We start from the raw sequence: 55736 nt of genomic DNA, 5'->3' as shown, positions 1-55736 counted from the left end.
CCACCAGATGCGCGCGCAGGCTGGACGAACCCGCGTTGACCGTCAGCACGAGCATCACGACCACCGCCAGCCGGTGATCTCGGGTGCGTCCTCGCCGTGCGCGAAGGCGTGGGCGAGCAGTTCGTCGCGGCGGCGGAGCAACTCCTCGCCGGTCGCCGGATCGCCCCCGGCGTGCGACACCGCCGCCCGCGCCAGGTCGTGGCGGGTCATCCGGTTGCTCGCCAGCAGGTCGAACGGTGTCGTGGTGGTGCCTTCCTCGAGGTAGCCGTGCACGTGGAACCGGTCCGGTGCGGGGCGCCCGTGCAGCACCTCGTGCACCGCGGACGGGTAGCCGTGGAAGGCGAAGACCACCGGGACGTCCGTGCCGAAGCAGGCCTCGAACTCGGGATCGGCCAGCCCGTGCGGATGGCGTTCGGCGGGCGCGAGGGAGAGCAGGTCGACCACGTTCACCACGCGTACCCGCAGCCCGGGCGCGGACTCGGCGAGAAGTTCGGCCGCGGCCAGGGTTTCCGTGGTGGGCACGGTACCCGCGCAGGCGAGCACCACATCCGGGTCCCGGCCATCATCGGTGCTCGCCCAGTGCCACACCCCGGCCCCGGCGCGGAAGTGTTCGCGGGCTTCGGGAAGATCCAGCCACACACCGGTCGCTTGCTTCCCGGCCACCACGACGTTGATCCGATCGGTCGAGGCGAGGCAGTGTTCCAGGGTGACCAGCAGCGTGTTCGCGTCCGCGGGCAGATAAACCCTTGCCACACTGGCCTTCTTGGTCAGCATGTTGTTGAGGAAACCCGGCCCCTGGTGGCTGTACCCGTTGTGCTCCTGCCGCCAGCCTTCGCTGGTGAGCAGGTAGTTGAGGCTCGCCACCGGGGCCCGCCAGGCCACCTCGCCGGACATCTTCAGGAACTTGGCGTACTGGTTCACCATTCCGTCCACAATGGACACGAATGCCTCGTAGCACGGGAACAGGCCGTGGCGCCCGGTGAGCAGGTAGCCCTGCAGCCAGCCCTGGCAGAGGTGCTCGGACAGCACCTCCATCACTCGCCCGTCCGCCCCGAGCTGCTCGGCGTAACCCGGCACCTCCCGGGTGAACGCGCGCGCGGTGGCCGTCAGCAACGGACCGAGCTTGTTGGACTCCAGTTCGTCCGGGCACACCACGCGGAAGTCGCGGCGGTCCTCGGTCGCGCGCATCAGCTCGGCGAGCCAGGTCGCGGCCGTTTCGGTCGGGCTCGCCGCGGCGCCGCCGGGCCGGTCGAGGCCGACGCGGAACTTCTCCAGCGCGGGCAGCGGCAGGTCCCGGCGCAGCAGCCCGCCGTTGGCCTGCGGTACCTTGCCCAGCCGCAGCTCGCCCTCCGGCGGCACGGAAAGCAGGTCGCCGGCCGGAACGCCGTCATCGCCGAACAGCTCTTCCGGGTGGTAGGACCGCAGCCAGTTCTCCAGCAGCGCCAAGTGATCCGGATCGTCCCGGGCGGCGGACAGCGGCACCTGGTGGGCGTGGAAGGTCCCGGCCAGCGGGGTGCCCTCCGGATCGCTTTCCGGGGCGCCCGCGCCCTTCGCGCTGCGCAGCACGAGCATCGGCGGGCGGTCGCCGGCCAGGTCGCCGTGCGCCGCGTCCAGCGCGTCGGCGAGGCACGCGTCGGCGTCGGCGGCCTTGGTCACGTCCACGATCCGGGGTGACCAGCCGCAGCCGGTGAAATAGGCGACGAGTTCGTCGTCGGACATCGTGCCGTACACCGTGGGCGAGGCGATCTTGTACCCGTTCAGGTGCAGGATCGGCAGCACGTTCCCGCCGCCCACCCGGTCGAGGAACTTCTCGCAGTGCCAGGAGGCCGCGGTCGGGCCGGTTTCCGCTTCGCCGTCGCCGACCACGCAGGCGACCAGCAGTCCCGGATCGTCCAGCGCGGCGCCGAACGCGGTGGCCAGCGCGTAACCCAGTTCGCCGCCCTCGTGGATCACGCCGGGCACCTCGGGGGAGAGGTGGCTGGGGAAGCCGCCCGGCCAGGAGAACCGGCCGACCAGTTCGGCCAGCCCGGATCCGTCGAGGCTCAGCGCGGGGTCGTACTCGGCGTGGGTGCCCTCCAGCCACAGGTTCGCGTGGATGGCGGGCGCGCCGTGCCCGGGCCCGGTGACCAGCAGGGTCCGCTGCCCGGTGCGGCGCACCAGCCGATTGAGTCCACTGTAGACAAGGGTGAGCCCCGGACAGGTTCCCCAGTGCCCGAGCGGTCGCGGCTTCAGGTGCTCGGGCCGCAGCGGTTCGCGGAGCAAAGTGTTGTCCCGCAGATAGATCATCGCGACCGCGAGATAGTCGCAGGCGCGGCGATACCGGCGCAGGGTCGCGGTTTCGGTGCCCTCGATCGTTTTCACCGACGTGCCTACCGCTCTTCGAACGGCGGCACCGCGGGATCGTCGTCCGCGGGCGGTTCGGGGTCGCGCCACTCCTCGGCCCGGCTCGGGCGGTTGCCGCGGAGGGTGCCTTCCAGCTCGGCCTTGAGCTCGTCGTCCGTGCGCGGGCCGTGCTGATCGCTTTCTCGGTGCATGCGAACCTCCCTTCGGCGCTCCGACCATTCCGGGCTACCCGGGGCATCCAGGCGGCAAACGCGTTTCGCTCCGAGGTCGGGCGGGTACTCCGAGTGCGTTCAGCGGTATGGCTGGAAGGAGGCACCGTGGACACCCAGGCATATGTGGTCTTCCTGATCATCGGGGTCATCCTGGTGGTGCTCGACGGGCAGATCATCTACCGAAGCGGTCGGCGTTTCCTGGAGAACTCTTACGGCGATCCGGCGGCGAGCGGAGCGATGACCCGGTTGATCACCGTGATGTTCCATTTCGCGGTGCTGGGCATTCTCGGCTTGATCTCGACGATCGACATGGGCGGCCGAACCCCCACCGAGGCGGTGGTCACCAGGCTGGGCGTTGTCCTGATCCTGCTCGCCATCGCGCACGGCATCACCCTCGCCATCCTCGCCAGGCTCCGCGACGAGCAGATGGCCGAGGAGATCACCGCGCGCCGGGCCGACGAGCGGCAACGGGGACCGGCGACCGGAGCGGATCGGGCCGCGCAGGAACCGGTGGTCACCCCGGTGCCCGGGCAGGGCGGGCGGGATCCCCGGGTCGCGCCCGGGATAGAGCAGAACATCCCGCCGCAGCCTTATTCTTCGTGAGCCGGGAGACTTGATGAAAGCCGTTACCTGGCATGGAAAACGCGATGTCCGGGTGGAGACGGTCGACGATCCGCGGCTGGTCGAGCCGAACGACGCGATCATCCGCGTCACCACGTCCGCGATCTGCGGTTCCGATCTGCATCTGTACGAGGTGCTCGGCGCGTTCCTCGAGCCCGGCGACATCCTCGGCCACGAACCGATGGGGATCGTGGAGGAGGTCGGTTCCGAAGCGGGCGACCTGAAACCGGGTGACCGGGTGGTGGTGCCGTTCAACATCTCCTGCGGGCACTGCTACATGTGCGCGCGCGGCCTGCAGACCCAGTGCGAGACCACGCAGGTGCGGGACCGGGGCAAGGGCGCGGCGCTGTTCGGCTACACCAAGCTCTACGGCCAGGTGCCCGGCGGCCAGGCGGAATACCTGCGCGTGCCGCAGGCCCAGTACGGTCCGGTCAAGGTGCCCGAGGGGCCACCGGACGAACGGTTCGTGTACCTGTCCGACGTACTGCCGACGGCCTGGCAGGCGGTCGAATACGCGGAGATCCCCGGCGACGGCAGCGTCGCGGTCTTCGGGCTCGGGCCGATCGGCCAGATGTGCTGCCGGATCGCCGCGCATCGCGGCGCCGGGACGGTGCTCGGCGTGGATCTGGTGTCCGAACGGCTGGCCCTGGCCCGCCGTTACGGCGTCACCACGTTCGATCTGCGGGAGGACCGGGATGTCGTGGCGGCGTTGCGCGAGTCGACCGGCGGCCGGGGCCCCGACGCGGTGATCGACGCGGTCGGCATGGAGGCGCACGGCGCGCCGCTCGGCAAACTGGCGCAGGACCTGGTCAACCTGCTGCCCGGTCCGGTCGCCGCGAAACTCACCGAGAAGGCGGGCGTGGACCGGTTGTCCGCGCTGTACCTGGCGATCGACGCGGTCCGCCGCGGCGGCACGATCTCGCTCAGCGGGGTGTACGGGGGCATGCTCGACCCGATGCCGATGATGGAGCTGTTCGACAAGCAGATCCGGATCCGGATGGGGCAGGCCAACGTCCGCCGGTGGGTCGACGACATCCTGCCGCTGCTCACCGGCTCCGAGGACCCGCTCGGCGTGACGGACCTGGCGACCCACCGGCTGCCCCTCGACGAGGCTCCACGCGGCTACGAGATCTTCCAGCACAAGAGCGACGGCGCGATCAAGGTCCTGCTGCGGCCCTCGGGTTGATCACGGACGCGGCGCGCCCATCGGGTTGGGCACCGGGATCTCGCCGGTGTCGACCAGGTGGCGGCTGAGCGGTGTGGCCAACGCGATCGCTCGCTCCACCCCGGATTCGCCGAGCGCGGCGACCGGCCCGGCCGCGAGCCGGTCGGTGACCTCCTCGAGCCGCTCGCGCAGCGCGCTCCCGCTCCGGGTGAGCCGCGCGGTGTCGTCCAGCAGGCCCCGGGCGACCAGTTCGCGGCGGCTTTCCGCCCAGTCGGCGTCGGTCCAGCCCCGGTTCACCTGCATCAGCTCCCGGGTGGTCGCGCCGGTGGCCACCTGGGTGAGCGTGGCGTCCAGGCCGCGCAGCCCGGCCTGGACCGCGGCGATGACATGGCCGTCGCCGCGGTGCTCGCGCAGGATCGTCGCGGCGAGCCAGATGCGGGCCGTCGCGCCGGACGGACGGGGGACGGCCGACCACGCGGCCGCCAAGGGGCGGCCGTCGAAAGAGCAGCCCGCCACGGCCCGTTCGAGCAGGTCGGCGAGCTGTTCGCGGTTTCCGTTCGCGGGCAGCGCACGGTCCAGCGCGGCCTCGACCGCGTCGATCCGGGCGGCGAGCACCCGCTCGGGCGTGGCGTAGGCCCAGGCGTCGGGCAGCGCCCGGGCGACCTTGGCCGGGCTGAAGCCGAAGAACATCGCGGTGACCGCGGGCGCGCCGATCGGCCCCAGCGGGGCGGCCCGCCCGGCGAAGTAACCCATCCACCATCCGCGCAGCCCGACGGCCTTGGCCGCCTCGACGGGCTCCGGCGCGAAGTACACGACGGCGTGGATCGGTTCGATCGCCGCCCAGAGACGACGCGCCAGCGCGGAATTCGAGTCCATGCGCCCAAGAAAACCTCAGTGTGGAACTCGCCGCCACTCCCGAGTTCTACGTTCGGGTAATCGAATTACACGTTCAGGCACGCGAGTTGAACGTTCGGGCACGCGAGTTGCACGTTCAGGCGCGGCCGGTGAGGGTTTTCCAGGGGACGTGGACGGTGACGCGTTCGCGGAGTTGCTCGTTGAGCAGCCAGAGTTCGCCGGTGGCCGGCCAGTACGACAGGTTCTGGCTGTTCACCGGGGCCCGGCCGAGCCGGGACGTGGACACCCCGCCGACGCCGCCGTGCAGGCACGACGGATGGTCCCCGGGCTGCCCCGCGAATTCCGGGCAGACGCCGGTCAGCACGAAGTAGCCGTCCTTGGCGATCGCGCCCTGCATGCCCCACACCGGGGACACGAACCCCTCGCCGGCGTGCACCTGCTTGTCGGCCTGCTCCTTCGGCCGCCCGGTGGCCGGGTCCAGCGGCCAGCGCACGATCCGGCCCTTCGCCGCGCCGGGCACGTGTTCCGCGGTGAGCAGCGAGCCGTCGCCGGTGTGGTCGAACGCCAGCGTCGCCAGGCAGGGCCGTGCGCCGGTGACGCTGGTGCACGCGCCCCCGCCCGGGTACCAGTACGCGCCGACCTGCGGGAGCGCGTAGTCGTAGTAGGCGGCGTGGTACTTGCCGTCCTTGCCGAGCCCGATCTCGCCGGACGAATCGTCGACCTTCCAGAAGTGGCGGGTGTCGAACACCCGGATCAGGCCGCCGGTGGTCGCCACGAACAGCAGGTCGCCGATCCAGGTCATCCCGTGCCCGTGGCCGGGGACGACCGCGAAGTCGTCGTTCGAGGTGGGTTCGACGAGCAGCGCGTGCCGGTAGCGCATCTTCGCGGGATCGGTGACGTCGGCGAAGGACAGCCGGACCATGGTGTCGCCCGGGGTGTGCCAGGACGCCGACACGACCCGCTTGCCGCCGACCTTCCCGGTCGCGGGATCGGCGTCCCCGGAACCGGTGAGGCCCTGCGGGATCCAGGCGTTCGTCTTGTCGTCATTGCCGTCCTCCCAGCAGAACCCGGCCGGTTTCAACGCGGCGTCGAGGTGCGTGCCGTGGCACAGCGGCCGGGCCGCCCGGTTCGCCGAGGCGAGCACCTCGCCCAGTCCGCGGGGAGCCAGCTGGGCGTGGGATTCCAGCCCGGCGACGCGCTCGCCGTAGTTCTTGAACGTGTCGCCCGCGGTCCACCGGAAGGAGTCCACGGTCGCCGCGTCCAGCCGCGGGAAGGTGGCCGCCGCCGTCGCCGGGGCGGGGGAGAGGAGCGCGCCGAGCACGGCCAGGACGAGGAGAACCGCCTTGTGTCGCATGGTTTCGATTCGAGCAGGAGCGTCTACAAACCGCGTACAAGGGTGATAGTTCTACAGAACCTTGACGTTGATCTTGTCTCGTGTAGACAATGTCGGCTATGACGGCCGCCACACCTCGGGAGGTGTCGTTCGACCGGCACCCGGACCGCTACCGCCACTGGACACTGAGCGTCGACGGCCCGGTGGCCCGGCTCGAACTGGACGTCGACGAGGAAGGCGGCCTGTTCCCCGGCTACCAGCTCAAGCTCAACTCCTACGACCTCGGGGTGGACATCGAGCTGCACGACGCGGTGCAGCGCCTGCGGTTCGAGCACCCGGAGGTGGGCGCGGTCGTGGTGACCAGCGCGAAGGAGAACGTGTTCTGCGCGGGCGCGAACATCCGGATGCTGGCCGCCTCGGCGCCCGAGCAGAAGGTCAACTTCTGCAAGTTCACCAACGAGACCCGCAACGCGATGGAGGACGCCACCGAGCACTCCGGCCAGGTCTACCTCGCCGCGGTCAACGGCTCCTGCGCCGGCGGCGGCTACGAACTCGCGCTCGCCTGCGCGAAGATCATCCTGATCGACGACAACTCCTCGACCGTCGCGCTGCCCGAGGTCCCGCTGCTCGGCGTGCTGCCGGGCACCGGCGGGCTGACCCGCGTGGTGGACAAGCGCCGGGTGCGCCGGGACCGCGCGGACGTGTTCGCCACCCGCAGCGACGGCGTCAAGGGCCGGACCGCGGTCGACTGGCGCCTGGTGGACGAACTCGCGCCCCGCCGGGACTTCGCGGACACCGTGCGCCGCCGCGCCCGCGAACTGGCCGGCGCGAAACCCGCGGCGACGGGGATCGAGCTGACCCCGCTGCGCCGCACCGCGACCGCGGACGGCCTCGCCTACGACCACGTCCGCGCCGAGTTCGACCGGGCGGCGGGCGCGGTCACCATCACCGTGCGCGGGCCCGCCGGGGAGGCGCCCGCCGACGTGGCCGCGGTGCACGAGCAGGGCGCGGGCGGCTGGCTGCTCGCGATGACCCGGGAACTCGACGACGTGATCCTGCGCCTGCGCACCAACGAACCGGAGCTGGGCACCTGGCTGCTCCGCACCGAAGGTTCGGCGGACAGCGTGCTGGCGCACGAGGAGGTCGTGCTCGCCTGTCCCGATGACTGGCTGTGCAACGAGATCGCGCACTTCGCCAAGCGCACCCTGAAACGGCTGGACGTCACCAGCCGAAGCCTCATCGCGCTCGTCGAACCCGGGTCGTGCTTCGCCGGGGTGCTGCTCGAACTGGCCCTGGCCGCCGATCGTCAGTACATTCTGGACGGACCGCCGGTCGGCGACGAGACCAGCGCGCAGCGCGCCGCGATCACGCTGTCCGAAGCCAACTTCGGCCGGTTCCCGATGGGCAACGGGTTGTCCAGGCTGGCTTCCCGGTTCTACGGCGAAACCGAGCACCTGGACTGGCTCGCGCGCGAGCGGAACCGGCCGATCCCGCCGAAGGAGGCCGCCGAACTCGGCCTGGTCACCGACGCGCCGGACGATCTCGACTGGGCGGACGAGATCCGGATCGTCGTGGAGGGCCGCGCGGCGCTCAGCCCGGACGCGCTCACCGGAATGGAGGCGAACCACCGGTTCGTCGGCCCGGAAACCCTGGAAACCAAGATCTTCGGACGGCTGACCGCGTGGCAGAACTGGATTTTCAGCCGTCCCAACGCGTCCGGATCCGAAGGTGCCCTGCGCCGCTACGGCACGGGGCGGAAAGCCGTCTTCGACAGGAAGCGAGTTTAGGCGTGCCCGAGAAGATCGACTACGACGCGAAGATCCCGAACAACGTCGACCTCGCCGAGGACCGGCGCCTGCAGCGCGCGCTGGAGGGCTGGCAGCCGAAGTTCATGAACTGGTGGGGCGAGATGGGGCCCGCGCTGCGGACCCACGGGGTCTACCTGCGCACCGCGGTGAGCGTCGGGCGCGCGGGCTGGGCGCACTTCGACCACGTCAACGTGCCGGACTACCGGTGGGGCATCTTCCTCGCCGAGCGGGAGTCCGACCGGCGGATCGCGTTCGGCGAGCACGCGGGGGAACCCGCCTGGCAGCAGGTGCCGGGGGAGTACCGCGCGGACCTGCAACGGCTTATCGTCATCCAGGGGGACACCGAACCCGCGTCGGTCGAACAGCAGAAACTGCTGGGCCTGACCGCCCCGAGCCTTTACGATCTGCGCAACCTCTTCCAGGTCAACGTGGAGGAGGGGCGGCACCTGTGGGCGATGGTGTACCTGCTGCACGCCTACTTCGGCCGGGAAGGCAGGGAGGAGGCCGAGGGCTTGCTGTACCGCAACTCCGGCAGCCCGGACACCCCGCGGATCCTCGGCGCGTTCAACGAGGAGACCGCGGACTGGCTGGCCTTCTACATGTTCACCTACTTCACCGACCGGGACGGCAAGTACCAGCTCGGCACGCTGAAGGAGAGCGCGTTCGACCCGCTGTCGCGGACGTGCGAGTTCATGTTGAAGGAAGAAGCGCACCACATGTTCGTCGGCACCACCGGGGTGGACCGGGTGGTGCGGCGCAGCGCCGAGCTGATGCGCGAGCACGACACCGCCGACATCGCCGCGCACGGCGGGATCCCGCTGCAGATCATCCAGAAGTACCTCAACTTCCACTACACCGTCTCGCTGGACCTGTTCGGCAGCGAGACCTCGACGAACGCGGCGAACTACTACACGGCCGGGCTGAAGGGGCGGTGGAAGGAGACTCGCCGTAAGGACGACCACCGGCTCACCGAGGACAGCGCGTTCCTGGACCGGCCCCGCGACGACGGCACCTGGACCCGGGACGAGGTCCAGGCGCTGCTGGCGCTCAACCTGGACCTGCGCGGCGAGTACATCGCCGACTGCGAGACCGGGGTCAACCGCTGGAACAAGATCCTCGCCGAGCACGAGATCGGGTTCCGGTTCGCGCTGCCGCATCCCGGCTTCAACCGGAACGTCGGCCTCAACGCGGGCCACCACGTCACGCCGGAGGGCGCCATCGTGGACGCCGAGACCTGGGAACGCGGCCGGAAGAAGTGGCTGCCCACCAGCGAGGATCTCGCCTTCGTCCGCTCGCTCATGCATCCGGTCTACGAACGCGGCAAGATCGCCAGCTGGGTCGCGCCGCCGAGCAACGGGATCAACGGCAAGCCGTTCGATTTCGAATACGTGTACCTCCCCTGACCGAGGCGGAAACCATGGCGACCGCTCCCACCACGTTCAACGCCACCGATTACCTGGTCGACCGGCGGATCCGGGCGGGGGACGGCGAACGCCCGGCGGTCGTCACGCCTGCGCGCACGCTCGCCTACGCGGACCTGGCCGCCGAGGTGCGCCGGGTCGCTGGCGGGTTGCGCGCGCTCGGCGTGCGGCCGGAGGAGCGGGTGCTGATGTGCCTGCCGGACGACGTCGAACTGTTCACCGCGATCCTCGCCACGCTGTACCTCGGCGCGGTCGCGGTCCCGGCGTCGACCATGCTCACCGGGCCCGAACTGGGCACCCTGGTCGCCGATTCGCGGGCCCGCGTGGTGCTCGGTGCCTCGGCGTACGGGGATGCGGTGCGCGCCGCCGTGTCCGCCGCGCCCGAGGTGGACGAACTCCTGTTCACCGACGACTGGCCGCGGCTGACCGGCGCGGGGGAGGTCGGCGAACCGTACCCGACCTGGCCGGACTCGCCCGCCCTCTGGATGTACACCTCCGGCACCACCGGTACGCCGAAGGCCGCCATGCACCGGCACGTCGACGTCCGGCTCGTGGCGGAGAACTACGCGCAGCAGGTGCTGCGCATCGCCCCGGGGGACCGGTGCCTGTCGGTCGCGAAGCTGTTCTTCGCCTACGGGCTGGGCAATTCGATGTTCTTCCCGCTGTCCGTCGGCGCCACCGCGCTGCTGGAACCGGCCCGCCCCACCCCGCGGCTGCTCGCCGAACGCGTGGCCCGCGACCGGGCGACGCTGTTGTTCGGCACCCCCAGCTTCTTCGGCCCGCTGCTCGCCAGTGATGTCCCCGACGATGCGTTCTCCTCGGTGCGCCAAGGGGTTTCCGCGGGCGAGGCGCTGCCGCCGAGGATGTTCCACGGGATGGCGGAAAGGTTCGGCGTCGAGGTGCTCGACGGCATCGGCTCGACCGAGATGCTGCACATTTTCATCTCCAACCGCCCGGGGCAGGTGCATCCCGGCTCCTCGGGCACCCCGGTCCCCGGCTACGACGTCGAAATCCGCGACGAACGCGGCGTGGTGATCGACGCCGAGGGGCGAGCGGGTGAGCTGTACGTGCGGGGTGAGACCGCGGCGACCGGGTACTGGTGCCGGGCGGCCACCTCGCGGCGGGTGTTCCTCGGCGACTGGGTGCGCACCGGCGACACCTACGTCCGCAACGCCGACGGCACGTTCAGCTGTCTGGGCCGGTTCGGCGACATGCTCAAGGCCGGTGGCATCTGGGTCACCCCGAGCGAGGTCGAGGATCGGCTGCTCGACCACCCCGACATCGCCGAGGCCGTGGTGGTCGGGGTGCCCGACTCCGACGACCTGGACAAGCCGGTGGCCTGCGTGGTCCCGGTGCCGGGAAAGCACGTCGATTCCGCTGAGATCATCGCCTGGTGCCGCGCCGGGCTGGCCGCGTTCAAACGGCCCCGGGCGGTCCTCGAACTGACCGAGCTGCCGAAGACCGCCACCGGCAAGATCCGGCGTAATGTCCTGCGCGAGCTGGTTCGTGACGAATTGGACCCGTCGAATTATTTAACCGGCGAAACTGCGCTGAAATAGCGAATTAACCGGACTTCCTTGTGAGCCGCTTCATAGGTATTCCAGCTTGACCTTTGCCGTTCTGGCACCCGTATCCTTCCCCTTGTTCCGGGGCATGCCAGTTCTTTTTCACGAGACAGAATTCAACGCCGATACTGTCGTGATTCGGCAAAGGAAAAGCGTTGTTAAAGGAAGAGTCATCGATTCGCCTGATCGTCGTCGACGTGGACGGCACGCTGATCGGATCCGATCTGGAAATCGCGAGCGTCGACGTCGACGCGCTGAACCGGGCAGGCGATGCCGGGGTGGTGCTCGCGGTCGCCACCGGCAGGCCGCTCGCCTCGGCCCTGCTGCTGGCCGAGGCGGTGCCCGGGCTGCGCTACGTCCTGCCGTCGAACGGCGGTGCGGTGGTGTCGGTCGGCGACCGGAAGGTACTGGACGAAGCCCGCGGGTTCGCACCGGAAACCCTTGCGTGGCTGACCGAACTGGGCGCGGAGCACGACGTGGCCGTCAACCTCTACACCGCGACCGAATGGCACGCGAACCGGTGGGACGACCGGGTCGCGCTGGAGGCCCGGCGGTGCGGGGTGGAGCCGCGCATCGGGCGGTCCTGGACGGGGATCGCCGAACCGATCGTGAAGCTGATGTACATCGGTCCGCCGGAGGCCGTGGCGCGCCTGCGCGCGCGGCTGGAGCCCCGGGCGGATCTCACGCCGTGCTCCACCTACTACGGCGAATACCTCGACGTGGGCCCGGCCGGAGTTTCCAAGGGCACCGCGTGCGACGCGCTGACGCGTCGCCTCGGCCTGCGTGCCGGGCAGGTGCTGGCGGTGGGTGACGGGGAGAACGACATCCCGTTGTTGTCCGGGGCAGGCACCGCGGTCGCCGTGCGGGACGCGCATCCCGGCCTGGTGGATGTCGCGTCCCACCTCACCGTTCGTTGTTCCGAAGGCGCCGTCGCCGCCGCCGTCGACGGCCTGGTCTTCCACGACCCCGACGCTCGCGCGCGGCTCTGGCAGCGCGCGACCTCCTAGGAAAAGGACCTCGCGATGAAATTTCAGAGCAGCGCCCTTCTGGAACGCCCGGAAGGCGGCAGTATCAACGAAATCCGGTTCGGCGAGGACACCGTCGTCAAGAGCTATTCGGGCCCGATCGCCCGTGGCTACCAGAAGCTGCGCGAGGAGTACTACTGGCTGTCGAGCCTGCCCGCCGAGTTGGTGTCCTCGTTCACCAAACCCGTTCTCTACACCGACGCCGCGGATCCGCACGTGGTGGAGCTGCACCTGGTCCGGGAACCCAAAGTGGCGGTGGCGAAAGGGATCCTGCGCGGCCAGCTGTGCGCGACGCAGACCGGGCAGATCGTCCAGCACGCCCTGCGCTTCCTCACCGAGCGGCTGTACCCGCTGCGCGGTGGCCCGGAATCCAGCGGCGCCATCTACCGGCGCTACCACGGCGGCCGGTTGGCGCTCGCGGTCGAGCACCTCCGGAAGCATCCGGTCATCGGCGGCATCATCGAGGCCAAGGAACTGACCGTGAACGGCCTCACCTGCCCGCCCGTCTCGGTTTTCCTGTCCTGGCTGGAAGATCGGCACGAACAGTACTTCGCGCCCAGCCGGATGGTGGCGATGCACGGCGACACCCACCTGGACAACATCCTCACCAGCACCGGCTGGGACACCGCACCCGAGCTGACGTTCATCGATCCGCGCGGTGACCTGGTCGGCCCGCCGCACTACGACTTCGCGAAACTGCTCAAGGCGCTGGAAGGGCACTACGACGTAATCCACTATGGACGGTGCGCGGTCGGCCAGCGGCAGAGCGGTTGCCGTACGGAACTGTACCTGGAGGTCGACCGTTCCTTCGACCGCCACTACGCCCGCGGCCTGGAGGCGGCGCTCGCCGAGGTGCCCGCGTACGCCGACGCCGAAGGCGTGTGCGTCGAGGACTTCATCCGCGCCACCCTGGTCGCCGAATGCGCCCATGTGCTGAGTTTCAGCTTCTACCACGCCTACGCGCCCGAACCGGACGTCGACCGGGTCCGGGCCTATCTGGCGATTTTCGCGCTGATGGCACGGCGGTTGACCACGGGCCAGGACCATCTCCTGGCGGGCGAACCGCTGCTGCGGGACTGAGAGGGGAATCGACCATGCCGGTGGTGAACATCCAGCAGCTGACCCAGAGCGTCGAGGCGAAGCGCAAGGTGGCCGAGGCCGTCACCGATGCCCTCGTCGTGCACTACGGCGTCGATCCGGAGAAGGTGCAGGTCTTCTTCCACGAATCCGATCGGGAGAGCTGGGCCAAGGGCGGGAAGCTGGGGGTCGACCGCGGATGAGGATCGGTCTGCTGGTCGAGACCCAGGAGGGCGTCACGTGGCCGTCCTGGCTGGCGATCGCGCACGCGTGCGAGTCGGCCGGGCTCGAGGGGCTGTTCCTGTCCGATCACTACCTTCCGTTGCGCGGCAAGACGGAGGACGACGACCACGAGGCCCTGGACGCGTGGACACTGATCGCCGCGCTGGCGGCCCGCACCGAGCGGCTGCGGTTCGGCACTCTGGTCACCCCGGTGACGTTCCGCCATCCCGCGGTGCTCACGAAGGCGGTCGCGACGGCCGATCATCTCAGCGGCGGCCGGGTGGAACTCGGCCTGGGCACCGGCTGGTACGCCGACGAGCACCTGGCGCTCGGCCTCCCGTTTCCGTCCACAAAGGACCGGATGGTGCTGCTCGAGGAGCAGTTGTCCCTGCTGCGCCGGTTCTTCGCACCCAAGGCCGACGCGTTCCACGGCCGCCACTACCGCACGGAGCCGGTGGAGCTGCGCCCCACCGCCCGCCCGCCGATACTCGTCGGGGGAGAGGGCGGCCCGAAGACGATCCGCCTGGCCGCCGCCTGGGCCGACGAGTACAACACCATCCGCGCCTCGCCCGCGGAATGTCGCGAACGCGCCCACCGGGTCCGCCGCGCCTGGGCCGACGCCGGACGCGATCCGGCGACCGCTCGCCTGTCCCTGATGACGACCTGCGTCACCGGCCGCGACGAGCGCGAGGTCGCCGACCGCCTGCGGCTCGTCCTGGATCGCTACGGTCGCGCCGATCCCGACGGTTTCCGCGCCAAACTGAGCCGGGAAGCGATCGTCGGCACCACCGAGCAGGTCGCTGAGCAGGTGCACGCCCTGGCCGCCGCGGGGGTCACCCGGGTCGTGCTCCGGCATCTGCTGCCCCGCGACCTCGACATGATCGAACTGATCGGTGCGGGCTCAGAGGTCCGGTAGCGGGTCCGGGGGCGCCAGGTCGCGCGAGGTGAGTTCGGCGTCGGCGGCGTTGATGACCGAGACGTATTCCTCGTCCACCTCGTACTCGATGCCGTTGAGGGTGAACCACGGCGTCAGCTGGGTGTCCACCGGGCCCAGGCGGAGGTTCCGCGGATTCCTGGAGAGCACGGACTTCGGCGTGGTCCTCCGCCAGAAGCCCGTGGACAGGATCGTGATCGCTTGCCGGCTCGCCACGATGATGACGCTGGGAACCGCGCTGCCCACGACCTCGGCGGGAAAGACGTAGTGGATCTCGTCGTCCGGCTCGAGAAAGCCGCGGATGCGCTTGCGGACCGCTGACGACACGGGCATGCCATCAGGCTACCGGAGCATTTGACCCGCGGGGAGCGTGGACTGGTTCGGGTTGACCGGGGTAGGTGCCGCCGGTCGGGGTGGTGATGGCACCGCCGGGGTGTGGTTCGAACCGCCAGCCGGGTTGGTCTTCGAGGTAGTGGTCGCGTTCGCACCAGCCGCCGAGTTCCACACTCAAGCAAGTGAACTCCACACTCAGGCAAGCGAAATACACACTCGGGAAACCGAAATACACACTCGGGACCGTCCCGCGACACCGCGCGGCTTCCCGGCGCCCACCGCGATCGGGAACCCGCCGGGTGCCGCGGCCCGAATGCGCCCTGCGTGGTGCCGAACGTGCAACTCGTGTGCCCGAGTGTGCAATTCGCGGGCCTGAGTGTGCAACTCGCGGCGGTCAGGCCGCGTCTTCGGCGTCGACCAAGGTGGCCCAGTGCCGCTGAGCCGCCGGGCGCCACTCCACATGCCTGCGGTGGAAGAGTTCCGCCGCCTGCACCCCGCTCCAGTTCCCGGGCAGCAGGCGCACCGGCAACCGGGGATCCAGGAACGGAAACCGCCGCCACTCGTGCACCAGCCGCGTCTGCGCGTGCAGCACGGTCGCCCCGGTCGTGGGATTGAGATCGGTGAACTCGTCGATGAAGTCTTCGTACCGGTCTTCCAGCGCGCTGAGATCCCAGGAGCGGGCCACCATCGCCTCGACGTCGCCGATCTGGCCGTAGGACGCGACGAACGACATCGCCTCGCGGTCGAGGTTCAGCTCGGCGACGATCCGGGCCGCCTCCTCCTGCCGTCCGGTGTCCGCGCTGACCCACACACCGGGCGCGGGGGAGCCGAACCCCGCCCAGGTCAGGCGGGTGCGCAAGCTGTGCCGGAGGTCGCGTTTGGCCTCCGGGACCGAAACCAGCAGCATCAGCCACCGGCCGTCCCACTGCCCGCGATCGCGGCCGAATTCGTAGATGCGTTGCGCGCCCTCGGTGAGCAGGTCGCGGCTCGGCCGGGTGAGCGACCACCGCACCCGGCGGCCGACGCGTTCGGACTCCAGCCAGCCCTCGGCGGCGGTGCGGGCCAGCGCCTGGCGCGCGGACTTCTCCTCGACGTCGAACATGCCGAGCACCTCGACCAGGGTCGAGGTCCACACCGGACGGTCGCGGGGCAGGACGAACTCACCGAGCACCGTCATCAGGAGCGACCGGGCGCTGGTGTGGCTGACCTCCCGGCGCCTGCTCATGGTCGGCCGAGCGCCGCCCCCATTGGCCTCCCCCATCCTGCTTCACCGACCTCACTTCGCCCGCGTCGACTTGGCCCCCCGGCTCACTCAGCGTACCTGCGCGGCAACAAGATCGGATCGTTCCGCACCCCCGGCGCGTCATGCGGACCGGTCCGGAGCGACCGCTCGAAGATCGAATTGTGCGGTGCGCAGGAAGAACGCCGTTCCCGGCGGCCTCCGAAACCTTCACGGAATGCGGCGGCGTCCGGCGAAACCGATGTCGGCGCGGTGGTACCACGCCAGGTCCTGGTCGCCCTCCAACCAGCACAGTAGCACCGGAATTCCGTCGAATTCGGCCGGGAAATCGACCAGCAGCGGGGCGAACCCCTTCAGCTCGGCGCCGGTTTGCTGCACGGTGCTCATCAGCTCGTCGAGCCGGGCCTGGGCGGCCTTCAACTCGGGCAGGCCGCCCAGATCGGTCGGCGTTCCGCCGGGAGTCAGCGAGGCGGCCAGTTCCGCAGCGTCCGCGCGCAGGGTGATCAGTTCGTCGAGCACCGGCCGCAACCGGGCCAGCTCGGATCGTGCTTCCGGCACGGTGAACAGTCCCATGCCCAGAGCGTCCCACCACCGCGCGCGGCGCCGGTGGTCAGCCCCGGTTGTTCGCGCGCAAGATTTTGAACGCGCGAACCGTGGCCCAGCCGTGCCATTCGAAGGATCCGGCGGGGGAGAACGAGCCCCAGTCGACGGTCCAGCCGCCCTCCGCGGTCTGCTCGGCGGCGAGCTGGTCCAGTTCGGCCTCGATCCGGTCGGCGGGGAAGAGGTCCCGGAGCGGCCGCCCCGGATCCGGGGCGAAGTCCAGCGGCCGCATCGCCTCGTCCGCGAGCCCGCCCTCGACCGGCAGCGAGCCGGTCGACGGGATGAAGCCGCCGAGCCGCCGCAGTTCGGCGTCCGCACCGGGCACCACGTCGTGGACGGCGTCGAGGAACTGCAACGCGTACCGGAATTCCAGCGCGTGGCCGGGGCCGTCGAGTTCCGCGATGCGCCGCATCGAGTGGTCGGTGGCCCGGGCGAGCCAGTCGTGGCCGGCCACGGCCTCGTCGTGCCGGGCGATCCGGTGCGCGATCGCGGCGAGCATGCTCGTCATGTGCAGCGACGACTCGCCCGGATCCGCGGAGACGAAGAACGGCGCGCAGCCGACCGGATCGGGGATGGGCAAACCGAAGGGCAGGCCGCCGTCGGGCAGCGTGATCGAGCCCAGCCAGTCGCAGAGCAACGCCGTCTCGGGGGCGGTGACCGGGGCGATCTCCTCGAACACCTCGAACGCGTGCAGCGCGCTCACCGGCTGGCTGGTCGCCGACCGGAGATCCGGTTCGAGCCCGGAGCCGTAGCCGCCGTCGGCGTTGCGGTATCCGGCCAGCACGGCGAGTGCGGCCTCGGCCGTGCCCGTGCCGGTGAGCAGTTCGAAGCGGCGCCGGTCCAGCAGCCGCCCGTGGGTCGCCAGGAATGCGGGGATCTTGTCGAAATCGGTCACGCCGTCATCATGCGTGCCCGTCGCCCCGGTTTCTTGAACGGATCGGTCATGTCCCCCGTACGGGAAACACGCCGTACCGGGATCACGGTTTGCGCGCGACTCCGGCGAGGATCCGGGACTGGGAGGGGGCGTCGAACAGGCTGTTGCCGTCCGGATGCCACGCCGGGGCGTACACCAGGCCGGGTTCCAGCAGTTCCCAGTCGCCGAAGAACCGGATGAACTCCTTGGCCGTGCGCAGCTGACCCGGGTTCGTGGTGCGCGCGTAGTAGTCGTAGAGCTTCTCCAGGGCGAGCCGCTCTTCCTCGTCGACCGGGTTCTCGTCGGTCATCGTGGAGAGCACCAGCAGCGAGCCCGGTGCGAGCTGCTCGCGGTAGAACTCCAGCACGCCGTCGGGATCCTGCTCGTCCTTGACGAAGTGCAGCACCGCGGACAGCACCAGCGCCACCGGTTCCCGCGTGTCGATGATCCCGGTGTCTTCCACCCGGGCCCACAGATCGTGCGGGGCCAGCAGGTCGCCCGCCATCGCGTGGTGGCGTTCCGGGTCCGCGGTGTCGGCCAGCAGCCGTTTCGAATGCGCCAGCGCGATCGGTTCGTTGTCGACGTAGAGGACCCGGGTGTCGTGCTCGGGGCGGACCTCGTCGGCGATCTCGTGCACGTTCCCGGCGGTGGGCAGGCCGGAGCCGATGTCGATGAACTGCCGGATGCCCAGCTCGGAGCAGTGGCGCACGGCCCGGCCGAGGAACTGGCGGCAGGTCTTCGCGTAGTCGGCGATCCGGGGGATCAGTTCGATCACCTGGTCGCCGAACGCGCGGTCGATCGCGTAGTTGGTGTCGCCGCCGATGAAGTAGTCGTAGACCCGTGCGGCGGAGGGCCTGTCGAGGCTGTTCTCGATGGCCGCCAGGACCTCCGCGTCGTCTGCCGTCACAAGGCGCTCCCAGGCTGTCAGAAATTCACGTGATCGGATGCTACCGCCAACCCGTCCGGGTCAGCTCATTCGATCACGAGCACCAACTTGCCGAACTGGTCACCCCTGGCCAGTTCGGCCAGCGCCTTCGGCCCGTCGGCCAGCCGGAACGTCTGGTGCACGATCGGGCGCAGCCGGTGCTCGGCGACCAGGGCGAGCATGTCGTGGAACTCGCTCGCGCTGCCCATCGACGTGCCCAGCAGGCTGATCTGCCGGAAGAACAGTTCGCGCAGGGAGAGCGAGACATCGGGCCCGGTGGTCGCGCCGAGGCTCACCAGCCGCCCGCCGGGACGCAGGACCGACAGGCACGCCGTGAAGGTGGCGGTACCGATGCTGTCCACGACCAGGTCGACCGGGCGGGCGAGTTCGGCCCGCCAGTCGGCGTCGCTGAGCACGGCGTGGTCGGCGCCCAGTTCCCGCGCCCGCCGCAGCTTGTCCGCGCTGCGCGAGGTCACGCTGACCGTCGCCCCGGACGCCTTCGCCATGGCCAGGGCGATCGTCGCCACGCCGCTGCCGATGCCCGGCAGCAGCACGTGCTCCCCGGCGCGCAGGCCGCCGCGGGTGAACAGCGCCCGGTAGGCGGTGACCGCGGACAGCGGCAGCGCCGCCGCCTCGGACCAGTCCAGATGCGCGGGCTTCGGCACCGCGTTGCGCGCCGGGACCACGACGTACTCGGCGAACGTGCCGTCGCTGGGCCCGCCCAGGATGTCCGGGACCTCGGGCACCTCGGCCGGGTCCGCCCAGCCGAGGGTCGGATCGATGATCACCTCGTCGCCGGTCGCCAGCGCCACACCGTCCCCGGTCGCCGCGACCACCCCGGCGCCGTCGGCGCCGAGCACCACCGGCGCGTCCCCGGCCGAACGGCCGCCGGCGACGAACAGGTCGCGGTGGTTGAGCCCCGCCGCCCGGAGCCGGATCAGCACCTCGCCGGGGCCGGGTTCGGGGACGGCGGTTTCGGCGAGCCGAACCCCGGCCAGGCCGGGGGAACCGGAGTGGGTCAGCGAGATCATCTTCGTCACCCCGCCGACACTACCTGCCCCAGGACCTTGCGGAACGTGTCTCCGTCCACAGTGGATGGCTTGGCGGCCAGCCAGTCGCCGATCTCCCGGACGAACTGCTCCGGCGTCATCGGCGGCGCGGGCACGTCGATCTCCGGTTCGGTGGTGACCCGGCCCGCGCGCATCGGGTAGATGATCACCGCGCCGCGGATCTCCACCTCCGGCAGCAGGTCCTGGTACGCCGAGATCGCGCCGGGCAGCCGGGTGGCGCCGCCGCGGAACAGGTGGTCGTCCCGCCACAGCGCACCGGTCTCGTCGACGCTGTAGTGCCCGGGCGGCCACAGCTTCGATTCGATCAGGACCAGCCGCCGCCCGGAGAGCACGGCGTGGTCGACGTCGGCGAACACCGAACCCGGCCAGGCGAGGCTGTGGAAGATCCGGGCCCCGGGCAGCCGGGTCAGGTAGCGGGACAGCAGTTCCGCGGTGAGCTGTTCCCCCCACTGGTCGCGGTCGGCGCCCGCGCGCCCGAACACCACGTCCTCGCCGAACTCGTCGAGCAGTTCCCGGTTCGCCCGTTCGGCGGTGAGGTGGCGGCGGACCAGCCAGATCCCGATGGCCACCACGATCGCCGCCATCGCCAGCCAGATGACCAGCACCGGCGTGGCGAACTCGACCGGCAGCAGGAGCAGGATCAGCAGGAGCAGCAGCCCGCCGCAGGCGACCAGCAGGGTGGCGTGTCCCGCACCGTCCCGCGGGGCGTCGCGCTTTCCGGTTCCGGCGTGCTGCCACCACTCGATGGTGTCCGGGTCGATCTCGGCGACGTTCGGGATGAAGCCCGGATCGTCGCCGAAGTCGCGCCGCCGGGGCCGCCCCGGGCGGCGCCGCCGGACCGGGGCGCGGGTGGCCGTGCGGTGCGGCGCCTGGGCGGGCACCTCCGCGGCGGTCCGGGCGCGGTCGTACTCGGCCCGCCGGGCCGGGTCGTTCAGCGTGTCGTAGGCGACCTGGAGCAGCCGGAACGTGCCGGGGGTCCCGCCGGTGTCCGGGTGCAGCGCCTTGGCCAGGGACCGGTACGCCGACTTGATCTCCGTCGCCGACGCGGTCCGGTCCACGCCGAGCAGTTCGTAGTAGTCGACCTCGTGCACGACTCCGCCCATCTTCCGCAGTTGCGCCGCTACGATATGCGGTCGCGGGCGGACGCGCCGCCCCGGGCGGACCTGGTCATTCCACTGTGGACAGTGCGGGTCCCGGGCCTGGGCAAAGGGTCAGTGGAGCGGCAATCGCCCCCGGACGACCTGGTGGGCGACCTGGTCCAGGGTCTTGTTCTCGGCGAAGGCGTGCGCGCGGAGCAGTTCGAGCGCGTCGGCGACCTCGCATCCGACCTGCGCCGACAGCATGCCGACGGCCTGATGCACCAATGGCTGGTGGTCGCCCTCGTCGAACAGTGGAAGCCGGGGGATGCCGTTCTCGTCGAACGCGTCGTTGTCCGGGGAGACGAGCACCGATCGGGTGATCGCGTCCGCGATCGTGGTCAGGCTTTCCGGCCGCGCCGCCCGAGGACCGAACACCGCGAGCGTGCCCAGGCAGATCCGGTCGACGCGCAGCGGGGCGGCGGCCACCGTGTCGATCCCCAGCTGGGCCAGGGCAGGCCCGTAGTGCGGCCAACGCGTGGTGAGTTCGGCGCCGGAGGTGGTGAGGAGTCCCCGGGCGGCGGAGCAGTCGTGTACCGGGCCTTCGCCGAGGATGCTTTCCAGGTCGTGCGCGGCCCTCGCGAGCGAATTGGAGGTGGCCACCAGCACCTCGGTGTGCTCGGGACCGAGCAGGACGACGGCCGCGCTCTCCGCGCCCGAGGTGTTCGCCACGGCCGCCATGAAGCTGGGCGGGTTCGTCTTCGCCTTCGGCGCGGCGTCGAGCCATCTCAGCAGGCGGCGGGCGTGTTGTTCGTGGATGACGCAGCTCGCGCGGTGGCACTGTTCATTCCGGCGGTGCAAGGTTGCCGCACCTTCGTGCAACCGGCGTCTCGACTCGGGGGCCGTGCGGGCCAGACGTTCGTGCCGGAGTGCGAACTCGGCGCTACGGGCTGCCCGCTGGCGCGCGATATGTGCTCGCATCAACGCGATGCGGGCACTTTCGCGATATTCCGCGAGCGCGTTCATCAGCCGAGCATACGCCGGGTGATCGGTTGTCCGTTCGGTCACGGCGGAGTCACCCCGTTGCCGTAGAAAACCGCCCTTGAGGGCACCGGTTTCGGTCCAGGGCAGCGCAAGCGCGCAATTTGCCCCTAGAGTGGACGCGGGCGCGCCAACCTGAGGAAGGTCGCTACTTGGACAACCGCGAGGCATGGTTGGCCGAGACCGTGGTGGAACTGGCAGACCTGCAGTTCGGGAACCAGGACCCAGCGGACTCGTTCGGTCAGCTAGTACGCCGGTACACGGAATTGCTCGCTCCCGCCGAGGTCAGCCTGTTGACGGGAGACGAGCAGGGGGAATTGCGACCCCGGGCGGCGACGACCGAGCAAACGCACGCGCTCGCCTTGCTGCAATTGGGGCACCGGGAAGGTCCGTGCGTGGACGTTTACCGCTCCGGTGGGAAAATCCTCAACCAGCACCTCGACGAGGCGGACGCGCGCTGGCCGGTGTTCACACCCGTGGCCGTCGCCGCGGGTTTCCAGGTCGTGCACGCCCTGCCGCTGCGGCACCGCGCCACCATGATCGGTGTGGTCGGCGTCTTCGGCCGGGACGCGCGGATGCTTCCGGAATCGGAAGCGGGCCTCGCCCAGACGCTCGCCGATCTCGTCGCCATCGGTGTTCTGCAGCAGCGGGCGATTCGGCAGCACACCACGCGATCCGATCAGCTGCAGCAGGCACTGGTCAGCCGGGTGGTGATCGAACAGGCGAAAGGGGCGGTCGCGGCCCGGCTCGGGATCGGCGTGGACCGGGCGTTCAATCTGTTGCGCGAGCACGCCCGGCGGCACGGGCGGCGATTGCACGAGGTCGCGGGGGAGGCGGTGCGCGGCGCGCTGCCGATGACCGCGCTCCTGGCCGGACGGACCGTCATCCCCGGGAACTCTCCTCCATCAGCAGAACCACGCCCTCGCTCTGGCCGTCCAGCGGAGAACAGACGACTGAACACGTGATCGTTCGGCCGATCCGGTTCACCGCATCGAGGGAAAGCGGCCCGGTCCGCCGTTTCGAGGACAGGCATTCTTGCACGACCTCGCGGAGGTCCGCGGTCGGCAGCCCGAAATCCAGGGTGAAGAAAACCTGCTGGCGCACCTCGTCGGAACGCAGCCCCCAGAGGTCCTCGGCGCCGCGGTTCCAGCTGCGCACCCGCGTCTCGGCGTCCAGCACCACCACCCCCGCGGCGACGCTGGACAGCACCCCCTCGAGGAAGGTCCGGGCTTCGTCCAGCTCCCCGGTGCGGATCCGCATCTCCTCGTTCATGGTCTCCAGTTCCTCGTTGCCGGACTGGAGTTCTTCGTTGGTGGTTTCGAGTTCTTCGTTGGTCGACTGGAGTTCTTCGTTGGTGGTCTCCAGTTCCTCGATGCTGGACTGGAGTTCTTCGTTGGTGGTTTCGAGTTCTTCGTTGGTCGACTGGAGTTCCTCGTAGGCGGTCTCCAGGTCCTCGCGGTTGCGCTTCACCTCGTACTGCAGACGGGTGGCCAGCGTGGTGTCGACGAACACCACGGAGGTGCCGACGGCCACGCCGTCCCCGCTCCACAGCGGTTTGATCAGGATGTCGACGTACTGGACCTCATCGGCGCCCATCCGCCGTTCCACCGAGTTGACCCGTACACTTCGGCGTTCGGAATGCGCCTGCTCGATGAGTGATCGCAGCTCGGCCGGGCGGTAGGAGATCTCCAGGTCGCGGAAGGGGCGGCCCACGTCGTGGGAGGTCAGGCCGAACTGGCCCCGGGCCTGCCCGTTGATCAGGACGACCACGCCGTCGAGGTCGATGCCGACCGTGGCGTTCGGCGCACTCTCCAGCACGAGATCGTTGAGCAGGCGTTTCCGGCTTGCCTGCCGCGGATCCCCGCTCGTGGTGCTGTCGAACTTGACCGGGGTCGGCTGCTGCGGCGATCCGGCGGTCCCGGAGCGGCGCCGGAAGATCCGCTGCCGCATGCTGGCCACGTCGAACCGGTCGCCGTCGGAGAGCAGCATCTCGGCCTTGCCGAGGAACAGGTACCCGCCTTCGCGCAGCGCGAAGTGGAACCGGTCCATGATCTGCGACTGCGCCTCGACATTGAAGTACATCAGCGTGTTCCGGCAGACGAGCAGATCGAGCCGGGAGATCGGGGCGTCCCGGGTGATGTCGTGGCGGCCGAAGATCACCCGGCGGCGGAGGTCGGAGTTGAAGAGGAACTGGGCGCCGTTGGGTTCGAAGTACTTGTCGCGGATCTCCGTGGGCAGCAATTCCAGGGATTTCGCGGAATACAGGCCCGCGCGGGCGTCGCGCAACGCCTCTTCGTCGACGTCCGTGCCGTAGATCTTCACCCGCTTGGCGCATTCGGCGACGCCGAGCGCCTCGGCGAAGATGATCGCGAGCGAGTACGCCTCCTCACCGCTGGAGCAGCCCGCACTCCACACCCGGATCTCGTCGTCGGGGTCCCGGCCGTCGAGCACTTCGGGCAGCACTTCGCGCTGGAGGAAGGTCCAGGTCTCGGCGTCCCGGAAGAAGCTGGTGACGTTGATCAGTATCGTGTTGAAGAGGAACCGGAACTCCTCCGCGTTGCTCTCCAGCCGATCCCGGTAGTCGACGTAGGACGAGATGTTCACGTCGTTCATCCGCTTGCGAATGCGCCGGGTGAGTGACGACCGCTTGTACCCGGTGAAGTCGAAGCCCCGCGAATCGCGAATGAAGTTCAGCAGTTCCTCAAGATCATCGTTCGCGGTCTCTTCCGATTCGAGCGCCATCACGTCCTCCCTGCGTCGACCAGACCTTGGAGGACGCTAACGATCTCATCCAGGGGCAGCACGAAGTCGACCACACCCGTTCCGACGGTCGCCTGCGGCATGCCCCTGAACTCGGCGGACTCCGGATCCTGGGCGATGACCGTGCCGCCCCGGGACTTGATCGCGGTCGTGCCCATCGACCCGTCGACGCCGGACCCGGTGAGCACGCAGGCGATGGCCCGGCTCCCGTACGAGGCCGCGACCGACTCGAACAGGAGATCTGCCGAAGGGCGGACGAAGTGCACCAGTTCGGTGCTGGTCAGGGACAACGTCCCGCCCGGGTCGACGAGCAGGTGGCGGTTGGGCGGCGCGACGTAGATCGTGCCCGGCTTGACCTTCTCTTCGGCCTCGGCGAGCTTCACCGCCAGTTGGGTGCGGCGGCCCAGCACTTCGGCGATGACCGTCTCGTGCCGCGGATCGAGATGCTGGACGAGCACCAGGGGAGCGGGAAAATCCTTCGGCAGCCCCCCGAGCAGGCGGCTGAGGGCCGCGATACCGCCCGCGGAGGAAGCGACCGCGACGATCTCGAATCGTTCGGTGGACTCACCGTGCTCGGGAACCATACGAGAAGCCTATTGAACCTGCTGGTCGCCGGGTACACCGATCCGCCGGTCAGGCGCGCCGGCGGGCGACCGCGGCGGCCGGTCCGGCGATCATCTTCTCCAGCAGCCCGGTCAGCGTTTCTCGTTCCGATGTGGACAGTGTGGACGCCCAGGCCTGCTCGCGCTCGTTGTGCGCGGTGAAGGCGCTGGTGATGGCGTCGTGCCCGGCTTCGGTGAGGCTGAGCCGGACCGACCGGCGGTCCTGCTCGGCGGGTGTGCGGTCCACCAGGCCGTCCCGCTCCAGGGTTTTGGTCAGCGCGGAGACCGCGGCGCGGCTCATCCCGGACAGTTCCGCGATCCGCCGGGGTTCGGCCGGTCCGGCCAGCCAGAGCACGAACAGCACCCGGAACCCGGGCCAGGACCAGCCGCGCGGCCGGTGCACCGCGGACTCCACGTCGTAGACCAGCATGCTGGTCAGCCGGTGCAGGGTGAGGACCAGGCGCATCGCGCCGAGGTCGACCTCCGGCAGTTCGCGCGCGGTGCGCTCGACCGCCACGTCGATGAAGGACCAGAAGTCGGGTTGCTCGGGCTGCGCTGTCACCGGGCGATCGTAAATCGAGAAAGCGGGAGCGACCCCTTCCCCCGGCGCGCCCGGTTCTCTACGCTGCGACATAGTCAAAGGTTTTACTAGTTAGCGGGGTGTGCGATGGCGACGAAGCCGTTCGCCTCCTCGGCCGATCTGGCCGAGAAGGAGCAGACGCTCGAGGTGCTCGCCGACGGCGTGTACGCGCTGACCGCCGAGGGTGATCCGAATGTCGGGGCCATCGAGGGCGAGGACTTCCTCGTCTGCTTCGAGGCGCTGGCCACCCCGGTCGCGGCGGCCGACTGGCTCGCGCGCCTGCGCGAGCACACCGACAAACCGATCCGCTACCTGGTGCTCTCGCACTACCACGCGGTCCGCGTGCTCGGCGCGTCCGCGTTCGACGCCGACGTGATCGTGGCCCACGAGAACACCCGGGCGCTGGTGGCCGAGCGCGGGCTGGAGGACTGGAAGAGCGAGTTCGAGCGGATGCCGCGGCTGGCCAAGCAGGCCGATTCGGTACCCGGGCTGACCTGGCCCACGCTGACCTTCTCCGACCGGCTGACCATCGACCTCGGCGGCGACCGGGGTGATCTGGTGCTCCAGTACTGCGGGCGCGGGCACACCGAGGGCGACCTCGTGGCCTGGCTGCCCAAGCACAAGATCCTCTACGCCGGTGACCTGGTCGAGGCCGAGGCCGCGCTGTACACCGGGGACGCCTTCCACCGCGACTGGTCGACGTCCACTTTGGACAAGGTGGCCGCGTTCGAGGCGGAGGCGCTGATCGGCGGCCGGGGCGCGGTGACGCACGGGCGGGCCGCCGTGGACGCCGCGATCGGGCAGACCCGGCACTTCCTCGAGGTGATGATCCGGGAGGTCGGCGCGGTCCGCGAACGCGGCGGCACGCTCAAGGAAGCCTTCGAGAACACGCACGCGGCCCTGGTCGACCGATACGGCCGGTGGCCGATCTTCGAGCACTGCCTGCCGTTCGACGTGTCCCGCCTCTGGGACGAGCTGTCCGGGGTCGAACGCCCGGTCATCTGGACCGCCGACCGGGACCGCGAAGTCTGGAACCAGCTCCAGGACTAGGCGGGTGGCCGTCGTGACCGTGACATTCGCTGCCCCGAGTGTGGAACTCGCGTGCCTGAGTGTGCAATTCGCTGTCCCGAATGTGGAACTCGCCGAGCGGCCACGCGCACCGGCGAGTTGCACGTTCGCGCACGCGAGTTCCACATTCAGGCACGAGCGGTGGGACGGGTGACCATGGGCGGCGAACCGGGACGGGTGGCGGTGGTGGGCAACGGGCCGGTCGGCCAGACCACCGCGTTGCTGCTGGCCCGCTGGGGAGTGCCGGTGCTGGTGCTGGAGGCGGCGCCGCACCGGGATCCGGTGGGGTCCAAGGCGATCTGCCAGCAGCGGGACGTGCTCGACGTGTGGGAGACGATCGGCGTCGGCGCCCGGCTCGCCGCCGAGGGCGTCACCTGGACCACGGCCCGGACGTTCTTCCGCGACGCGGAGCTGTTCTCCTACACGATCGCCGACCCCGGCCGGGCGTTCTTCCCGCCCTTCGTGAACATCTCGCAGGCCCGCACCGAGGAACTCCTCGACGAGCGGATCGCCGCCGAACCCCGGATCGAGGTGCGCTGGGGACATCGGGTCACCGCGCTGGAGCAGGACGCCGGGGGAGTGCGGCTGGTCTGCGCCACCGACCGCGGCGAGGCGGAGTTCGCGGCCCGGTACGCGGTGCTCTGCGCGGGCGCGCGGGCCGAATCCCTGCGTGCCCGGCTCGGCGTCACGTTCGACGGGCAGTCGTTCGACGACCGGTTCCTGATCTGCGACATCCGCGCGGATCTGCCCGGCTGGGCCAGCGAGCGCCGGTTCTACTTCGACCCGGTGTGGAACCCCGGGCGGCAGGTGCTCATCCACCCGTGCCCGGATTCGCGGTTCCGGATCGACTGGCAGGTGCCCGCCGACTACGACCTCGCCGCCGAGGAGGAGTCCGGCGCGCTCGACCGCCGGATCCGCGACATCATCGGCGACTCGGCCTACGAGATCATCTGGAAGTCGGTGTACCGCTTCCAGTCCCGGGTCGCGAGCCGGTTGCGCGTCGGCCGGGTGCTGCTCGCCGGGGACGCGGCGCACCTGATGTCCCCGTTCGGCGCGCGGGGCCTGAACTCCGGCGTGGCCGACGCGGAGAACGCGGCCTGGAAGCTGGCTTTCGCGTGCCACGGCTGGGCGGGGGAAGACCTGCTGGAGAGCTACCACCACGAACGGCACGCGGCCGCGCGGGAGAACCTGGAGATCACCACGGCCACCATGGATTTCCTGGTGCCGCAGGACGAACGGCAGTGGGAACGGCGGCGTTCGGTGCTGGAGCGCGCGGTAACCGACCCGTCGGCGCGCGGCGAGGTCGATTCGGGACGGCTCGCGGAACCGTTCTGGTACGTGGATTCGCCGTTGACCACGCCCGATCCCGGCCGCCCGTTCGCCGGGCGCCCGCCGCGCGGTGCGGCGCCCGCCGCGGGCCCCGGCGTGCTCGTGCCCGATGTTCCCTTCGCGACCGGCCGGTTCCGCGAACTCGCCCGCGATGGCCTGCTCCTGCTGGCGACCCCCGGGACGGACCCGGCCGCGGCGCGGGACGCGCTGGCCGGGTTCGCCGGGCCCGCGCGCCTGCTCGAACTCGGCGCCGACGGCGAACTGTGCACCGCCCTGGGCGCCCGGGACGGGGAACTGTGGATCATCCGGCCCGACGCGCACGTGGCCGCCGTGCTGACCCGGCCCGCCCGGGACCAGGTGGCCGCGGCGCTCGCCCGCGTCCTGGCCATCCCGACACCGAAGGAGGAAACCCGTGACCACACCGTGGGCCGGGCTGGTTGACGACGCGGCGCTGTTCCCACCGGGCAACGCGCCGCTGCCCGAAGCGGTCCCCGCGCATCACGCCCATCACGCGGCCTGGTACGCCGAGCTGGTCGGGCCGTTCGTGTTCCCCGCGACCCGGCTCGGCGAGCTGCCGGGCGTGCGCGACCTCAAGGTGAGCCTGACCGCGCCCGCGGGACCCGACGGGCTGGCCGAAGCCGTGCGCGCGGTGACCGGCGCGGACGGGCTCGAGCTGGCCGCGATCGAGGCGGCGCTGCCCGCCGGCACTTCGCTGAGCGAGCTGACCGGCGTGCTGGCCGCCTGCCTGCCCCCGGGCGCGGCCGGATACGTCGAGGTGCCGCGCGGCGCGAACCGCTCGGCCGTGCTCGACGCGCTCGCCGGAACGCCGTACCGCGCCAAGTTCCGGACCGGCGGGCTCACCGCGGACGCGTTCCCGGACGAGCCGGAACTGGCCGACGCCGTCGCGGGCTGCGTGCGCCGGGACCTGCCGTTCAAATGCACCGCCGGGCTGCACCACGCGATCCGGCACACCGCGCCGGACACCGGATTCGAACACCACGGCTTCCTCAACGTCCTGCTCGCCACCGACGCGGCCCTGGCCGGGGCCGATCCCGCGGACCTGGTCGCGATCCTGGCCGAGCGCGAGAAGGACCGGGTGCGCGATAGTGTCGCCGCGCTGGCCGCGAACCGGCTGGCGGCGGCGCGCCGCCTCTTCCTGTCCATCGGCAGTTGCAGTGTCGCCGAGCCGGTCGACGATCTCGTCGGCCTCGGCCTGCTGACCGCCCCCGAACCGCACGGAGACCGTTGAAGATGACCTGGCTCGACCTGCCCGCCGACACCCCCTTCGGCCTGGCCAACCTGCCCTACGGCGTGTTCGTCCGGGACGACGACCGGCCCCGGGTGGGGGTGCGGATCGGCGACTCGGTGCTGGATCTGGCCGCGGCCCTGGACGATCCGACCTTCGCCCGGTCGTCGCTGAACGAGTTCCTCGCCCAGGGGCGCGCTCGCTGGACCGAGGTGCGCTCGCGCGTGCGCGAACTGCTCACCGACGCCCGGCACCGGGACGCCGTCACGCCGCTGCTGGTGCCGCTCGCCGAGGTCCGGCTGCTGCTGCCGGTCGAGATCGGCGACTACGTGGACTTCTACGCCAGCGAGCAGCACGCGAGCAATGTCGGGCGGATGTTCCGGCCGGGCGCCGAACCGCTCACCCCGAACTGGAAGCACCTGCCGATCGGGTACCACGGCCGGTCGGGCACCGTGGTCGCCTCGGGCACGCCGATCGTGCGCCCGTCCGGGCAGCGCAAGGCCCCGGCCGACCCGGCGCCGACCTTCGGGCCGTCCCGGCGGCTGGACATCGAGGCCGAGGTCGGGTTCGTCGTGGGCACCGGTTCGCGGCTCGGGGAACCGGTGGCGCTCAAGGACTTCCCGGAGCACGTCTTCGGCGTGTGCCTGGTCAACGACTGGTCGGCGCGGGACCTGCAGGCGTGGGAGTACGTGCCGCTGGGCCCGTTCCTGGGCAAGTCGTTCGCGACCTCGGTGTCGCCGTGGATCGTGCCGCTGGACGCGCTCGAGGAGGCCCGGGTCGCCCCGCCCGCGCGGGATCCCGAGCCGTTGCCGTACCTGCGCGACGGCGACGAGCACTGGGGCCTGGACCTGACCCTCGAGGTCCGGCTGAACGGGCACGTCGTGGCGCGCCCGCCCGCGGCGACCCTGTACTGGACCGCGGCGCAGCAGTTGGCGCACATGACCGTGAACGGCGCCTCGCTGCGGCCGGGGGACCTGTACGCCTCGGGCACGGTCAGCGGTCCGGAGCGGGAGCAGTTCGGCTCGCTGCTGGAGCTGTCGTGGGCGGGGGAGACGCCGATCGAACTGCCGGACGGCGGCACCCGGACCTTCCTCGAGGACGGCGACGAGGTCACCATCACCGCGACCGCCCCCGGCCCGGACGGCACCCGGATCGGCTTCGGCGAGGTGACTGGGCGGGTGGACCCGGCCAGGTGAGCAGAGCCGCCGATTGTGGGGGTCGTGAGTGTTTGGACCGGTTCTAACCGGCGTAAACGCTCACGACCCAGCCAGCCAGGTGAGCAGGGTGGAGGCGGTGCGGGCGGGCTGGTCTTCGGCGGTGTAGGTGTAGGAGCCGGGGATGGTGCGGAGGTCGGCGTCCAGGGCGCGGGCGTAGTTCCGCGCGTGGGCGAGGGGGAAGACGCGGTCCTCGGCGGCCCAGGCGAGCAGGACCGGTTTGCCGAACCGGTCGGGGAGGAGTCCGGCCGCCCGCCTGCTGTGGCGTTCCGACACGCTGCCGATGGCCCGGCGACCGTCCGCGCGGATCGCCGGATCCTCCAGCACGGGCCGGACGTATGAGCGCATCACCTGGTCGTCGATCGGGAACTTGGCGAGCCAGCCGTAGGTGTTCCGCCACCGCCAGGTCCGCCGCAGCCGCAGGACCTGGTAGAGCGCGCGATGGGTCGCCGGAGTCGAAGCGGCGGCCTTGAGCAGGCCGAAACCGCCCGGGTTCGGCGGCCAGGAGCACTCCGGCGTCTCGCAGGAGTTCAGCACCAGGTGGCCGATCCGCTCGGGATGTGCGACGGCCGCGAGTTGGCTGTAGGCGCCCCCGGAGTCGTTGCCCAGCAAGGTGACGTCGGTGAGATCGAGCGCCTCGAGGAGTTCGGCGATCATCCGCGCGATACCGGGCGGGGAGAGGTCGGCCCCGGGCATGGGAATGGTGTGGGAGCCCAGCGGCCAGTCCGGGACGACGCAGCGGTAGTGCGCGGACAGCAGCGGCACGAGCTTGCGCCACAGGTTCGCGTTCACCAGGTAACCGTGCGCGAACACGATCGTCGGCCCGGTGCCGACTTCATGCACCGAGAGCGCACCCGAGGACAGTTCGACCCGACGGGCCGGGCCGAGGGCAGGATCGCGCCAGGTCATGGCCCGAACGCTAGCTCAAGAGGGGGGTTCTTGCAATCGTTCTAAGAAGTCTTGATCGCGGCGACGAAGGCCGCCCAACTCTGTGACGAAAGGTTCAGACTGCCGCCACCCCGGTCCTTGGTATCCCGCACCTGGGTCCGCCGAACCCCGAGAGCCACCTCGATACAGTCGCCGTTCTCGCCCGTGTAGCTAGAGGTCCTCCACCGGGGGTGTGCTGTCATCTCGGTTCCTCCATCTGCCCACGGCTTCAGCGGCGAACCTGATCGACTCCTCTGGGCTCAGGCCCGCTTCCACAATCCTAGTCTCCGCTTCCTTGTAGGCAGTGACATCTTCGTTGTCAAAGAGAAACACCCCACTGCGGTGGTGCTCCAGGTGCACAATCGATGGTGCAGCGGCGAAGTTGTACGTGATGAACGGTCCGATGAGTCCGGGGTGCCAGCCCTCCCCGATCGGCACTACGCGCAGGGTGATGTTCTCCCGCCTGGCAGCGAAGACCAGATACTCGAGTTGTTCCGACATGACTTCGGCCCCGCCGATCACCTGCCGCAGCGCCAACTCACTGATGAGAGCGGTGAAACGTACCGGCTGCCGACCGTTCAGGATCTTCTGCCGAGATAGGCGGAGCTGAACCTTTGCTTCGGCTTCCGGAGTGTGCTGACCGATAATCGCGCGGGCATAGTCGCCGGTTTGAAGAAGCCCCGGAATGGCTCCCAGCGACCAGTTGACTATCGAGGTGGCATCGCGTTCGCATTCGATCGCTCCCGCGAGCTGCTGAGTCACTCCTGGGGCGCCCACGGTGAGCCAGTCGGGTATGGATACTGGGCGGGCGAGATCGAAAATCTCCGCTCGTCGCTTGCGGGGTACGCCGAGCGCGAAGAGGTAATTGGCTACCTCTTCGAGGCTCGGCACACGTACAGCCGTTTCCCAGTAGCTGACCACCGACGGCGAGATCTCCATTATCGCGGCGAGTTTCCGGAGACTGATGCCGGTCGATTCGCGGGCTTGGCGAAGGGCTCCGGCGAGCGCGCGCGCCCGCGGTCCGAGAGTGTTCGCTGACATGGAACGAAAATACGGGGAAACGCGCTGTTCGTGGTTCACACGATGGGTGCCCGTGTCAACGGGGTGCGAACGATGAACACTTCGCTTCACAGCCCGGCGATGGTCAGCGTGACCACGCCGGACTTGCTGGTGACGCCCTCCGCGGACAGGCAGTCCAAGGTGTTCAACGTGGGCACGGTCTGGACTTCGATCGCGGTCGCGCCTTGGAACGGGCCGTCGACAATGGTGCCGCGCAAGGTCATCACCGCGGTGCCGCCGACATTGCTCACCATCCGGTCGTAGGAGAAGGTGCTGACCTCGCCGGTGTTCCAGCGAATCGTCTTCCGGTTGCTTTCGGCCGACGACGGGGTGAGGCAGGATGCCTCGCCCACGGAGGCGGACTCCGAAATACCGGAAGAAATGTTCCCGCCCGGCAGGCACGGGCCGTAGTGCTGGCTCCGGCTGGTCGCCACTTCCCGGGGCGTGAGCGACAGGCCGGGCTGGAAGGTGGCGGAAAGTGAACCCACGCATTCGACGAGTTCGGGTTCGGCCGCCGCGGTACCGGCGGCCGGGCCGACGAGTACCGCCGAGGCCGCCACCGCGGCGCCCCCGAACAGTCCCATCAGTTTGCGAGTGCGGCGGTTCGATCCGATCGGATACATCGCTTTCGCCTCTCTGCTCCGGGCCTTGGCGTTCGAGATGTTTCCGCTGGAGGTCAAGGTGCGGCAACGAACGGGCGGATCCTCACCCCTTTTTGGAGCAGTGGATTCATTCGTCCGTGGTCGCCACGAAATGCGCCACCGCGCCGGACAGTTCGAATACCTCAAGATCGAGTCCGGCGGCGGTGAACCAGTCGCGCAGTTCGTCGGCGGTGCCGGACGGACCGAAGATCCCCGCCGCCCGCGCGCCGACCAGCCAGGCGTCCGAGCGGAGGCGTTCGGACCGGACCACGCAGTCGCCGATCAGGCGCCCGCCCGGTTTGAGGCAGCGCGCGATCTCCCGCACGGCCGCGGGCGGATCGGGCAGGCAGTGCAACCCGTTGAAGCACACGGCCAGGTCGAACTCGGCGTCCGGGAACGGCAGCCGTTCGATGTCGGCCTCGACGAACTCGACCATGTCCAGCCCGCGTCCGGCGGCCCGGCGGCGGGAGCGGTCGAGCATGGTCACCGAGATGTCCGCGGCGACATACCGCACCCGCTGACCGGACCGCACCCCGCGCAGCGCGATCCCGCCGCCGCACGGGACGTCCAGCACCGCCGCGCCGTCCGGCAGCGCGCCGATCGCGTTGATACTGGCGTAGATCCGCCCGGCGTCGGTGCCGAACAGCGCGCGCCCCACCGTCATGGCGACCCACTCGTGCTCGATCCCGTAGTCGTAGGCAGCGCCGACGATCGCCTCGAAGGTCCGGTTGCTCCACATCGCACGCACATCGGGCATCGGTGCTCTCCTCTCCGGTTCGACCTGGATCATCGCACCGATCCTGCTCCCGGGGCCGGGCCGAAGAGTTGGTCCAGGGTGGCGGCGCGGTTGGTGCGCACGTGTTCCAGGGCGCAGGCCTTGGCGCGTTCGGTGTCGCCGGACGCGATGGCCTCGTACAACCGGCGGTGCTCGGCCAGCAGATCGCCCCAGTGCTCGTTCTGCCGGGTCAGCCAGCGCAACCGGCCCTCGAGCGGTTGCAGCACCGTGGACAGCAGGCCGTTCCCGGCCAGGGCGATGATCTCGTCGTGGAACCGGCTGTTGGCCTCGGTGATCCGGGCGGCCCGGCCGCTCGCGGTGGCCTTCTCCGCCTGGCCGAGCAGCCGTTGCAGGCGGCGCAGCCCGAGCCGGTCGGCGCGCGCGGCGGCCAGGCCGGACGCGAGCACCTCGAGCGCCTCGCGCACGTCGAACAGTTCCTCGACGTCCACTCGGGACAGTTGCCGGACCACCACCCGCCGCGGCGACTGGACGACCAGGAAACCCTCCGCCTCCAGGCTGCGGATGGCCTCGCGCACCGGCACCCGGGAGACGCCCAGATCCTCCGCGAGATCCCGCTCGACCAGGCGATCGCCGGGTCGCAACCGGCCCTCGAGGATCCGGTCGCGCAGTTCGTCGCGCACCCGCTGGCGGACGGCCGCGAGCGGCTGCCGCGGTGCGTCGGTGTCCACTCCGGTCTGCCCCCTGACACAACACCGTAACTCGTCGTTACCGGAGTTTATCGTGGTGAGCCATTGACGCGGGGCGAGTGGTGCGTCACATTTGGGATACCAAAGTTTGGGATACCAAACGCACCCGGTCCCCTCGGGAGGTACCGTGACCGCCCTGCAGCCAGCGCCACCGCGAGTCGGCGCCGAGCCGGATCCCCGCCTCTACAACGAAGATCTCGCCCCCGCCGCGGAACGCAGGTGGAAGGTCTACGACATCTTCGCGCTGTGGATGTCGGACGTGCACAACCTCGGCAACTACACCTTCGCCGCCGGGCTGTTCGTGCTCGGGCTGTCCGCGTGGCAGGTGTTCACCGCGCTGCTGTTCGGTTTCGTGGTCATCTGCGTCGGCATGAACCTGATGGGCCGGATCGGGCAGCGGACCGGCGTCCCGTTCCCGGTGGTCGCCCGGATCAGCTTCGGCACGTTCGGCGCCAACCTGCCCGCGCTGATCCGCGCGGTGATCGCGATCTTCTGGTACGGCATCCAGACCTACCTGGCGTCGGTGGCCATCACCGTGCTCGTGCTCGCCATCGATCCCGGCCTGAAATCGTGGACCGAACACGGTTTTCTCGGCCTGCACGCGCTGGGCTGGATCTGCTTCGTCGCGCTGTGGGCGGTGCAGGCGCTGATCCTGACCCGGGGCATGGAATCGGTGCGGAAGTTCCAGGACTGGTGCGGTCCGGCGATCTGGGTGGTGATGATCGCGCTCGCGGTGTGGATCCTCGCCGCCGCGGACTGGAACATCTCGCTGACCACCAGCCCGAAATCCTTGTCCACCGGTGAACAGTTCCGGCAGTGGTTCGGCGCGGCCGGGCTGATCCTGTCCATCTACGGCACGCTGATGCTCAACTTCTGCGACTTCTCCCGGTTCACCCCGGACCAGAAAACCGTGCGGCGCGGCAACTTCTGGGGCTTGCCGATCAACTCGACCGCGTTCGCGCTGCTGTCGGTGATCATCACCGCGGGCAGCCTGGAGGTGTTCGGCGAGGCGATCACCGATCCGGCGGATCTGCTCGCGCGGGTGGACAACACCGCGGTCCTGGTGATCGGCGCGATCACGTTCGCGGTCGCCACCATGGGCGTGAACATCGTCGCGAACTTCGTCTCGCCGGCCTACGACCTGGCCAACATCTGGCCGAAACGGATCAGTTTCAAGGTCGGCGGGATGATCAGCGCGGTGGCCGCGCTGTGCGTGCTGCCGTGGAAGCTGTACTCCTCGCCCGCGGTGATCAACTACTTCCTCGGCGGCCTCGGCGCCTTCCTCGGGCCGCTGTTCGGGATCATGATCGTGGACTACTACCTGATCCGGAAGGGCCGGATCGACGTGCGCGGCTTGTTCGTCGCGGGCGGGGAATCTCCTTACCACTACTGGAAAGGCGTCAATCCGGTCGCGCTCGGCGTGTTCCTGCCGACGGCCGCGCTGAGCGCGGTGCTCGCGCTGGTGCCGTTCTTCGCCCCGGCCGCGCCGTACTCGTGGTTCGTCGGCACCGCGGCCTCCGGGCTGCTGTACCTGGCGCTGGCCCGGAAAGCGAAGTGACGTGCGGCTGCTGATCACCAACTGCAACACCACCGAGAGCATGACCAAGGAGATCGAGGCCGGGGCGCGCCTGGCGGCGAGCCCCGGCACCGAGATCGTCGCCCGCACCCCGCGCTGGGGCCCGGAATCCGCGGAGGGCTGGCTGGACAGCTTCCTCAGCGCGGCGGCCGTGCTGGACCTGCTGCGCGAACTGACCGAGGCGGGGGAGCGGTTCGACGCGGTCGTCCTCGCCGGGTTCGGCGAACACGGCCGGGAGGGGGCGCGGGAACTGCTCGGGGTCCCGGTCGTGGACATCACCGAGGCCGCCGCGCATCTGGCCTGCCTGCTGGGCCGCCGGTACGCGGTGGTGACCACTTTGGACAGAACCCGCGGGCTCATCGAGGACAGCCTGCACACCGCCGGGGTCGCGGCGAACTGCGTGGCCGTCCTCGGCGCCGGGCTCGGCGTGCTGGAACTCGGCGACGAGGGCCGCACCGCGTCCGCCCTGCTCACCGCGGGTCGCCGGGCCCGGGACCGCGGGGCCGAGGTCCTGGTACTCGGCTGCGCGGGCATGACCGGCCTGGACCGCCGGATCAGCGCGGAACTCGGCGTGCCCGTGGTGGACGGCGTCGCCGCGGCGGTGCGGCTGGCCGAATCGTGCGTGGCGCTGGGCCTGTCCACCAGCCGCGCCGGGTCCTACGCGGCGCCGCTGCCCAAGGAGCGCCGCTGGCGTCCGGTTTGACGGGGTTCACGTCCGGGTACCCGAACGCCATCCTTGCCACGCCCGGCGGTCGGTGCCGGGCGTGTCCGGCAGGAGGAGGCGTCATGGCCCGTTCGACAACGACACGCGTTCGAGTGGCCGGTCTGCAACCGGTCCAGGTACTCGCCGGGCTGGTCGGTCTGGTGTTCCTGGTAGTAGGTGTGATCGGCTTCGTGCGAACCGGATTCGGTGACTTCACCGGGCACAATCATGCTTCACTCTGGATCTTCTCGGTGAACCCGCTGCACAACCTGGTGCACGTGGTGATCGGCCTGCTCGGCCTGCTGATGGCCACCGGTTCCGGCCTGGCCCGGACGTTCGGGTGGATCCTGCTCGTGGCCTACGGTGCGGTGCTCGTGTGGGGCCTGTTCATCGTCGGCGCGTTCGCGACGAATCCGTTCGAGCGGTTCGGCAACCCGCTGAACCTCGGCATCGCGGACAACTGGCTGCACCTCGGCGCGGCCGTGGTGGGTTTGGTGATCGCCGTGCTGCCCGCACGCAAGGTCGTGCTGACGGACGAAGAAAGCACCGCCCCCGCCGCCGCGGAGACCACGACGGAAACGGAAGAGCAGCCGCGGCACGGCGGTGCGCACCGCCGCGTCTGGCAGCGTCGTACTTCCTAACCGGTCCCGAGGTGGGTGCGGAACCACTCGGCGGCCCGGTCGGCCACCTCCTCGAGTGCGCCCGGCTCCTCGAACAGGTGCGTGGCGCCGGGCACGACGTGCAACTCGCGCGGGCCGCCGAGGCGGGTCAGCGCGTCCTGATTCAGTTCGAGCACCTGCGGATCCCGCGCGCCGACCAGCAAGAGAACGGGACTCGAAACCTTTTCCAGTTCCGGCCCGGCGAGGTCGGGTCGCCCGCCGCGGGAAACGACCGCCTGGACGCGCCCCGGCCGGTCCGCGGCGGCCAGGAGCGCGGCGGCGGCCCCGGTGCTGGCGCCGAACAGGCCCAGTGGCAGGGCGCGCGTCTCGTCCCGCTCGGCCAGCGCGTCCATGGCCGCGAGCAGCCGGGTCGCGAGCAGGCGCACGTCGAACCGCAGTCTCGGGTCGCGGTCCTCGCCGGGGCTGAGGAGGTCGAGCAGCAGCGTGCCCAGCCGGTTGTCCTGCAGGGTCCGGGCCACCGCGCGGTTGCGGGGGCTGTGGCGGGAACTGCCGGATCCGTGCGCGAACGCGACGACACCGGTCGCGTCGGCCGGTACCGTCAGCTCACCCTCGATCTGGGTCGTCCCGCCGGGCACGACGATGGGGACGGTCATCGCGGTCTCACCTCCAGGGCTAATCTGGCGCTGCCGTAGGGGAGTACCCGATAGGCCCCGGGGTACTCGAAATGCGTGACTGGTGCGAGGAGGACCGGAGACCGCAGTGCCCGACCTCAGTGAGTATCGCCGCAAAAGAAACCCGCGCCGCACCCCGGAACCCGTCCCCGCCGAGGAGGACCTGCCGCGCGGCGCGGACGACGTTTTCGTGATCCAGGAACACCACGCGAGCCGGTTGCACTGGGACATCCGGTTCGAACGGGAGGGGGTGCTGGTGTCCTGGGCGGTGCCGAAGGGGCTGCCGCCCGAGCCCGGGAAGCCGCGGCTGGCCGTGCACACCGAGGACCACCCGCTCGAATACGCCACGTTCGAAGGCGAAATCCCCGCCGGGGAATACGGCGGCGGCCGGATGACGATCTGGGACCACGGCCGGTACGAGGCGTTGCACTGGAACGACCACAAGGTCGAGGTGATCCTGCACGGGAACCGCGCGCGGGGGCGCTACCTCTTCGTGAACCGGCATTCGCCGGACCGCCGCCGCGACTGGCTGCTGCAGCGCGTGGACCCGCCGGACGACGAACGTGAAGAACTTCCTGCTTTTGTGGCGCCGATGTGTGCGGTCGAGGGCACGCTGCCCAATCTCGACGAGGAACCGGACTGGGCGTACGAGTTCCGCTGGAACGGGATGCGCGCGCAGGTCCGGGTCGAAGGCGGCCGGGTGACCATCCGGAACTCTTCCGGCGAAGACGTCACCGCGAACTTCCCCGAACTCCGCGGCCTCGGCGAACAGCTCGGCGCCACCGAAGCGCTCCTCGACGGCGAACTCGTCGCGTTCGAACAGGGCCGCCCCAGTCCCGAGGCGTTGGCCCGCCGCGCCCGGACTTCCGCCGCGGCGCAAGCGAAACGGCTCGCCACCCGGATCCCGGTCTGGTACCTGGCCTACGATTTGTTGCACCTGGACGGGCACTCCTGCCTGGAGTTGCCGTACCTGCGGCGGCGCGAACTGCTCACCGGACTCGAGTTGCGGGGTGACCGCTGGCGAATTCCCGAGCACTACACGGGAAACGGCGCGGACGTCCTGGAGGCCGGGCTGGCGAACGGGCTGAGGGGAATCGTCGCCAAACGGCGCGACGCGGCGTACCGGCCCGGCCGGCGCGCGAGCGACTGGGTCGAGATCACCGGCGTGCGGGCGCAGGAGGTGGTGATCGGCGGCTGGCGGCCGGGCAGCGGGGGACGGGCCGGTTCGTTCGGCTCGCTGCTGCTCGGTGTCCCCGAGGGCGACGGGTTGCGGTACGTCGGAACCGTGGGCACCGGGTTCACCGAGGAAACGCTGGCCCGGCTGACCCGGATGCTGCACCGGCTGGAACGCAAACGGTCGCCGTTCCACTCCGTACCGGCGGACCGGAGCCGGGACGCCCGCTGGGTGCGTCCCGACCTGGTCGGCGAGGTGGTGTTCAACGGGTGGACCGCCGCCGGTCGCCTCCGCTCCCCGCGCTGGCGCGGCCTCTGCCCCGAACCGTGACCTGGCTCAGGTCCGCACTTTGTCGGCCAAGTGCGCGACCACGGCTACCGCGGTGGCCACTGTGCCGCACTTGGCCGACAAAGTGCGCGATCTCCGGGGTCAGCGGGTTTGGTTCTGGGCGGCGACTTCGGCGCGGAGGCGCTCCTCGGCTTCGAGGGTTTCGGGGGTGGCGACGGCGGCGAAGTCCTCGGTTTCGAACACCTGCCGGATCTCGATCTCGCCCTCGTCACCGTCCGGGTTCGGCACCCGCTTCACCCACTCGATCGCCTCCTCCTTCGACTTCACGTCGATCAGCCAGTAGCCCGCGACGAGTTCCTTCGCCTCGGTGAACGGACCGTCCACGACCACCGGCTTCCCGCTGGAGAACTTCACCCGCGCGCCCTTCGACGACGGGTGCAGGCCGTCGCCCGCCAGCAGCACACCGGCCTTGACCAGTTCCTCGTTGTACTTGCCCATCTCGGTGAGCAACCGCTCACTCGGCAGGTAACCGGCCTCGGACTTCGGGTCGGACTTCACCAGGAGCATGAATCGCATGATCGGGTTCCTTCCTGCCTCCGGGTTCGCGGATCGAATCCGGCTTCTGCTCAACGCGTCGAACGGGCACCGGGCAGATCGACAGAAAGTTCCAAGATTTTTTCGCGAGCCGTTGATCAGCGGTTTTGCCGGTAAGTCAGGTGGCGCAGGGCGACTTCGGCGGGGCCTCGCCACCCCTTGCGCTCCAGCGCGTACGCCCCGCACACGGTGACCAGCCAAACCCCGATGGCGAACAGCGCCATGGTCGCGCTGGTCAGCTGCGCCCCGAGGCCGAGGCCCCAGGCGGCGAGCACGGGCGCGAAGATCAGCGAATGGGTGAGGTAGCAGGAGAGTGAGCGTTTACCCACCGCCGCCACCGCGAGCACCGCGTGCCCGTGCCGCGGCCGCTGGGCGAGGCGGTGGGCGACGAGGCCGAAGACGGCCACGTAACCGAGCCCGGCGGCGATCCCCGTCCCGTTCTGGAGCAGGCCGAAGACGCCGTCTTCGGAAACCGCGGCGGGCGGCACGTCCAGGACGCCCACCTGCGCGAGGGCGGCGGGGAGCCCGCCCAGCCAGCCGATGGTGAGGCCGACGGCGGCCGTCCACCGCAGCAGCCGCAGGTGCTGGTGCGGCTCTTCGAGGATCCGCCGCCGCGCCGCCCAGAAACCGAGCAGGATCACCGCGTGCGCGGTGAACGACAGCAGCGCCCCGCCGAGCGTGACGAACGACCAGGTGCCCAGCCGGGTGGCGGCCGCGGCGAGCAGATCCGGTTCCCCGGCCGCGTAGCGCACGGTGGTCGGCTCGGCGGCGGGAGTGCCCAGCCGCCCGAGATCGCCACCGAGCAGCGCGCCGATCGCCGGCGCCGTGGTCACCACGATCAACGCCACCGCGACTCCGCTCCACACCAGCAGGGTCCGGTTGGCGCGGCGGAGGAACAGCCAGCCCAGCACGAGCCCGGCGAGCCCGTAGGAACCGATGATGTCCCCGGCCATCAGCAACGCCGCGTGGACGAACCCGAACACGATGAGCCACAGGCTGCGCCGGCGCAGCAGCCCGGCCGCCGCCCGTTCGGACGTACCGGCGGCGGTCTGGCGCAGGAAGAGCTGCATCATGCCGTAGCCGAACAGGAACGCGAACAGCGGATAGACCCGCAGATCCAGCATGGTGATCACGAGGAACTGCACGATCCGGTCGACCATCGACCCTTCGATCGGGTGCCAGCCCGAAGGACCGTAGTCCGCCGCCCACAGGAAGAAGGCGGTGTTGGACATGACGATCAGCAGCAGCATGCCCCCGCGCGCGAGATCGGGGGCCAAGGCTCGTTCGCGGGGCGAGACGGAACCGCGTGCGGCCGCGGGTCTGTGCCCGAGGGTGGGGGAATTCGATCTGGATCCCATACTTCGACGCTAGAAACGCGAGCCGCGCCCGCGCATCGGTCAGCGGAATACCGAACCGCGACAGAAGGCGGGGATGGTTGCCGGAGAAATAGCCGGAAGTGTTGATGTGCAACAACTTCGGTTTGGGATCGACCGTTTCGGTGAATCACTCTCCGGCGCAGAGTACGCCACGAACGTGGTACTGCGCCAGTCCCATTCCCGTGGTAAAGAAAACGCGGTTCGGGTTCACCCCGCGGGAGCGAGCGGGGCCGTCGGCAGCCCGGCGCGTTCGCGCAATCCGGTGAGGAACTCCGCAACGGCTTCGGTCGCGGTGTGCGCCGGTTGCCAGCCGAGTTCGGTCCTCGCCCGCGTGGTGTCCATCAGCGGCAGCCGCAGCACGGCGTCGAGCAGGCCGGGGGAGGCGGGCACCACGTGCGCGTGCCAGGCGGCCGAAAGCGCCTTCCGCACCGGCCACGCCGGTACCCGGACGGTCCGCGCCTCGAGCAATTCGGCGAGGGTGTGCGCGTCGATGACCGGATCGGCCGCCACGTTGAACGCACCGCGCACCGGATTCCGCGCGGCCAGGCGGAACGCCGCGCCCACGTCCCGGGAGTGCACGGCCTGCACGCGCAGCCCGGGCAGATCCGGCACCACCGGGATGAACGACCGGCGCACCAGCGCGGTCGGCAGCAGCGGCCCGGCGAACAGGCGCCGCTGCTGCGACGCCGACTCGCGTTTGAAGACGAACGCGGGACGGAGCCGGACCACCCGGACCTCCGGATGAGCGAGTTCGAAGCCGTCCAGATAGCGTTCCAGGTAGGGCTTTTCCACGGTGTAGGCGGCGGTGGGCCAGCCGTGCGTCGGCCAGTCCTCCCCGACGGCCGAGTCCTTCGGCCCCGGCGAGTACGCGCCGACCGAAGACGAATGCACCGCCGCGGGCACCCCGCACCGCGCGACCGCTTCGTACAGCCGGATGCTGCCGACCACGTTGGTCCGCCAGGTGACAGCCGGATCGCGGGTGGGCTGGAACATCCAAGCCAGGTGGATCACGACGTCCGCGCCGGTCAGCAGGGCGTCCAGCGCTCCCTCCGGGATTTCGGCGAGGTCCGCGCTCGCGTACCGCAGCTTGAGCCGGCTGCACTCCGCCGCCCGGCGGGCGATGCCGAGCACCGAATCCACGCCGGAATCGTCGGCCAGCGCGTCCACCACGCTGGTGCCGAGATTCCCGGTGGCACCGGTGACGACCACCCGGATCCCTTTTCCGCTCATGTCTTCGTCCCCGATTCCAGGAAGGCCAGGGTCGCGCGCAGGCGGAGGTCCTCCAACTCGTCCGCCTGCCGATCGGCCCGGGCGATCAGTTCCGTCACGCGGGCGCGGTCGAGCCGATCGGCGACGACCACGTCCGCGTTCTCGATCAGGTTCCGCAGCGTCCGCCAGCCCAGCGCCTTGCCTTCCACGCCGAGGCGCAGGGCTTCGAGTTCGAGCAGCCGGCTCAGCGGCGAGCGTTGGAACAGCCGCCGGTTCGGTTTGAGCCGCGCGATCTTCTCCAACCACCAGGCGCCGATCACCTTGTACCGCCGGGCATCGACCTCCAGTGCGGCCATGATCTCCAGCAGCGCACGGCGATCTTCGGCGATCTCGTCCGCGATCCGGTTCAGGGTGGCGCCGTCCGCGCCGCGTTCCGCACCGGCGAGGCGGTTGGCCAGTTCGGAACCGGCGACCGCGCCCGCGAGGTGGTCGTTCAGGTAGACGCCGAGCAACTGCTTGTGGTCGTTCGAAGTCATGGATCTCCGTCAGCTGTTTCGATCAGCCGCCAGCAGCGCGACGACCTCGTCGTCCGGGGTCTGGCGGAAGTTCCGGTACCACTGGCCGACCGCGCGGAACCGGTCCGGCTGCGCGGCGCACACCACTTCGTCGGCCTCTTCGCGCAGTTTCCGCACCGCGCTCGGGGCGCCGACCGGGGCGGCGAACAGCGCCCGCCGCGGCTGCCGTTCGCGCACCGCGCGCAACGCGGCCGTCGCGGTGACGCCGGTGGCCAGCCCGTCGTCCACCACGATCACGTCCCGGCCGTGCAGTTCCTCCGGCTCCCGGCCGTGCTGGTAGGCGGCGACCCGCCGCCGGGCTTCGGCTCGTTCGCGTTCGCAGGCCGGCGTCAGCTCGGCCCGGCTCAGATCGAGGGCGTACAGCGCGTTCTCGTCGTAGATCGGCGGCCCGTGCGCGGTGACCGCGCCGATGCCCAGTTCCGGGCGGCCGGGCGCGCCGATCTTCCGGGCCACGACGACGTCGAGCCCGGCGTCGAGTTCGCCGGCGACCACCGCGGCGACCGGTACGCCGCCCCGCGCGATGCCCAGGACGACCGGCTCGTGCCAGTCGCGGTCCCTGAGCAGCGCGGCCAGCGCCTGCCCGCCCGCGCGGCGGTCGGCGTAGGCGCGGTGCGTGGTCGCCGGTTTCACCGGGATACGGTTTCGATGTCGTACTGACGGCCCTGGCAGCGGGTGCACACGAGCACGTTCCCCATCGGCCGGCCGTGCTGGCCGATGACTTCGGCGACGTGCACCGTGCGGTAGCCGCAGCGTTCGCAGGGCACCGGGGGTGCGACGGTGTCGGGCGGGATTTCGAGATGCGGGACGGTCATGGCACTGGTTCCTTCCTCGGTCGGTCGACGAGGCTGGTATCCAGGGTGCCCGCGCTGTGACGTGGCAAACATCCGCCCGCGAAGTGGCACGCGGCCGCTCCCGGCGACCGGGTTCGTCCTCTGTGGACGGAACGCCTCAGGTCGCGAGGTCTTCGGCGAGCAGGTCCATGAGCAGGCCGTCGTGCCAGCCGCGGCCGTCGGCGTCCCGTTCATACCGGCGCATCAGGCCGACCGGGCGGAAGCCGACCGACTCGTAGCACCGGATGGCCGCGTGGTTGTCGGCGGCCGGGTCGATCACCAGGCGGTGGTGCCCGCGCTCGTGCACCAGGTACCGGGCCATCGTCCGCACCGCGTCCCGGCCGATGCCGCGCCCGTGGACGGCGGGGTCGAGGAAGATGTCCACCGACGCGTGGCGGTACATCGGGTCCTCCGCCTCGCCGTACTGGACCATCCCGCGCACCTCGCCGTCGACCAGAACCGCGAAACACACAGTGGACGGATCGTCGAAGGGCCACTCCGGCGAGGCGTCCACCGCGCCCCAGCGCAGTCCGACCTCGGGGGTCCGGAGAATCCGCCGGAGATCCGGCACGTGTTCGGCGATGACCGGGACCAGCACGACGGCGGTCCCGTGCAGTTCGACGTTCAGGGCGGTACCTCGTTCTGCCCGGCGGGGTTGGAGTCAGTCGAGGATACCCAGCCACCTGCGGGACGCATCCCGAATTCCCTTGCCAATCCACAGTGGACGCCCTGGGCGTGTATAACGACCTATACGGCGCGGCCCTGTTGTCGAGCGACCGCGGCGCGGCGGGTCCGGCCCGCTAGTGTTTCCCCTATGACCACAGCGGCCGGTGCGCCCTTCGATCCCGAAGAACGGTTGCGGCGCGTCGCCGCGATCACCGACACCGGGCTCGCCCACCTGGACGTCCGGGAGCTGCTGTCGGAGCTGCTCGATCGGATCCAGGAACTGCTGGCCGTCGACGAGGCCACCGTTCTGCTGCTCGACAACGCCTCCCAGATGCTGGTCGCCACCGCGACCAAGGGGCTGGAGGACGAGATCCGGCAGGGGGTGCGGGTCCCCGTCGGCCGGGGTTTCGCGGGGCGGGTCGCCGCGGAGAAGCGGCCGATCATCCTGGATCGGGTCGACCGCACCACGGTGTTCAACTCCCTGCTGTGGGAACACGGCCTGCGCACGCTGCTCGGCGTTCCGCTGCTGGTCGGCGGGACGGTCATCGGGGTCCTGCACGTCGGGGCGCTCGAACCGCGCCGGTTCACCGAGGAGGAGGTCAAGCTGCTCCAGCTGGCCGGCGACCGGGTCGCGCTGGCCGCGCAGGCCAGCCTCGCCCACGCCGACCGGGTGGCCGCGCGGACGCTGCAGCGCAGCTTGCTGCCCGCACGCCTGCCCGAGGTGCCGGGCCTGGAGTTCGACGCGCGGTACGTGCCTGGTGAGGAAGGCAGCGTCGCCGGGGACTGGTACGACGTGTTCACCCTGCCGTCGGGGCGGGTGGGCGTGGTGATCGGGGACGTGGTCGGGCACGGGTTCCCCGCCGCCGTGGTGATGGGGCGGCTGCGCAGCGCGCTGCGGGCGTACGCGTTGGAGAGCGACGATCCGGCGAAGGTGCTCGGCAAACTGGACCGCAAGGTGCGGCACTTCGAGCACGAGATGATGGCGACCGTGCTCTACGGCGTGCTGGAGCCGTCGCTGGACCGGTTGCACGTGTCCTCGGCCGGGCACCTCGCGCCGGTGGTGTGCGCGCCCGGGCGGCCCGCGGGATTCGCCGAGATGCCCATCGACGCCCCGGTCGGGGTGCGGGCGAAGCGGCGGCGCCGATCGACCGCCCTGGAACTCGCGGAGGGCACCGTGGTCTGCCTCTACACCGATGGCCTGGTGGAACGCCGGACCGCGCCGCTGGACACCGGGCTCGCCAGGCTCTGCGATGTGGCGGCCGCCGACACCCCGAACGTGGTGTGCTCCACGCTGATGACCGCGCTGATCGGGCACGAGTCCCCGGAAGACGACGTCGCCCTCCTCGTCCTGCGCCGCGTCCCGATCGAGTAACCGATTGTCATGAGGGGACCCCTCCTGACAAATTTTGTCCGGAGGGGTCCCCTCATGAAAGCGCGGCTCGGCGGGGATCAGGCGAAGGAACCGGTGAGGCCGCGGGCACGCAGGACCGAACGTTCGAGGGGGCGGAACACCGCGAGGTCGATGCCCACCCCGACGAGCAGGATCAGCAGGATCGCGGCGAGCACGATGGGCATGTCGTTGAACGCCTGGCCCTGGTTGAGATAGGCGCCCAGCCCCATGCCGAGCTGCGGCGACAGCGCGATCAGCTCGGCGGCCATCAGCGACCGCCAGGAGAACGCCCACCCCTGCTTGAGCCCAGCCAGGTAACCGGGCAGGGCGGCGGGCAGCAGGATGTGCCGCGCCGCGGCGAGGCGGCTCGCGCCCATCGCCTGCCCGACCCGCGGCAGGATCGGCGGGATCTGGTCGATCCCGCCGACCAGCCCGTTGGCGATCGACGGCACCGAACCGAGCAGCACCACGAAGTAGATCGCCGCGTCGTTGATGCCGAACCACAGGATCGCCGCGGGCACCCAGGCCACCGAGGGCAGGCTCTGCAACCCGGTGAGCAGCGGGCCGATCGCCGCCCGCACCACCCGCACCTTGGCCACCACCAGGCCGAGCGGAGTGCCGAGCACCACCCCGGCGAGGAAGCCGAGCACCGCGCGGTGCACCGAGGTCCACACGATGTGCACCACCTCGCCGCTGTTGGCCTTGGCCCAGAACTCGTTCCACACCGCGAGCGGCGCGGGCAGCTGGTACTCCGGCCACAGCGCCGCCGCCCACAGCGCCTGCCACACCACGATCCCGAGCACCAGCGCGCCCAGCGGCGGCAGCGCCACCCGCAGCGCGCGCTGCCACGGGCGGGGACCGGTCACGACCGGCGGGGTGTCCAGCGCGTCGAGCCCGGCTTCGACCGCGGCGAGATCGGGCTCGGAAACCGTGTGCTCAGACCGCGGCATGGGTGCTGATCACCTCCCGCAGCCGCGCGGTGATCTCCTCGGTCAGCTCCGGACCGTCCGCGCCCGCGGTCGGCCATTCGCGGACGACCCGGCCGGGCCGGGAGGACAGCAGCACCACGCGCCCGCCGAGCCGGACCGCCTCGCGCACGTCGTGCGTCACGAACAGCACCGCGGTCCCGGTGCCGCGGTGGATGCGCCGCAACTCGCCCTGCAGGACGTCCCGGGTGATCGCGTCCAGCGCGGCGAACGGTTCGTCCATCAACAGCAGCGCGGGCTCGTCACCGCCGCCGACCCGGTGCGTCGCGGCCAGCGCGCGGGCCAGCGCGACCCGTTGCCGCATCCCGCCGGACAGCTCGTGCGGCCGCTTGGCGCCGAGCCCGCCCAGCCGCACCAGCTCGAGCAGCTCGGCCGCCTTGTGCTTGCGCTCCGACCGGCCGAACCCGGCCAGCCGCAACGGAAGTTCGACGTTGCGCGTCGCGTTGAGCCACGGCATGAGCGCGGCGTCCTGGAACATCACCGCGGGCCGGGAGGTGTGCAACGCGATCGTGCCCGCGGTCGGCCGGTCGAGCCCGGCGACCAGATTGAGCAGGGTGCTCTTGCCGCATCCGGAAGCGCCGAGCAGGCACACGAATTCCCCGGGCCGCACCACGAGATCCACCTCCGCCAGGGCGGTCACCGCCTGCGCCCCGCGGCCGAAGACCTTGCGGACTCCGGTCAGCCGCACGGCGGCGTCGGTCGAACTCGTCCGGGCGGGCTGGTCGAGCGTCACACTCATCCTGTTCGCCTTCCTCGGCAGTGGCTATTTCGCGTCGAGACCGGCGGCGTCGAGCGCCGGCTTGCCGCTCGCGGTCAGCAGTTCGTTGATGAGCCGGAAGTCCGCGAACCCCTTGAGCTCCGCCGCGGTCTTGACCACGCCCGCGGTCACCGAGTCCTTCGCCAGTTGCGGAAAGGCGGCGGCGTCGGGGTCCGGGGTGAGTTCGATGCCGCCGAACGCGCGGTCCAGCACCGGCTGGCTGAGCGCCTTCCCGGCCAGTTCCTTGAGGGCGGCGTTGACGACCGTCTTCGCCTCGGCCTGGTTGGCCGCGGCCCAGTCGATCGCCGCCAGCTCACCCTTGAGCAGCGCGCGCACGGTCTGCGGGTGCTGCTGGAGGAACTCGCTCCGCACGATGACGACCGTGGTCGGGAAGCGACCGCCCGGCCACAACGACTTCTCGTCCAGCAGCACGCTCGCCCCGGCATCCTGGACGAGCCGGGACGACCACGGCTCGGGCAGCCAGCCGCCCTGGACCTCGCCCTTCTGGAAGGCGTCGAAGGACTTGGCGTTCTCCATGGCCGAGACGGTCACCTGGCCGGTGAGTCCCTTCTCGGACAACCACTTCTTGAGCGCCACGTCCTGGGTGTTGCCCAGCTGCGGGGTGGCGATCGTCTTGCCCTTGAGCTGTTCCGGGCTGGTGATGTCCGGTTTCACCACCAGTTGCGCGCCGCCGGATACGGCCCCGGCCACCAGCTGGATCGTGCCTTCGGACTTGGTGAACGCGTTGATCGCCGGGCCGGAGCCGATGAACGCCACGTCGAGGGATTTGCCCAGCAGCGCGTTGACCTCGTCCGGGCCCGCGTTGAAGGTCTGCGTGGTGAGCTTCGTCGAGCCCAGCTCGTTCGCGAAGAATCCCTTGCGCGCGCCGAGCAGCGCCGGGGCGTGCGTGACGTTCGGGAAGAAGCCGACCCGGACTTCGGCCGCGGCGCCCTGATCCCGCGCCGCGGCCGCCGGGCCCGGCTCGTTCGCGCGTGAGCAACCGGCGAGGGCGGCAACCAGAGCTAAGGCGACCGAAGTCGTGGCCAGGAGTCGGAACCTGCCTGATCTGTTCACGGGAACTTCGCCTTTCCAGCGTCAGCGTGTTTTGGCTCGGCGGAGCATCGCATTTATTTTCACGGTGTTCCAATATCATCCGGTTCGTGAGAACACTCGCTGGACGACTTGACACTTTTGCTTTTGTTGGCTAGCGAGTCCGGTTCGGACATTCAAGATCGTCACGTCCGGTGGGTAATTGTCGAGGTCTCACACGATCGTGTGGGTCCCATTCTTTGACACCTGTTTGACATGCCATGACACATCCCGAGAGCATTCTGCGCGTAGTGATCAAAGGCCGCGCCGACCGCGCGGCCTTGATCGGAAGTGTTGGTAGCCGGTGGATCCAATCAGAACTTTCCCCCCGCTTTTTTTCGGGCTGAAATAAATTCTGCCCTGGAAGCGGGCGGGGGAGAGCCGTGCCTCATCCGGGGTGCGGATTCATTCAGCGGTTGTTACCTGAACCGGAGTACGAATGATATCGATATCGCCCACGTGGCGAAAAGTGTTGACCGGCTTCGCGGCGACAGTGCTCGCCGTGGGGGCCGTGACCTATACCGGATCCGGCGCCAGCGCGTACGCCGACGTCCAGGTCTTCACCGACTCGAAGACCGCGGCCGACGGCAAGCAGTACTGGGTGCAGAACCACCTGGTGGGCAAGCAGGCGGCTGCTGCTCGTGCCGACGCGGGTGACGGCAAGCGCAAGAAGTGGCTGCTGGTGTGGGCCGGTGACGAGAACATCGCCGACACCCTGGTCAAGGACATCAAGAACCTGCCGGGCACGATCGGCGGTGGGCTGAACAAGGTGCGCAACGCCCTGCCGGGGCCGGACTTCCTCGCGGTCGTCGACGCGACCGAGGGATCGTCCACCTACGGCAAGGTGGTCAACACCGCCACCGTCGGTCCGCTGGTGGAGAACGAGCCGCACCACATGCAGTACGTGTGGCACAAGGGCGACACGATCTACGCCGGGGCGCTGTTCGCGGCGGCGACGTACGCCTTCGACGTCTCCGCCCTGCCGGAGCTGAAGCTCAAGGGCGTCAGCCTCCCCACGCAGACGCTCGGCGGCTCGGTGCCGGACGCCTACTGGGTGCTCAAGGACGGCACCGCCTATGGCACGTACATGGGCGGTCCGGTGGTGCCCGGGCCTTACCGCTACGACAACGGTCAGGTCGCGGTGGGCAACGGCTTCGCCGGCAGCCCGGGATCGGTGATCCGGTTCGACCAGAACGGAAAGGCGCTCTCGCAGACCTCCGCGGCGACGCCGCAGGGCGACAACGAGAAGCTGTGTGCCAACCTGCCGCGGATCGGGCAGCCGACCTGCGCCAACCCGCACGGGATCCAGGCCCGCGAGGACCTGAACACCCTGGTCACCAGCGACTACGCCGAGCCGAGGAACATCATCCTCGACCCGGTGAAGCAGCCTTCGCCGTACCTGCGCCGGCCGACCGTCCGCACCTGGGACATCTCCGACCGCAACGCGCCCAAGCTCAAGTCGGTGTCGTACCTGCCGAATGGGCCGCGTGGCGACGACTACGACCCGTTGTACGCGGAAAGCCGCGCGGTCATGGAGACCACGGTGACCAACCTGCCCGGTCACAAGGGCGCCTTCGCCCAGACCATGCAGGGTGGCGCGGTGTTCTACACACCGGACATCACCGCCAAGGAACCGCACTGGTACGAGGTGTTCGACGACGGCGCCGCCAACAAGGCGATCTACCCGAACAACGACAGCGTCGGGGCGAGCTCCAACGGCGGCTGGATCCAGACGAGCCCGGACGACAAGTACCTGTACCGGGCGATCGTCGGCCGGCAGAAGGGCACCCTCGGCCCGGACGACCCGGGCACCGTGGGCGGTGTGTATGTGCTCGACATCCAGAAACTGGTGGCCGCGGGCACGAACTTCAAGGGAAGGATCGATTCGAAGCAGAAGGCCGAACAGGGAGGCGGGGACGATCTGCCGCACGTCGTGGGCGCGGCGCCGATCAACCCCGGTGTCCCGGGCGCCGGACCGCACTGGGGCGCCTACGACAACTTCGTGCTCGGCCCGGACGGGTTCTACACCGAGACGCAGAGCCCGACCCGGCTCGCGGTGTCGAACTACTTCGTCGCCCGATCCGGACTCGATGGGGACCACAAGGTCAACATCCTGTCGCTGGGCAAGGACGGGAAGGTCGCGGTGGACCAGAACTTCCGCGACGAGTTCACCCATCAGGTCGGGCTCAACTTCAACCGGAAGTCCTGGCCCCACGGGGACTTCGGGAACGCCAAACCGCACTCCGAACTGTTCGTGGTCGCGGACGCGGACGTGAAGTAGTCCCGTGAAGTTCCGCGGGTGCCCGGGCGACCGGGCACCCGCTCCCCAACTTTCCTGGAAGGTTCCATGGACCACGGCACGCATGTCAGCTCGGGGTCGGCCGGGGTCGATCTGGCCGCCCTGCTCATCCGGCTCGTCCTGCTGCTCGGCACCGCCTTCGTCGCGGGCACGGGACTGCTGCGCCCGTTCGTCACCGAGGTGCCGCGCGGATCGCGGCTGCTGATCGGCGCGGTGAGCGCGCTGTCCGCCGCGCTCGCGGTGGTGTCGATCTTCGTGCTGGAGGTCAACGTCGTGGGCGCCGTGCTGCACGCGGTGCTCACCCTGGCGGTGCCGGTCCTGCTGGGCCGCGCTTCGATCGTGCGCTGGCCCGCGCTCGCCCTGGTGCTGCTGGTGGTCATCGAGACCTCGCTCGGCCGGTCCGGGGTCGAATTCGCGGTGGACACGGTGTACGTCGCGGGCGCGGTGGTGTGGTTCGGGATCGCGGTGCTGTCGTTCGGCGCGCGCTGGACCGAGGCGTCGCACCGGCTGCGCGCGCTCGCCTGGGCGCTCGGTGTGCTGCTGGCGCTCGCCGGTCTGCTCGAGCTCGGCCTGTCCGGGGTGGCCTTCGACCGGCGGTTGTACGAGACCGCGTTCGGCTGGGCCCTGCTCGCGACCGTGCTGCTGCCGATCGCGGTGACCGTGGTCGCCGCGCTGACCGCGCGCCGGTCCCGGGCCGAACTCGCCTACCGCTACGGCGTCGCCGGGGTGGCCGTCGGATTCCTCGCGTGGAGCGCGCTGGTGGCCATTCCGCGCCCGCCGGAACTGCCGATCCCCGGCGTCCCGCTGCTGGCCGACGCGGCGATCGCCGGACACGAGTTCCCGGTCCTGGTCAGCCCGCAGCGGCCGGGCCGCAACCTGGTGCACTTCCCGGCTGGTGCGGGAGAAGGGCTTACCGTCGGGGTCGAGGGCGGCCTGTTCGCCCCGGCCATCGCGCGACCCGGCGCGCAGGGCTCCTGGGCGGAGGTGGACCTTCCCCCGGGACGCAGCGATCTGCTGATCGACCGCGGCGGCGCGCGGACCTCGGTCGAGGTCGACGCGGGGGAGGAGGCCGCGGGTCCGGTCACGGCCGCGGGGGCGGACGGGCCGGAATGCGCCTCGGCCGCGCTCGGCGGGCTGATCGCCGGGCGCAAGGATCCGCTGGCGGCCTGCCCGGCCGACGCGCTGGCGGACGAGGACGCCGACGCCCTGCGCAAACTCGTCGGATTCCTCGGTGGCCGCGGGGTCCGCACGATCGTCCTCGCCGAGGACCCGTCCCCGCGCGGAACCGCGGCGGCGGCGGTGGTCCGCGCGGCCGCCGCGCAGCGGGGGATCGGGATCGGCGACGGACCGGATTCCGCGCTCGTCGCGGTCACCGGCTGGGCCGACGGCTACACGGCCATGGCCCGCGCGGCGGAGGCCCAGCGCGAGGCGCCCGCCTACCCGTACGGCCTCTACCTGGCGCCCTGGCTGCTGAACGGCCCGATCGTCAACGCCGTGACCAGTTCGTCCCTGCCGTTGCGGTTCCACCCGCGGGAACAACTCGCGGTGAGTTACACGGTCGCCGCCGCGAACGCGTTCGGCGGCGAGAGCCCCAGCGTCGGCGGCTTCCGGAGCTGGCTCGGCGCCCAGGCGAAGTCGGTGAGCGGCGAGGTGCAGATCTACGCGTCGGCTCAGGTGAACGCCATGCCGATGAACCCGCGCGAACCGCACGCGCCGGGCATGCCGATGATCGGCGACGGCGCCGGGCAGTGGATTCCGAACGGCACCGTGGTGCCGGTGAGCCTTCCGCTCGAACAATGAAACAGAATTCCGCTCGTCCGGTCGAGTGGAAAACTTGAAAACGTAGAAGGAGACAGGAGAAAAGGGTGAAGAGAACTGCTTCGCGAATTCTTGTGACGGCCGCCGCGTCGGCCGCGGTGCTCGGCCTCGCCGGTGGGGTGGCCGCGGCGGATCCGGTCGCTTCCGACGCCCCGATCTGGGTCGTCCCGGGCCTGGATCTGGGGTCGTTGCTCGGTGCGACGGTGAGCCTGCCGACCACCGCGCTGGCCCCGGTCCACGGGTTGCTCACCACGCTCGCGGGCTGAGCGCGCTCCCGGACGAAGCTGCTCCCGTGCCGTCCGGTCGGCACGGGAGCAGCTGCGGTTTTCGGTGATATATCTCAGAAACTGGGGAGGAGCTTGCCCGGCGCGGCGTTGATCGACCGGATCAGCCCCAGCACCGGAATGCCCAGCGGGGCGAACGTGTACACGTCGTTGAGCCGGCTCGTGTCCGGCTCGTCGACGATCACCACGTCGTTCGGCTCGGCTCCCGCGGCGAGCGCGGGCGAGGCCGCGCCGACCAGTGCCAGACCGGCCAGCGTGGTCGCCGCGATTCCGCGGACCAGGGTTTTCTTCATACGCTTCCCGCCTTTCTGGTCAGACATATTCTGAACCATGCGGAAGAATGCCAGAAATGCCCGCGAAAATCGCCTGCTTCCATATTCTGGGAGATCGTCGAACTCAATCGGGCGCCGGGTGTTCCGCGATTATCGCCGGGCTCGGTACCACCTCCGGGTAATCTGGCTGGCATGGACCTGCTGCTGGGCAACGTGCCGTGGATGGCGTGGAACCTGGTGCTGGCCTTGGTGCCCGCCGCGCTGTCCGTTCCGCTGTTCGTCCTCGGCCGCCGTCCGACCCCGTTCTGGTGGCTGGGCCTGGTGACGTTCGTGGCGTTCCTGCCGAACGCGCCCTATGTGCTGAGCGACGTCATCCACTTCATCGACCAGGTGCGCCGCACGCACGACAACCTGCTGGTGGCCTTCGGGCTCATCCCGCAGTACCTGCTGTTCTTCCTGACCGGATTCGGCTGCTACGCCCTGTCCATCATCCGGCTGCAGCGGTGGCTGCGGGCGCGCGGCTGGTCGTGGACCCGCCTGCTCGCGGTGGAGGTGGTCCTGCACGCGCTGTGCGCGGTCGGGATCTTCCTCGGCCGGGTGTTCCGCTTCAACAGCTGGGACCTGATCACCACGCCCGGCGCGATCGCCGACGTGGTGCGGATTCCGCAGCCCACCAGCGTGCTGCTGCTGGTCCTGACGTTCCTCGTGCTGGCCGGGGGCACCGGCGTGCTGCACCTGGTCACCCGATCCCCGCTGGGGCGCGCGGTGCAGCGGAGTATGTTTGGCTGAGCGCGATGAACTTCGATTCGGTGGCCGACGAGGCCTACGCGGTGACGCGGGACGCCTTCGTCTCGGTGCGGGACACGCTCGCGAACGAAGCGCGGGCCAAGGGTGACCGGGCGCTGGCCGACCGGATCCGGAAACTGCGCAAGCCGACACTCGCCGCGTGGCTGGTGAACCAGGTGGCGCGCGAGCATCCGGGCGAGGTCGACCGGCTCGTGTCGCTGGGGGCGGAACTGCGTGCGGCGCACCAGGACCTCGCCGGGGACAAGATCCGTGCGCTGTCGAAGCAGCGGAACGAACTGATCCAGGGCCTGCGCGAGCGCGCGTGGTCGATCGCCCGCAAGGCCGGGCAGGGCGTCGGCGAGGCGATCGCCCGCCAGCTCGACGACACGTTCGAGGCCGCGGTCGCCGACGAGGAGGCGGCGGCCCAGGTGCGGGCGGGCCGGTTGAGTTCGGCGCTGCAGCCCCGGGTCTCCGATCAATGGCTCACCGCGGCGCTCGCCGCGACTCCCCGGCGCAAGGAACCCGCGGCGAAATCCCGCCCGCGCCTTTCGGTCGTGCCGCCGCTCGAGGAGCCGGAACGCGACGACCGCGAACACCGGGCCGCGCTGAAGAAGGCCCGTGCGAAGGCCGCCGACACGGCGAAGGCCCGCGGCGACGCCCTGCGCGCACTCGAACAGGCCGAACAGCGGGCGGAGGAAGCCGCGTCCGCGGTCGCCGACCTGCGGGAACGGCTGGACGAGGCGATCGCCGCCGAACGGCGGGCCCGCAAGGACGTGACCGCCGCCCGGAAAACCCGCGACGCCGCCGACCGGGCCGCCACCACCGCCGAACGCGAACTCGCCAACCTGGAAGCCGACCGGTAACAACCCCGCACCCCGCCGCCAGCGCACGCGCCCCCAATGCGGCGTTCGCAACCTTCAACGCCCCGAAAGCCACATTGGGCCTTTCTCGGTAGGGCTTGTCCAGGGGCGCTCGGAGTGCTCGATGCGGCGTGGGGAACCTCGCCTTCCCGTGCGCGCCGAAGGGGCGCATTTGACCCCCGCCGACTCCCGGAACGGGGGACCCGCTGGCGCGAGTCCCCCGTTC

Annotated in this window: 58 protein-coding genes (1 of these 58 running past the window's edge); 24 read left to right on the top strand and 34 right to left on the bottom strand. The window is 70.3% G+C overall.

The annotated features are described in order from the left end of the window. The 3 genes in view from FXO23_RS21695 to FXO23_RS50780 are tightly spaced (at most 8 nt apart) and all read right to left on the bottom strand, a layout consistent with a single transcriptional unit that may run on beyond the window. On the bottom strand, positions 1-55 hold the 5' end (the start) of the coding sequence (locus tag FXO23_RS21695; protein ID WP_158887216.1) for an acetate/propionate family kinase. Its footprint begins 1058 nt before the window's first position; 55 of the gene's 1113 nt are visible here — the first part of the coding sequence; the start codon lies at positions 53-55; its stop codon lies off the left edge, out of view. Then, positions 55-2361 carry a phosphoketolase family protein gene (locus FXO23_RS21690; RefSeq protein WP_246257649.1) on the bottom strand — a complete coding sequence of 769 codons (2307 nt, stop codon included), beginning with the start codon at positions 2359-2361 and terminating at the stop codon, positions 55-57. Before FXO23_RS21690 ends, FXO23_RS21695 begins: the two co-directional genes overlap by 1 nt. A gap of 8 nt (positions 2362-2369) precedes the next feature. After that, on the bottom strand, positions 2370-2534 hold the full coding sequence (locus tag FXO23_RS50780; protein ID WP_179956835.1) for a hypothetical protein: 165 nt from the start codon (positions 2532-2534) through the stop codon (positions 2370-2372). 126 nt (positions 2535-2660) lie between these two features. Here FXO23_RS50780 and FXO23_RS21685 point away from each other — a divergent pair, with 126 nt between their 5' ends. Both FXO23_RS21685 and FXO23_RS21680 read left to right on the top strand, forming a co-directional pair. Continuing rightward, positions 2661-3158, top strand: coding sequence for a hypothetical protein (locus FXO23_RS21685; protein WP_158887215.1), 498 nt, complete (start codon positions 2661-2663; stop codon positions 3156-3158). A gap of 13 nt (positions 3159-3171) precedes the next feature. Then, the gene (locus FXO23_RS21680) at positions 3172-4362 is read left to right on the top strand and encodes a zinc-dependent alcohol dehydrogenase (RefSeq protein WP_158887214.1); all 1191 of its coding nucleotides are present in this window, start codon (positions 3172-3174) and stop codon (positions 4360-4362) included. On the opposite strand, the gene FXO23_RS21675 is transcribed toward FXO23_RS21680, so the two are convergent. Together FXO23_RS21675 and FXO23_RS21670 are read right to left on the bottom strand one after the other, a co-directional pair. After that, positions 4363-5217, bottom strand: coding sequence for an SCO6745 family protein (locus FXO23_RS21675; protein ID WP_158887213.1), 855 nt, complete (start codon positions 5215-5217; stop codon positions 4363-4365). 115 nt (positions 5218-5332) lie between these two features. Further along, positions 5333-6550 carry a hypothetical protein gene (locus tag FXO23_RS21670; RefSeq protein WP_158887212.1) on the bottom strand — a complete coding sequence of 406 codons (1218 nt, stop codon included), beginning with the start codon at positions 6548-6550 and terminating at the stop codon, positions 5333-5335. Between the two features lie 98 nt (positions 6551-6648). Here FXO23_RS21670 and boxC point away from each other — a divergent pair, with 98 nt between their 5' ends. The 7 genes from boxC (at position 6649) to FXO23_RS21635 (ending at position 14563) form a co-directional block, all read left to right on the top strand. Next, the gene (boxC, locus tag FXO23_RS21665; RefSeq protein ID WP_158887211.1) at positions 6649-8316 is read left to right on the top strand and encodes a 2,3-epoxybenzoyl-CoA dihydrolase; all 1668 of its coding nucleotides are present in this window, start codon (positions 6649-6651) and stop codon (positions 8314-8316) included. Positions 8317-8318: 2 nt separating this feature from the next. Continuing rightward, complete coding sequence (gene boxB, locus FXO23_RS21660; protein WP_158887210.1) at positions 8319-9740, top strand: benzoyl-CoA 2,3-epoxidase subunit BoxB; 1422 nt, start codon at positions 8319-8321, stop codon at positions 9738-9740. A gap of 14 nt (positions 9741-9754) precedes the next feature. Continuing rightward, the gene (locus FXO23_RS21655; RefSeq protein ID WP_158887209.1) at positions 9755-11317 is read left to right on the top strand and encodes a benzoate-CoA ligase family protein; all 1563 of its coding nucleotides are present in this window, start codon (positions 9755-9757) and stop codon (positions 11315-11317) included. A gap of 161 nt (positions 11318-11478) precedes the next feature. Next, on the top strand, positions 11479-12330 hold the full coding sequence (locus FXO23_RS21650; RefSeq protein ID WP_158887208.1) for an HAD-IIB family hydrolase: 852 nt from the start codon (positions 11479-11481) through the stop codon (positions 12328-12330). 15 nt (positions 12331-12345) lie between these two features. Next, complete coding sequence (locus tag FXO23_RS21645; protein ID WP_158887207.1) at positions 12346-13428, top strand: phosphotransferase; 1083 nt, start codon at positions 12346-12348, stop codon at positions 13426-13428. A 14-nt stretch (positions 13429-13442) separates the two neighbouring features. Further along, positions 13443-13628, top strand: a complete 186-nt coding sequence (locus FXO23_RS21640; protein ID WP_158887206.1) for a tautomerase family protein — start codon at positions 13443-13445, stop codon at positions 13626-13628. Beyond that, positions 13625-14563, top strand: coding sequence for an LLM class flavin-dependent oxidoreductase (locus tag FXO23_RS21635; protein ID WP_158887205.1), 939 nt, complete (start codon positions 13625-13627; stop codon positions 14561-14563). Before FXO23_RS21640 ends, FXO23_RS21635 begins: the two co-directional genes overlap by 4 nt. On the opposite strand, the gene FXO23_RS21630 is transcribed toward FXO23_RS21635, so the two are convergent. The 8 genes from FXO23_RS21630 to FXO23_RS21595 form a co-directional block, all read right to left on the bottom strand. Then, positions 14549-14914 carry a hypothetical protein gene (locus FXO23_RS21630; protein WP_158887204.1) on the bottom strand — a complete coding sequence of 122 codons (366 nt, stop codon included), beginning with the start codon at positions 14912-14914 and terminating at the stop codon, positions 14549-14551. The two genes, FXO23_RS21635 and FXO23_RS21630, sit on opposite strands and share 15 nt — an antisense overlap. 394 nt (positions 14915-15308) lie before the next feature. Beyond that, positions 15309-16139, bottom strand: coding sequence for a PaaX family transcriptional regulator (locus tag FXO23_RS21625; protein WP_281356568.1), 831 nt, complete (start codon positions 16137-16139; stop codon positions 15309-15311). A 225-nt stretch (positions 16140-16364) separates the two neighbouring features. Next, positions 16365-16727 carry a DUF2203 domain-containing protein gene (locus tag FXO23_RS21620; RefSeq protein ID WP_158887202.1) on the bottom strand — a complete coding sequence of 121 codons (363 nt, stop codon included), beginning with the start codon at positions 16725-16727 and terminating at the stop codon, positions 16365-16367. A gap of 37 nt (positions 16728-16764) precedes the next feature. Then, positions 16765-17649 (bottom strand): hypothetical protein, encoded by an 885-nt coding sequence (locus FXO23_RS21615; protein WP_158887201.1) that lies wholly within the window; start codon positions 17647-17649, stop codon positions 16765-16767. A gap of 82 nt (positions 17650-17731) precedes the next feature. Next, a complete protein-coding gene (locus FXO23_RS21610; RefSeq protein WP_158887200.1) occupies positions 17732-18574 on the bottom strand; it encodes an SAM-dependent methyltransferase in 843 nt (280 codons plus the stop codon). Positions 18575-18639: 65 nt separating this feature from the next. Further along, a complete protein-coding gene (locus tag FXO23_RS21605) occupies positions 18640-19623 on the bottom strand; it encodes a zinc-binding dehydrogenase (RefSeq protein WP_158887350.1) in 984 nt (327 codons plus the stop codon). Positions 19624-19628: 5 nt separating this feature from the next. Next, positions 19629-20765, bottom strand: a complete 1137-nt coding sequence (locus tag FXO23_RS21600) for a J domain-containing protein (RefSeq protein WP_158887199.1) — start codon at positions 20763-20765, stop codon at positions 19629-19631. A gap of 108 nt (positions 20766-20873) precedes the next feature. Continuing rightward, on the bottom strand, positions 20874-21599 hold the full coding sequence (locus FXO23_RS21595; protein WP_158887198.1) for an ANTAR domain-containing protein: 726 nt from the start codon (positions 21597-21599) through the stop codon (positions 20874-20876). Between the two features lie 332 nt (positions 21600-21931). On the opposite strand from FXO23_RS21595, the gene FXO23_RS21590 reads away from it, so the two are divergent. Then, on the top strand, positions 21932-22744 hold the full coding sequence (locus tag FXO23_RS21590; RefSeq protein ID WP_158887197.1) for a GAF and ANTAR domain-containing protein: 813 nt from the start codon (positions 21932-21934) through the stop codon (positions 22742-22744). On the opposite strand, the gene FXO23_RS21585 is transcribed toward FXO23_RS21590, so the two are convergent. Genes FXO23_RS21585 through FXO23_RS21575 form a run of 3 tightly spaced genes read right to left on the bottom strand, consistent with a single transcriptional unit; the run spans position 22662 to position 25703 of the window. After that, positions 22662-24521, bottom strand: coding sequence for a CheR family methyltransferase (locus FXO23_RS21585; protein ID WP_158887196.1), 1860 nt, complete (start codon positions 24519-24521; stop codon positions 22662-22664). The two genes, FXO23_RS21590 and FXO23_RS21585, sit on opposite strands and share 83 nt — an antisense overlap. Then, complete coding sequence (locus tag FXO23_RS21580) at positions 24521-25123, bottom strand: chemotaxis protein CheB (protein WP_158887195.1); 603 nt, start codon at positions 25121-25123, stop codon at positions 24521-24523. Before FXO23_RS21580 ends, FXO23_RS21585 begins: the two co-directional genes overlap by 1 nt. Before the next feature lie 49 nt (positions 25124-25172). Continuing rightward, positions 25173-25703, bottom strand: a complete 531-nt coding sequence (locus tag FXO23_RS21575) for a MarR family winged helix-turn-helix transcriptional regulator (RefSeq protein ID WP_218952117.1) — start codon at positions 25701-25703, stop codon at positions 25173-25175. A 105-nt stretch (positions 25704-25808) separates the two neighbouring features. Between FXO23_RS21575 and FXO23_RS21570 the strand changes: the two genes are divergently transcribed. The 4 genes from FXO23_RS21570 to fahA all read left to right on the top strand — a co-directional run bounded on the left by FXO23_RS21570 (position 25809) and on the right by fahA (position 30560). After that, on the top strand, positions 25809-26771 hold the full coding sequence (locus FXO23_RS21570) for an MBL fold metallo-hydrolase (RefSeq protein WP_158887193.1): 963 nt from the start codon (positions 25809-25811) through the stop codon (positions 26769-26771). A gap of 174 nt (positions 26772-26945) precedes the next feature. Next, positions 26946-28559 carry an FAD-dependent monooxygenase gene (locus tag FXO23_RS21565; protein ID WP_158887349.1) on the top strand — a complete coding sequence of 538 codons (1614 nt, stop codon included), beginning with the start codon at positions 26946-26948 and terminating at the stop codon, positions 28557-28559. Then, on the top strand, positions 28531-29367 hold the full coding sequence (locus tag FXO23_RS21560) for a hypothetical protein (RefSeq protein ID WP_158887192.1): 837 nt from the start codon (positions 28531-28533) through the stop codon (positions 29365-29367). The genes FXO23_RS21565 and FXO23_RS21560 overlap by 29 nt, the downstream gene beginning before the upstream one ends. Before the next feature lie 2 nt (positions 29368-29369). Next, positions 29370-30560: a fumarylacetoacetase gene (gene fahA / locus FXO23_RS21555; protein WP_179956834.1), complete on the top strand. Its 1191-nt coding sequence runs from the start codon at positions 29370-29372 to the stop codon at positions 30558-30560. 60 nt (positions 30561-30620) lie between these two features. Here the strand turns inward: fahA and FXO23_RS21550 are convergent, their stop codons facing one another. The 6 genes from FXO23_RS21550 to FXO23_RS21525 form a co-directional block, all read right to left on the bottom strand. Next, on the bottom strand, positions 30621-31487 hold the full coding sequence (locus FXO23_RS21550; protein ID WP_158887190.1) for an alpha/beta fold hydrolase: 867 nt from the start codon (positions 31485-31487) through the stop codon (positions 30621-30623). Positions 31488-31528: 41 nt separating this feature from the next. Next, a complete protein-coding gene (locus FXO23_RS21545; RefSeq protein WP_158887189.1) occupies positions 31529-31708 on the bottom strand; it encodes a DUF397 domain-containing protein in 180 nt (59 codons plus the stop codon). Beyond that, the gene (locus FXO23_RS21540; RefSeq protein ID WP_158887188.1) at positions 31677-32546 is read right to left on the bottom strand and encodes a helix-turn-helix domain-containing protein; all 870 of its coding nucleotides are present in this window, start codon (positions 32544-32546) and stop codon (positions 31677-31679) included. The genes FXO23_RS21545 and FXO23_RS21540 overlap by 32 nt, the downstream gene beginning before the upstream one ends. Before the next feature lie 86 nt (positions 32547-32632). Beyond that, the gene (locus FXO23_RS21535; RefSeq protein ID WP_158887187.1) at positions 32633-33148 is read right to left on the bottom strand and encodes a hypothetical protein; all 516 of its coding nucleotides are present in this window, start codon (positions 33146-33148) and stop codon (positions 32633-32635) included. Between the two features lie 145 nt (positions 33149-33293). Continuing rightward, positions 33294-33962: a class I SAM-dependent methyltransferase gene (locus tag FXO23_RS21530; RefSeq protein ID WP_158887186.1), complete on the bottom strand. Its 669-nt coding sequence runs from the start codon at positions 33960-33962 to the stop codon at positions 33294-33296. 29 nt (positions 33963-33991) lie between these two features. Then, complete coding sequence (locus FXO23_RS21525; protein ID WP_158887185.1) at positions 33992-34669, bottom strand: GntR family transcriptional regulator; 678 nt, start codon at positions 34667-34669, stop codon at positions 33992-33994. A gap of 145 nt (positions 34670-34814) precedes the next feature. Between FXO23_RS21525 and FXO23_RS21520 the strand changes: the two genes are divergently transcribed. From FXO23_RS21520 to FXO23_RS21510, 3 genes are all read left to right on the top strand, one after another. Beyond that, on the top strand, positions 34815-36245 hold the full coding sequence (locus FXO23_RS21520; protein ID WP_158887184.1) for an NCS1 family nucleobase:cation symporter-1: 1431 nt from the start codon (positions 34815-34817) through the stop codon (positions 36243-36245). Between the two features lies 1 nt (position 36246). Continuing rightward, a complete protein-coding gene (locus tag FXO23_RS21515) occupies positions 36247-36966 on the top strand; it encodes an aspartate/glutamate racemase family protein (RefSeq protein WP_158887183.1) in 720 nt (239 codons plus the stop codon). Positions 36967-37049: 83 nt separating this feature from the next. After that, positions 37050-37607, top strand: a complete 558-nt coding sequence (locus FXO23_RS21510) for a DUF4383 domain-containing protein (protein ID WP_158887182.1) — start codon at positions 37050-37052, stop codon at positions 37605-37607. Here FXO23_RS21510 and FXO23_RS21505 read toward each other — a convergent pair. Beyond that, positions 37604-38239: a dienelactone hydrolase family protein gene (locus tag FXO23_RS21505; protein ID WP_158887181.1), complete on the bottom strand. Its 636-nt coding sequence runs from the start codon at positions 38237-38239 to the stop codon at positions 37604-37606. The genes FXO23_RS21510 and FXO23_RS21505 overlap by 4 nt on opposite strands. A 106-nt stretch (positions 38240-38345) precedes the next feature. Here FXO23_RS21505 and ligD point away from each other — a divergent pair, with 106 nt between their 5' ends. After that, positions 38346-39761, top strand: a complete 1416-nt coding sequence (ligD, locus tag FXO23_RS21500; RefSeq protein ID WP_158887180.1) for a non-homologous end-joining DNA ligase — start codon at positions 38346-38348, stop codon at positions 39759-39761. 99 nt (positions 39762-39860) lie between these two features. On the opposite strand, the gene FXO23_RS21495 is transcribed toward ligD, so the two are convergent. From FXO23_RS21495 to FXO23_RS21465, 7 genes are all read right to left on the bottom strand, one after another. Next, positions 39861-40295, bottom strand: a complete 435-nt coding sequence (locus tag FXO23_RS21495) for a YciI family protein (protein WP_158887179.1) — start codon at positions 40293-40295, stop codon at positions 39861-39863. Positions 40296-40411: 116 nt separating this feature from the next. Beyond that, entirely contained in the window at positions 40412-41671 is a 1260-nt protein-coding gene (locus FXO23_RS21490; protein WP_218952116.1) for a DUF418 domain-containing protein, read from the bottom strand. A 225-nt stretch (positions 41672-41896) separates the two neighbouring features. Continuing rightward, entirely contained in the window at positions 41897-42919 is a 1023-nt protein-coding gene (locus FXO23_RS21485; RefSeq protein ID WP_179956833.1) for an NAD-dependent epimerase/dehydratase family protein, read from the bottom strand. After that, positions 42916-43434, bottom strand: coding sequence for a hypothetical protein (locus FXO23_RS21480; protein WP_158887178.1), 519 nt, complete (start codon positions 43432-43434; stop codon positions 42916-42918). Before FXO23_RS21480 ends, FXO23_RS21485 begins: the two co-directional genes overlap by 4 nt. A gap of 9 nt (positions 43435-43443) precedes the next feature. Then, a complete protein-coding gene (locus FXO23_RS21475; protein ID WP_425484888.1) occupies positions 43444-44109 on the bottom strand; it encodes a phosphoribosyltransferase in 666 nt (221 codons plus the stop codon). Continuing rightward, positions 44100-44285, bottom strand: coding sequence for a hypothetical protein (locus tag FXO23_RS21470; protein WP_158887176.1), 186 nt, complete (start codon positions 44283-44285; stop codon positions 44100-44102). Before FXO23_RS21470 ends, FXO23_RS21475 begins: the two co-directional genes overlap by 10 nt. Before the next feature lie 136 nt (positions 44286-44421). Then, positions 44422-44931, bottom strand: coding sequence for a GNAT family N-acetyltransferase (locus FXO23_RS21465; RefSeq protein ID WP_218952120.1), 510 nt, complete (start codon positions 44929-44931; stop codon positions 44422-44424). Positions 44932-45117: 186 nt separating this feature from the next. On the opposite strand from FXO23_RS21465, the gene FXO23_RS21460 reads away from it, so the two are divergent. Continuing rightward, positions 45118-46341 carry a PP2C family protein-serine/threonine phosphatase gene (locus FXO23_RS21460; protein ID WP_158887174.1) on the top strand — a complete coding sequence of 408 codons (1224 nt, stop codon included), beginning with the start codon at positions 45118-45120 and terminating at the stop codon, positions 46339-46341. A gap of 77 nt (positions 46342-46418) precedes the next feature. Here FXO23_RS21460 and FXO23_RS21455 read toward each other — a convergent pair whose 3' ends face one another. From FXO23_RS21455 to FXO23_RS21445, 3 genes are read right to left on the bottom strand one after another with little or no spacing between them, the layout of a single operon-like run. Then, positions 46419-47309 carry an ABC transporter permease gene (locus FXO23_RS21455; protein ID WP_158887173.1) on the bottom strand — a complete coding sequence of 297 codons (891 nt, stop codon included), beginning with the start codon at positions 47307-47309 and terminating at the stop codon, positions 46419-46421. Further along, a complete protein-coding gene (locus FXO23_RS21450) occupies positions 47296-48084 on the bottom strand; it encodes an ABC transporter ATP-binding protein (protein ID WP_158887172.1) in 789 nt (262 codons plus the stop codon). Before FXO23_RS21450 ends, FXO23_RS21455 begins: the two co-directional genes overlap by 14 nt. A gap of 24 nt (positions 48085-48108) precedes the next feature. Next, positions 48109-49176, bottom strand: a complete 1068-nt coding sequence (locus FXO23_RS21445) for an ABC transporter substrate-binding protein (RefSeq protein ID WP_246257648.1) — start codon at positions 49174-49176, stop codon at positions 48109-48111. Between the two features lie 454 nt (positions 49177-49630). On the opposite strand from FXO23_RS21445, the gene FXO23_RS21440 reads away from it, so the two are divergent. The 3 genes from FXO23_RS21440 (at position 49631) to FXO23_RS21430 (ending at position 53574) form a co-directional block, all read left to right on the top strand. Then, positions 49631-51472: a hypothetical protein gene (locus FXO23_RS21440; protein ID WP_158887171.1), complete on the top strand. Its 1842-nt coding sequence runs from the start codon at positions 49631-49633 to the stop codon at positions 51470-51472. 66 nt (positions 51473-51538) lie between these two features. Beyond that, positions 51539-53290 (top strand): hypothetical protein, encoded by a 1752-nt coding sequence (locus FXO23_RS21435; RefSeq protein WP_158887170.1) that lies wholly within the window; start codon positions 51539-51541, stop codon positions 53288-53290. 65 nt (positions 53291-53355) lie between these two features. Further along, positions 53356-53574: a hypothetical protein gene (locus FXO23_RS21430; protein ID WP_158887169.1), complete on the top strand. Its 219-nt coding sequence runs from the start codon at positions 53356-53358 to the stop codon at positions 53572-53574. Between the two features lie 74 nt (positions 53575-53648). Here the strand turns inward: FXO23_RS21430 and FXO23_RS21425 are convergent, their stop codons facing one another. Beyond that, entirely contained in the window at positions 53649-53912 is a 264-nt protein-coding gene (locus FXO23_RS21425; protein WP_246257644.1) for a hypothetical protein, read from the bottom strand. A gap of 144 nt (positions 53913-54056) precedes the next feature. On the opposite strand from FXO23_RS21425, the gene FXO23_RS21420 reads away from it, so the two are divergent. Both FXO23_RS21420 and FXO23_RS21415 read left to right on the top strand, forming a co-directional pair. Next, a complete protein-coding gene (locus FXO23_RS21420) occupies positions 54057-54653 on the top strand; it encodes a DUF1361 domain-containing protein (protein ID WP_158887168.1) in 597 nt (198 codons plus the stop codon). A 5-nt stretch (positions 54654-54658) separates the two neighbouring features. Next, positions 54659-55513: a hypothetical protein gene (locus FXO23_RS21415; RefSeq protein WP_246257639.1), complete on the top strand. Its 855-nt coding sequence runs from the start codon at positions 54659-54661 to the stop codon at positions 55511-55513. Positions 55514-55736: the final 223 nt, after the last annotated feature.

It is taken from the genome of Amycolatopsis anabasis (assembly GCF_009765355.1).
Lineage (GTDB): Bacteria > Actinomycetota > Actinomycetes > Mycobacteriales > Pseudonocardiaceae > Amycolatopsis > Amycolatopsis anabasis.
Note: the sequence above shows the minus strand (reverse complement) of the source record. Positions and strands in the feature narration are given on the sequence as shown.

Excerpts from the sequence above, each read along its gene's own strand:
- FXO23_RS50780 (WP_179956835.1), bottom strand. The coding sequence starts at position 2,534 with ATGCACCGAGAAAGCGATCAGCACGGCCCGCGCACGGACGACGAGCTC.
- FXO23_RS21680 (WP_158887214.1), top strand. The coding sequence starts at position 3,172 with ATGAAAGCCGTTACCTGGCATGGAAAACGCGATGTCCGGGTGGAGACG.
- FXO23_RS21675 (WP_158887213.1), bottom strand. The coding sequence starts at position 5,217 with ATGGACTCGAATTCCGCGCTGGCGCGTCGTCTCTGGGCGGCGATCGAA.
- FXO23_RS21670 (WP_158887212.1), bottom strand. The coding sequence starts at position 6,550 with ATGCGACACAAGGCGGTTCTCCTCGTCCTGGCCGTGCTCGGCGCGCTC.
- boxC (WP_158887211.1), top strand. The coding sequence starts at position 6,649 with ATGACGGCCGCCACACCTCGGGAGGTGTCGTTCGACCGGCACCCGGAC.
- FXO23_RS21655 (WP_158887209.1), top strand. The coding sequence starts at position 9,755 with ATGGCGACCGCTCCCACCACGTTCAACGCCACCGATTACCTGGTCGAC.
- FXO23_RS21645 (WP_158887207.1), top strand. The coding sequence starts at position 12,346 with ATGAAATTTCAGAGCAGCGCCCTTCTGGAACGCCCGGAAGGCGGCAGT.
- FXO23_RS21640 (WP_158887206.1), top strand. The coding sequence starts at position 13,443 with ATGCCGGTGGTGAACATCCAGCAGCTGACCCAGAGCGTCGAGGCGAAG.
- FXO23_RS21635 (WP_158887205.1), top strand. The coding sequence starts at position 13,625 with ATGAGGATCGGTCTGCTGGTCGAGACCCAGGAGGGCGTCACGTGGCCG.
- FXO23_RS21630 (WP_158887204.1), bottom strand. The coding sequence starts at position 14,914 with ATGCCCGTGTCGTCAGCGGTCCGCAAGCGCATCCGCGGCTTTCTCGAG.
- FXO23_RS21625 (WP_281356568.1), bottom strand. The coding sequence starts at position 16,139 with ATGAGCAGGCGCCGGGAGGTCAGCCACACCAGCGCCCGGTCGCTCCTG.
- FXO23_RS21620 (WP_158887202.1), bottom strand. The coding sequence starts at position 16,727 with ATGGGACTGTTCACCGTGCCGGAAGCACGATCCGAGCTGGCCCGGTTG.
- FXO23_RS21605 (WP_158887350.1), bottom strand. The coding sequence starts at position 19,623 with ATGATCTCGCTGACCCACTCCGGTTCCCCCGGCCTGGCCGGGGTTCGG.
- FXO23_RS21600 (WP_158887199.1), bottom strand. The coding sequence starts at position 20,765 with ATGGGCGGAGTCGTGCACGAGGTCGACTACTACGAACTGCTCGGCGTG.
- FXO23_RS21585 (WP_158887196.1), bottom strand. The coding sequence starts at position 24,521 with ATGGCGCTCGAATCGGAAGAGACCGCGAACGATGATCTTGAGGAACTG.
- FXO23_RS21580 (WP_158887195.1), bottom strand. The coding sequence starts at position 25,123 with ATGGTTCCCGAGCACGGTGAGTCCACCGAACGATTCGAGATCGTCGCG.
- FXO23_RS21570 (WP_158887193.1), top strand. The coding sequence starts at position 25,809 with ATGGCGACGAAGCCGTTCGCCTCCTCGGCCGATCTGGCCGAGAAGGAG.
- FXO23_RS21565 (WP_158887349.1), top strand. The coding sequence starts at position 26,946 with ATGGGCGGCGAACCGGGACGGGTGGCGGTGGTGGGCAACGGGCCGGTC.
- fahA (WP_179956834.1), top strand. The coding sequence starts at position 29,370 with ATGACCTGGCTCGACCTGCCCGCCGACACCCCCTTCGGCCTGGCCAAC.
- FXO23_RS21550 (WP_158887190.1), bottom strand. The coding sequence starts at position 31,487 with ATGACCTGGCGCGATCCTGCCCTCGGCCCGGCCCGTCGGGTCGAACTG.
- FXO23_RS21545 (WP_158887189.1), bottom strand. The coding sequence starts at position 31,708 with ATGACAGCACACCCCCGGTGGAGGACCTCTAGCTACACGGGCGAGAAC.
- FXO23_RS21540 (WP_158887188.1), bottom strand. The coding sequence starts at position 32,546 with ATGTCAGCGAACACTCTCGGACCGCGGGCGCGCGCGCTCGCCGGAGCC.
- FXO23_RS21535 (WP_158887187.1), bottom strand. The coding sequence starts at position 33,148 with ATGGGACTGTTCGGGGGCGCCGCGGTGGCGGCCTCGGCGGTACTCGTC.
- FXO23_RS21530 (WP_158887186.1), bottom strand. The coding sequence starts at position 33,962 with ATGCCCGATGTGCGTGCGATGTGGAGCAACCGGACCTTCGAGGCGATC.
- FXO23_RS21510 (WP_158887182.1), top strand. The coding sequence starts at position 37,050 with ATGGCCCGTTCGACAACGACACGCGTTCGAGTGGCCGGTCTGCAACCG.
- FXO23_RS21505 (WP_158887181.1), bottom strand. The coding sequence starts at position 38,239 with ATGACCGTCCCCATCGTCGTGCCCGGCGGGACGACCCAGATCGAGGGT.
- FXO23_RS21495 (WP_158887179.1), bottom strand. The coding sequence starts at position 40,295 with ATGCGATTCATGCTCCTGGTGAAGTCCGACCCGAAGTCCGAGGCCGGT.
- FXO23_RS21490 (WP_218952116.1), bottom strand. The coding sequence starts at position 41,671 with ATGGGATCCAGATCGAATTCCCCCACCCTCGGGCACAGACCCGCGGCC.
- FXO23_RS21485 (WP_179956833.1), bottom strand. The coding sequence starts at position 42,919 with ATGAGCGGAAAAGGGATCCGGGTGGTCGTCACCGGTGCCACCGGGAAT.
- FXO23_RS21480 (WP_158887178.1), bottom strand. The coding sequence starts at position 43,434 with ATGACTTCGAACGACCACAAGCAGTTGCTCGGCGTCTACCTGAACGAC.
- FXO23_RS21470 (WP_158887176.1), bottom strand. The coding sequence starts at position 44,285 with ATGACCGTCCCGCATCTCGAAATCCCGCCCGACACCGTCGCACCCCCG.
- FXO23_RS21460 (WP_158887174.1), top strand. The coding sequence starts at position 45,118 with ATGACCACAGCGGCCGGTGCGCCCTTCGATCCCGAAGAACGGTTGCGG.
- FXO23_RS21455 (WP_158887173.1), bottom strand. The coding sequence starts at position 47,309 with ATGCCGCGGTCTGAGCACACGGTTTCCGAGCCCGATCTCGCCGCGGTC.
- FXO23_RS21450 (WP_158887172.1), bottom strand. The coding sequence starts at position 48,084 with ATGAGTGTGACGCTCGACCAGCCCGCCCGGACGAGTTCGACCGACGCC.
- FXO23_RS21440 (WP_158887171.1), top strand. The coding sequence starts at position 49,631 with ATGATATCGATATCGCCCACGTGGCGAAAAGTGTTGACCGGCTTCGCG.
- FXO23_RS21435 (WP_158887170.1), top strand. The coding sequence starts at position 51,539 with ATGGACCACGGCACGCATGTCAGCTCGGGGTCGGCCGGGGTCGATCTG.
- FXO23_RS21425 (WP_246257644.1), bottom strand. The coding sequence starts at position 53,912 with ATGTCTGACCAGAAAGGCGGGAAGCGTATGAAGAAAACCCTGGTCCGC.
- FXO23_RS21420 (WP_158887168.1), top strand. The coding sequence starts at position 54,057 with ATGGACCTGCTGCTGGGCAACGTGCCGTGGATGGCGTGGAACCTGGTG.
- FXO23_RS21415 (WP_246257639.1), top strand. The coding sequence starts at position 54,659 with ATGAACTTCGATTCGGTGGCCGACGAGGCCTACGCGGTGACGCGGGAC.